At 67.4% G+C, this 57,671-nt stretch carries 45 protein-coding genes and 1 tRNA gene (2 of these 46 running past the window's edge); 33 read left to right on the top strand and 13 right to left on the bottom strand.

Going from position 1 to position 57,671, the window contains the following annotated elements; genetic code table 11:
* On the bottom strand, positions 1-2,172 hold the 5' portion of the coding sequence (locus tag OY559_RS15690) for a TonB-dependent receptor plug domain-containing protein (protein ID WP_277727152.1). Its footprint begins 249 nt before the window's first position; only the first 2,172 of its 2,421 coding nucleotides appear in the window; the start codon lies at positions 2,170-2,172; its stop codon lies off the left edge, out of view.
* A gap of 183 nt (positions 2,173-2,355) precedes the next feature.
* Here OY559_RS15690 and OY559_RS15685 point away from each other — a divergent pair, with 183 nt between their 5' ends.
* The 4 genes from OY559_RS15685 to OY559_RS15670 all read left to right on the top strand — a co-directional run bounded on the left by OY559_RS15685 (position 2,356) and on the right by OY559_RS15670 (position 9,860).
* Positions 2,356-2,829, top strand: coding sequence for a DUF3574 domain-containing protein (locus OY559_RS15685; RefSeq protein ID WP_277727150.1), 474 nt, complete (start codon positions 2,356-2,358; stop codon positions 2,827-2,829).
* A gap of 238 nt (positions 2,830-3,067) precedes the next feature.
* Positions 3,068-4,651: a SulP family inorganic anion transporter gene (locus tag OY559_RS15680; protein ID WP_277727148.1), complete on the top strand. Its 1,584-nt coding sequence runs from the start codon at positions 3,068-3,070 to the stop codon at positions 4,649-4,651.
* 163 nt (positions 4,652-4,814) lie between these two features.
* Positions 4,815-7,418, top strand: coding sequence for an ATP-dependent chaperone ClpB (gene clpB / locus OY559_RS15675; RefSeq protein WP_277727146.1), 2,604 nt, complete (start codon positions 4,815-4,817; stop codon positions 7,416-7,418).
* A gap of 177 nt (positions 7,419-7,595) precedes the next feature.
* A complete protein-coding gene (locus tag OY559_RS15670) occupies positions 7,596-9,860 on the top strand; it encodes an EAL domain-containing protein (protein WP_277727145.1) in 2,265 nt (754 codons plus the stop codon).
* A gap of 9 nt (positions 9,861-9,869) precedes the next feature.
* Here OY559_RS15670 and ybaL read toward each other — a convergent pair whose 3' ends face one another.
* Together ybaL and OY559_RS15660 are read right to left on the bottom strand one after the other, a co-directional pair.
* The gene (gene ybaL / locus OY559_RS15665) at positions 9,870-11,558 is read right to left on the bottom strand and encodes a YbaL family putative K(+) efflux transporter (RefSeq protein WP_277727143.1); all 1,689 of its coding nucleotides are present in this window, start codon (positions 11,556-11,558) and stop codon (positions 9,870-9,872) included.
* Between the two features lie 171 nt (positions 11,559-11,729).
* Entirely contained in the window at positions 11,730-14,129 is a 2,400-nt protein-coding gene (locus OY559_RS15660; RefSeq protein ID WP_277727142.1) for a TonB-dependent receptor plug domain-containing protein, read from the bottom strand.
* Between the two features lie 205 nt (positions 14,130-14,334).
* Here OY559_RS15660 and OY559_RS15655 point away from each other — a divergent pair, with 205 nt between their 5' ends.
* From OY559_RS15655 to OY559_RS15645, 3 genes are read left to right on the top strand one after another with little or no spacing between them, the layout of a single operon-like run.
* A complete protein-coding gene (locus tag OY559_RS15655) occupies positions 14,335-16,185 on the top strand; it encodes an ABC-F family ATP-binding cassette domain-containing protein (RefSeq protein ID WP_277727141.1) in 1,851 nt (616 codons plus the stop codon).
* A gap of 54 nt (positions 16,186-16,239) precedes the next feature.
* Positions 16,240-16,575: an FmdB family zinc ribbon protein gene (locus OY559_RS15650; RefSeq protein WP_277727140.1), complete on the top strand. Its 336-nt coding sequence runs from the start codon at positions 16,240-16,242 to the stop codon at positions 16,573-16,575.
* A 45-nt stretch (positions 16,576-16,620) separates the two neighbouring features.
* A complete protein-coding gene (locus OY559_RS15645) occupies positions 16,621-17,238 on the top strand; it encodes a hypothetical protein (RefSeq protein WP_277727139.1) in 618 nt (205 codons plus the stop codon).
* A 169-nt stretch (positions 17,239-17,407) separates the two neighbouring features.
* On the opposite strand, the gene OY559_RS15640 is transcribed toward OY559_RS15645, so the two are convergent.
* Positions 17,408-18,319, bottom strand: coding sequence for a DUF3011 domain-containing protein (locus tag OY559_RS15640; protein WP_277727138.1), 912 nt, complete (start codon positions 18,317-18,319; stop codon positions 17,408-17,410).
* A 151-nt stretch (positions 18,320-18,470) separates the two neighbouring features.
* Between OY559_RS15640 and aspS the strand changes: the two genes are divergently transcribed.
* The 3 genes from aspS to OY559_RS15625 all read left to right on the top strand — a co-directional run bounded on the left by aspS (position 18,471) and on the right by OY559_RS15625 (position 21,134).
* On the top strand, positions 18,471-20,222 hold the full coding sequence (gene aspS, locus OY559_RS15635; protein WP_277727136.1) for an aspartate--tRNA ligase: 1,752 nt from the start codon (positions 18,471-18,473) through the stop codon (positions 20,220-20,222).
* A gap of 15 nt (positions 20,223-20,237) precedes the next feature.
* Complete coding sequence (locus OY559_RS15630) at positions 20,238-20,510, top strand: DNA primase (RefSeq protein WP_277727135.1); 273 nt, start codon at positions 20,238-20,240, stop codon at positions 20,508-20,510.
* Between the two features lie 93 nt (positions 20,511-20,603).
* Positions 20,604-21,134, top strand: a complete 531-nt coding sequence (locus OY559_RS15625; protein WP_277730028.1) for a GNAT family N-acetyltransferase — start codon at positions 20,604-20,606, stop codon at positions 21,132-21,134.
* A gap of 268 nt (positions 21,135-21,402) precedes the next feature.
* Here OY559_RS15625 and OY559_RS15620 read toward each other — a convergent pair whose 3' ends face one another.
* Both OY559_RS15620 and OY559_RS15615 read right to left on the bottom strand, forming a co-directional pair.
* Positions 21,403-22,344 carry an alpha/beta fold hydrolase gene (locus tag OY559_RS15620; RefSeq protein WP_277727134.1) on the bottom strand — a complete coding sequence of 314 codons (942 nt, stop codon included), beginning with the start codon at positions 22,342-22,344 and terminating at the stop codon, positions 21,403-21,405.
* 41 nt (positions 22,345-22,385) lie between these two features.
* A complete protein-coding gene (locus tag OY559_RS15615; protein WP_277727132.1) occupies positions 22,386-22,814 on the bottom strand; it encodes an organic hydroperoxide resistance protein in 429 nt (142 codons plus the stop codon).
* Between the two features lie 123 nt (positions 22,815-22,937).
* Between OY559_RS15615 and OY559_RS15610 the strand changes: the two genes are divergently transcribed.
* From OY559_RS15610 to OY559_RS15515, 20 genes are all read left to right on the top strand, one after another.
* Positions 22,938-23,765, top strand: coding sequence for an AraC family transcriptional regulator (locus OY559_RS15610; protein WP_277727130.1), 828 nt, complete (start codon positions 22,938-22,940; stop codon positions 23,763-23,765).
* A gap of 43 nt (positions 23,766-23,808) precedes the next feature.
* Complete coding sequence (locus OY559_RS15605) at positions 23,809-24,447, top strand: esterase/lipase family protein (protein WP_277727129.1); 639 nt, start codon at positions 23,809-23,811, stop codon at positions 24,445-24,447.
* 57 nt (positions 24,448-24,504) lie between these two features.
* Positions 24,505-25,236 carry a YebC/PmpR family DNA-binding transcriptional regulator gene (locus OY559_RS15600; RefSeq protein WP_277727127.1) on the top strand — a complete coding sequence of 244 codons (732 nt, stop codon included), beginning with the start codon at positions 24,505-24,507 and terminating at the stop codon, positions 25,234-25,236.
* Positions 25,237-25,278: 42 nt separating this feature from the next.
* Positions 25,279-25,800 carry a crossover junction endodeoxyribonuclease RuvC gene (gene ruvC, locus OY559_RS15595; RefSeq protein ID WP_277727126.1) on the top strand — a complete coding sequence of 174 codons (522 nt, stop codon included), beginning with the start codon at positions 25,279-25,281 and terminating at the stop codon, positions 25,798-25,800.
* Between the two features lie 196 nt (positions 25,801-25,996).
* The gene (ruvA, locus tag OY559_RS15590; protein ID WP_277727125.1) at positions 25,997-26,584 is read left to right on the top strand and encodes a Holliday junction branch migration protein RuvA; all 588 of its coding nucleotides are present in this window, start codon (positions 25,997-25,999) and stop codon (positions 26,582-26,584) included.
* 121 nt (positions 26,585-26,705) lie between these two features.
* Positions 26,706-28,565: a potassium transporter Kup gene (locus OY559_RS15585; protein WP_277730027.1), complete on the top strand. Its 1,860-nt coding sequence runs from the start codon at positions 26,706-26,708 to the stop codon at positions 28,563-28,565.
* A 56-nt stretch (positions 28,566-28,621) separates the two neighbouring features.
* Positions 28,622-29,662 carry a Holliday junction branch migration DNA helicase RuvB gene (ruvB, locus tag OY559_RS15580; RefSeq protein ID WP_277727124.1) on the top strand — a complete coding sequence of 347 codons (1,041 nt, stop codon included), beginning with the start codon at positions 28,622-28,624 and terminating at the stop codon, positions 29,660-29,662.
* A 51-nt stretch (positions 29,663-29,713) separates the two neighbouring features.
* Positions 29,714-30,169 carry a tol-pal system-associated acyl-CoA thioesterase gene (gene ybgC / locus OY559_RS15575; protein ID WP_277727123.1) on the top strand — a complete coding sequence of 152 codons (456 nt, stop codon included), beginning with the start codon at positions 29,714-29,716 and terminating at the stop codon, positions 30,167-30,169.
* 39 nt (positions 30,170-30,208) lie between these two features.
* Positions 30,209-30,982 carry a protein TolQ gene (tolQ, locus tag OY559_RS15570; RefSeq protein ID WP_277727122.1) on the top strand — a complete coding sequence of 258 codons (774 nt, stop codon included), beginning with the start codon at positions 30,209-30,211 and terminating at the stop codon, positions 30,980-30,982.
* 12 nt (positions 30,983-30,994) lie between these two features.
* Positions 30,995-31,438 (top strand): ExbD/TolR family protein, encoded by a 444-nt coding sequence (locus OY559_RS15565; protein WP_277727121.1) that lies wholly within the window; start codon positions 30,995-30,997, stop codon positions 31,436-31,438.
* Positions 31,428-32,462, top strand: coding sequence for a cell envelope integrity protein TolA (tolA, locus tag OY559_RS15560; protein WP_277727119.1), 1,035 nt, complete (start codon positions 31,428-31,430; stop codon positions 32,460-32,462). Before OY559_RS15565 ends, tolA begins: the two co-directional genes overlap by 11 nt.
* Before the next feature lie 86 nt (positions 32,463-32,548).
* A complete protein-coding gene (gene tolB / locus OY559_RS15555; RefSeq protein ID WP_277727117.1) occupies positions 32,549-33,856 on the top strand; it encodes a Tol-Pal system beta propeller repeat protein TolB in 1,308 nt (435 codons plus the stop codon).
* Positions 33,857-33,914: 58 nt separating this feature from the next.
* Positions 33,915-34,430 carry a peptidoglycan-associated lipoprotein Pal gene (gene pal, locus OY559_RS15550; RefSeq protein WP_277727115.1) on the top strand — a complete coding sequence of 172 codons (516 nt, stop codon included), beginning with the start codon at positions 33,915-33,917 and terminating at the stop codon, positions 34,428-34,430.
* Between the two features lie 15 nt (positions 34,431-34,445).
* The gene (ybgF, locus tag OY559_RS15545) at positions 34,446-35,279 is read left to right on the top strand and encodes a tol-pal system protein YbgF (RefSeq protein ID WP_277727113.1); all 834 of its coding nucleotides are present in this window, start codon (positions 34,446-34,448) and stop codon (positions 35,277-35,279) included.
* 60 nt (positions 35,280-35,339) lie between these two features.
* Entirely contained in the window at positions 35,340-36,023 is a 684-nt protein-coding gene (gene queE / locus OY559_RS15540; protein ID WP_277727112.1) for a 7-carboxy-7-deazaguanine synthase QueE, read from the top strand.
* A gap of 153 nt (positions 36,024-36,176) precedes the next feature.
* On the top strand, positions 36,177-36,842 hold the full coding sequence (queC, locus tag OY559_RS15535) for a 7-cyano-7-deazaguanine synthase QueC (protein ID WP_277727111.1): 666 nt from the start codon (positions 36,177-36,179) through the stop codon (positions 36,840-36,842).
* A gap of 74 nt (positions 36,843-36,916) precedes the next feature.
* Positions 36,917-36,992: transfer RNA gene (locus tag OY559_RS15530), tRNA-Lys, on the top strand.
* 61 nt (positions 36,993-37,053) lie between these two features.
* Positions 37,054-38,166, top strand: a complete 1,113-nt coding sequence (locus OY559_RS15525; RefSeq protein WP_277727110.1) for a PLP-dependent cysteine synthase family protein — start codon at positions 37,054-37,056, stop codon at positions 38,164-38,166.
* A gap of 24 nt (positions 38,167-38,190) precedes the next feature.
* Positions 38,191-40,218, top strand: coding sequence for a M3 family metallopeptidase (locus OY559_RS15520; protein WP_277727109.1), 2,028 nt, complete (start codon positions 38,191-38,193; stop codon positions 40,216-40,218).
* A gap of 133 nt (positions 40,219-40,351) precedes the next feature.
* Positions 40,352-42,532, top strand: coding sequence for a glycoside hydrolase family 3 N-terminal domain-containing protein (locus OY559_RS15515; RefSeq protein ID WP_277727108.1), 2,181 nt, complete (start codon positions 40,352-40,354; stop codon positions 42,530-42,532).
* Here OY559_RS15515 and OY559_RS15510 read toward each other — a convergent pair.
* From OY559_RS15510 to OY559_RS15495, 4 genes are all read right to left on the bottom strand, one after another.
* Positions 42,529-42,981, bottom strand: coding sequence for a hypothetical protein (locus OY559_RS15510; RefSeq protein WP_277727107.1), 453 nt, complete (start codon positions 42,979-42,981; stop codon positions 42,529-42,531). The two genes, OY559_RS15515 and OY559_RS15510, sit on opposite strands and share 4 nt — an antisense overlap.
* Positions 42,982-43,083: 102 nt before the next feature.
* A complete protein-coding gene (gene recQ, locus OY559_RS15505) occupies positions 43,084-44,877 on the bottom strand; it encodes a DNA helicase RecQ (RefSeq protein ID WP_277727106.1) in 1,794 nt (597 codons plus the stop codon).
* Positions 44,878-45,227: 350 nt separating this feature from the next.
* Positions 45,228-45,512 (bottom strand): hypothetical protein, encoded by a 285-nt coding sequence (locus OY559_RS15500; protein WP_277727104.1) that lies wholly within the window; start codon positions 45,510-45,512, stop codon positions 45,228-45,230.
* Between the two features lie 542 nt (positions 45,513-46,054).
* Positions 46,055-46,609: a Dps family protein gene (locus OY559_RS15495; RefSeq protein ID WP_277727102.1), complete on the bottom strand. Its 555-nt coding sequence runs from the start codon at positions 46,607-46,609 to the stop codon at positions 46,055-46,057.
* Positions 46,610-46,699: 90 nt separating this feature from the next.
* On the opposite strand from OY559_RS15495, the gene hrpA reads away from it, so the two are divergent.
* On the top strand, positions 46,700-50,824 hold the full coding sequence (gene hrpA / locus OY559_RS15490; RefSeq protein WP_277727100.1) for an ATP-dependent RNA helicase HrpA: 4,125 nt from the start codon (positions 46,700-46,702) through the stop codon (positions 50,822-50,824).
* A 15-nt stretch (positions 50,825-50,839) separates the two neighbouring features.
* Here hrpA and OY559_RS15485 read toward each other — a convergent pair whose 3' ends face one another.
* Both OY559_RS15485 and OY559_RS15480 read right to left on the bottom strand, forming a co-directional pair.
* Positions 50,840-51,316, bottom strand: coding sequence for a hypothetical protein (locus tag OY559_RS15485; RefSeq protein WP_277727098.1), 477 nt, complete (start codon positions 51,314-51,316; stop codon positions 50,840-50,842).
* Positions 51,317-51,336: 20 nt separating this feature from the next.
* A complete protein-coding gene (locus OY559_RS15480; protein WP_343228726.1) occupies positions 51,337-51,855 on the bottom strand; it encodes a hypothetical protein in 519 nt (172 codons plus the stop codon).
* A 71-nt stretch (positions 51,856-51,926) separates the two neighbouring features.
* Here OY559_RS15480 and OY559_RS15475 point away from each other — a divergent pair, with 71 nt between their 5' ends.
* Complete coding sequence (locus OY559_RS15475) at positions 51,927-54,071, top strand: RelA/SpoT family protein (RefSeq protein WP_277730026.1); 2,145 nt, start codon at positions 51,927-51,929, stop codon at positions 54,069-54,071.
* Between the two features lie 17 nt (positions 54,072-54,088).
* Entirely contained in the window at positions 54,089-55,681 is a 1,593-nt protein-coding gene (locus OY559_RS15470) for a hypothetical protein (protein ID WP_277727096.1), read from the top strand.
* Here the strand turns inward: OY559_RS15470 and OY559_RS15465 are convergent.
* Positions 55,678-57,671, bottom strand: the 3' portion of a protein-coding gene (locus OY559_RS15465) for a glycosyltransferase (RefSeq protein WP_277727095.1). It continues 103 nt past the right edge of the window; 1,994 of the gene's 2,097 nt are visible here — the last part of the coding sequence; the start codon falls outside the window, past its right edge — the gene reads right to left on this strand; its stop codon occupies positions 55,678-55,680. The genes OY559_RS15470 and OY559_RS15465 overlap by 4 nt on opposite strands.

Raw genomic sequence — 57,671 nt, 5'->3', positions numbered from 1 at the left:
GCGCTTGGCGCTGCCATGGCGGGTGACGCGTCCCAGCAGCGACCAGGCCGTGCTGTCCCAGCTGGCGGTGAAGATGCCGCGCGTGCGCGGTGCGGCATCGGTCAGCGTGTTGCTCTCCTCCACGCCGAACAGCACGTAGCTGGGGTCGATGGCGAGCAGTTCGGCCGGCGTGGCGGCGATGTTCTTCAGCTCGGTCTTGGCGTAGCTGTACGCACCGGTCAGCAGCAGGGTGCCGTCGCCCAGCGCCTGCCGCCAGTTGGCCACCAGTTCCGCGCCTTCGGTGCGGGTGTCGGCGGCGTTGATGAAGAAGTTGGCGCTCTGCACGCCGGGCACGCCGAAGTTGTCCAGCACGAAATCCGTCAGCGCGTCGCCGCTGATGCGTTCGGTGATCGCCACGCGATCGTCGATGTCGATGCGGAACACGTCCAGCGACAGGTCGAAGTGCTCGCCGATGCGGCTGGTGAAGCCCACGCTGAGGTTCAGCGCCTTCTCCGGATCCAGATCCTGCGCGCCGAGCGCGCGGGCGATCGGATTGTTGACCGACAGCAGGCGGCCCTGGGTGAGCTGGCCGGAGGCGTCGTAACCGGTGGAGGTGGACTCGAAACCGATCTGGCTCAGCGACGGGGCGCGGAAGTTGTTCGACACCGAGCCGCGCAGGGCGAACGCGGCCGCGAACTCGTAGCGGGCGGCCAGCTTGCCGGTCAGCTCGCCACCGAAGTCGTCGTAGTGCTCGTAGCGCGCGGCGATGTCGGTGGTGAACTTCTCGCCCCACTGGCTGCTGAGGCTGGCGTAGACGCTGGACACGTCGCGGTCGAGGTCGGCGGTGTCCTGCGGCGTCAGTCCGCCGCCGGCCTGCGAGCCGGTCGGGCGGTCGGTGAACGGACCGGCCGCGTACGAGGCAGGATCGCCGGCGCCGGTCTCGAAGGTCTCGTGGCGGAGTTCCACACCGGTGGCGAAGGTATGCGCGCCGAACACGCGGCTCAGGTCGAAGTTCGCCAGTGTCTGCGCCGACTCGTAATCGCCGGTCTTGAAGCGCGTCGGGCTGGTAGGACCGAGCGAGGCGTTGAGCGAGTTGCGCAGGCGGTAGGTGAACGCGTTGCGGCCGTGGTTGAGGCTGGCGTCGTAGTCCCAGTCGCCCCATTGCCCGCGCACGCCGGCCACACCGGCCACATCGAGGTTCTCGCCTTCCGAGATCGGGCGGTAGCCGTTCGGATACACCTCCTTCCAGTTCGCCACACCATCGGGGTAGCGGAAGTAGTTCGCGCCTTCGGTATCGCTCTGGTGCCAGGTGCCGAAGGCATACAGCTCGGCCGATTCGCCCAGCGGCACGGCCGCGTTGAGCCACGCGTTGATGTCCTTCGAACTGCCGTCGCCCAGCACGTAATTGCGCTGGCCGGCCAGGGCCAGGTTGTCGGGCGTCTGCTCTTCGAAGAACGGGATCTGGTCGAAGCCGGCGCGGTTGGTGCCTTCGCGCTGCTTGTACTCCAGGCCGACCCGGAAGAAGCCGCCATCGCCGATGCGGTCGCCGACCTGTGCGCTGAAGAAGCCGGTCTGGCCATCGGTGACGGTCTGGTCGATCGGCTCGACTTTTGTGTGGTGCGCGCCGTAGCTCGCTTCGATGGCGCCGCCTTCCGGTGCGTCGTTGAGGATCACGTTGATGACACCGGCCACGGCATCGGAGCCGTACTGGGCGCCGGCGCCGTCGCGCAGCACTTCGATGCGCTTGATCGCGTTGACCGGGATGGCGTTGAAGTCCACCGGCGTGTTGCCCTTGCCGATCTTGCTGTCGGTGTTGACCAGCGCGCTGGTGTGGCGGCGCTTGCCGTTGACCAGCACCAGCACCTGATTGGGGCTCAGGCCGCGCAGCTGCGCGGCGCGGATGTGGTCGGCGCCACCGGAGTTGGACTGGCGCGGGAAGTTCAGCGACGGCAGCAGTGCCTGCAGCGCGCTGCCGAGTTCGCCGTTGAGCACGCCGGCCCTGCGGATGTCCTCTGCGGTCAGCACGTCGATGGGCGAGGTGGATTCCAGTGCGGTGCGGTCGGTGGCGCGTGTGCCGGTGACGATGACGGCATCGAGGTCGGTGGCGCCGGCGGGCGCGGTCTGGGCAGTGGCGGGGAGGGCGAGCGCCAGCGCGATGGCGGCGCCGAGCGGCGCAAGGAGAAGGCGGGACATGAAAAATCTCGTGGGGCGAGGGGAGGGAGCGAGTAAAGTCTATCGCTTGATTGCGATGAAGCGATATATTATCCACCCCGGCGGACCAAGCGTCATCGCTGCTGCCCATCTCCTTATGCGCTCGCGTCATAAGGCCGCGGCGGTGCCGTGCCTCATCCTGCCCACCCCCCATGAGGTTCTCCCATGTCGCATCGTGCCGTCTGGTTGCTGGTCCTTCTTGCACTCGCCGGGTGCGCGTCCGCGCCGCCCGCCGTGTCGCCCACGACCGCGAGCGCCGCACTGGAAGGCGACGCCCTGCGTCCCGCCAATGCGAGTGGCTGGGTGCGCAGCGAGTTGTACTTCGGCGTTGGCGAAGAGACGGGACCGGCGGACCGCCCGCAGGCCGAGCCGATCACCGAGGCAGACTGGCGTGCCTTCCTCGACAAGGAAGTGACCGCACGCTTTCCGGACGGCCTGACCGTGTTCGACGCCTACGGCCAGTGGCTGTTCCGCGGCGCGAAGGAACCCAATCGCCTGAAGACCAAGGTGCTGGTGGTGCTGCACGAGGACACCCCGCAGCGCCGCGCCGACATCGAGGCGATCCGCCTGGCGTGGAAGCAGGCCACCGGCCACCAGTCGGTGCTGTGGTCGCGGCACGCGGTGGACGTATCGTTCTGAGGCGACCCGCTCCTTCCCCCGCATGCGGGGGAAGGCTGGGATGGGGGCAGGCGCGCGCGCAGACGATGATGCGCGCGCGAAATACGGACGGGCGCGGGAAGCGCAGCGCGACGCTTCGCGCGAGGCCGAAACCGGTCGGCGCCGTCGCCCCCACCCCCACCCTCCCCCGTGGACGGGGGAGGGGGCTTATCCTGTGGCGCGCCATTCCCTCCTGTCCCTTCTCCTTCTTCGGCCTCCCATGACCGCATCGGCTTCTCCCGTGCGCCGCTGGTTCGTCCCCGGCGACCTCAACGGTTTCTTCGGCCTGGTGGTGGACAACCTGTCCATCCTCGGCTTCATCGCCGCCGCGCTGATCGGCATCTTCCAGTTCCCGGCGGAGGTGGTGTTCACCCGCATGTTCCCCGGCACCGCGCTGGGCGTGCTGGTCGGTAATCTGATCTACACGTGGATGGCGCACCGGCTGTCGGAGAAGACCGGCCGCGACGACGTCACCGCGATGCCGCTGGGCCTGGACGCGCCCACCAGCATCGGCATGGCGTTGCTGGTGCTGGGCCCGGCCTTCGTCGGCTTCAAGCAGGCGGGCATGGACGAACAGGCCGCCGCCACCGCCACCTGGCAGCTCGGCATGGCCTCGCTGGTGGTGATGGGCGTGCTGAAGCTGGTGCTGTCGTTCTTCGGCGATGCGGTCACGCGTGCGGTGCCGCGTGCCGGCCTGCTGGGCTCCATCGGCGGCGCGGCGCTGACGCTGCTCGGCTTCCTGCCGCTGATCGAAACGCTGCGCCAGCCCATCGTCGGCTTCGTGACCTTCGGCCTGCTGCTGTACGTGCTGGTGGCGAAAGGGAAGCTGCCGGTGAAGATTCCCGGCGTGCTGCTGGCCTTCATCGTCGGCACCACGCTGTACTACGCGCTCGGCTTGTCTGGCTTCGGCGCACCCGGCTTCAAGGTGCCCGATGCCGTGCCGCTGGCGGTGACGCTGCCGTTGCCCACGCTGGGCTGGCTGGAGGGCCTGGCCTACACCGTGCCCTACCTGCCGCTGCTGCTGCCGTTCGGCCTGCTGATGGTGGTGGGCGGCATCAACGTCAGCGAGAGTGCGCGCGCTGCCGGCGACGACTACCGTACGCGCGACGTGCTGCTGGCCGAAGCGGTGTCCACGCTGGTCGCGGGTTTCTGCGGTGGCGTGGCGCAGACCACGCCGTACATCGGCCAACCCGCGTACAAGCACATGGGCGCGCGCAAGGGCTACACGTTGCTGACCGGCCTCTTCATCGGCCTGGGCGGCGTGCTGGGCTACGTGTCGGGGCTGGTGCAGTGGCTGCCGGTGGCGGTGCTGGCGCCGATCATCGTGTACGTGGGCCTGGACATCACCGTGCAGGCGTTCACCGAAACGCCGCGCAAGCACGCCATCGCGGTGGCGCTGGGCTTCCTGCCGTCGGTGGCCTATCTGCTGACGATCAAGTTCGGCAATCCGGCGTGGATCGCGCCCGACCGTTTCGTCGCCCTGTACGAAGGCGTGGACGGCCACGGCCTGCCGGACCTGGCCACCATCGTCACCCTGGGCAACGGCTTCATCATCACCGCGATGATCTGGACCACCGCGCTGGTGGCGATGATCGACGGGCGCAACGGCCGTGCCGTCGTCGCGCTGCTGGTGGGTGCGGTACTGACGCTGTTCGGCATCATCCACTCGGTGGATCCGCGCGGCGGCATCTACCTGCCGTGGGACGTGGAAGGCCTGCGCGCGACCATCCTGTGGCAGTTCGCCGGGGCGTATGCTGCACTGGCCCTGCTGCTGGGCGCATTGTCCCTTCAGAAGAAGGCGTAGGGCGGGCCCTGGCCCGCCGTTCCGGGAGTCGTGAAGGCGGTGGGCGAGCGCCCACCCTACCGCGTCTCCCGGTCTCAAATGGTCTTGAAACACCAGCATTTAACCTCATCTGAGTAGCATCGGCTGGCATTCGCCGGCCCCTACTTTTCCTGAGGTTCTCCCGATGCGGATGGACAAACTGACCTCGCGTTTCCAGCAGGCGCTGGCCGACGCGCAGTCGCTGGCCGTGGGCCGCGACCACACCATGATCGAGCCGGTCCACGTGCTGACCGCGCTGCTCGAGCAGCAGGGCGGCAGCACGCGTCCGCTGCTGTCGCAGGCCGGCGTCAACGTGCCCGTGCTGCGCGAACGGCTGGGCGAAGCGCTCGACAGGCTGCCGAAGGTCACCGGCCAGGCCGGCAACCTGTCCATCGGCAACGATCTCTCGCGCCTGCTCAATGTCACCGACAAGCTGGCGCAGGACAGTGGCGATACCTACATCGCCAGCGAGTGGTTCCTGCTGGCCGCATTGGACGACAGCGGCGCCGCCGGCCAGGAGCTGAAGGCCAGTGGCGCCGACAAGCAGAAGCTGCGTGCCGCCATCGACCGTCTGCGCGGGGGTGAGAAAGTGCAATCCGAGAATGCCGAAGACCAGCGCCAGGCGCTGGAGAAGTACACCATCGACCTCACCGAGCGCGCGGAGATCGGCAAGCTGGACCCGGTGATCGGCCGTGACGAGGAAATCCGCCGCACCATCCAGGTCCTGCAGCGCCGCACCAAGAACAACCCCGTGCTGATCGGCGAGCCGGGCGTGGGCAAGACCGCCATCGTCGAAGGCCTGGCGCAGCGTATCGTCAACGGCGAGGTGCCTGAAGGTTTGAAGGGCAAGCGCGTGCTGAGCCTGGACATGGGCGCGCTGATCGCTGGCGCGAAGTTCCGCGGCGAATTCGAGGAGCGCCTGAAGGCCGTGCTGAACGACCTGGCCAAGAACGAAGGCCAGATCATCCTCTTCATCGATGAGCTGCACACCATGGTCGGTGCCGGCAAGGCCGAAGGTTCGATGGACGCCGGCAACATGCTCAAGCCCGCGCTGGCGCGCGGCGAACTGCACTGCATCGGCGCGACCACGCTGGACGAGTACCGCAAGTACGTGGAGAAGGACGCCGCGCTGGAGCGCCGCTTCCAGAAGGTCTTCGTAGGCGAACCCAGCGTCGAGGACACCATCGCCATCCTGCGCGGGCTGAAGGAGAAATACGCCGTGCACCATGGCGTGGAGATCACCGACCCCGCCATCGTCGCCGCGGCCACGCTGTCGCACCGTTACATCGCCGACCGCCAGCTGCCGGACAAGGCCATCGACCTGATGGACGAAGCGGCATCGCGCATCCGCATGGAAATCGACTCCAAGCCGGAGGAGATGGACCGCATGGAGCGCCGGCTGATCCAGCTCAAGATCCAGCGCGAGGCGCTGAAGAAGGAAAAGGACGCGCAGTCGAAACAGCGCCTGGCCGATCTGGAGACCGAGATCGAATCGCTGCAGCGCGAGTTCAACGACCTGGAAGAAATCTGGAAGGCCGAGAAGGCCACGCTGACCGGCGCCACGAAGATCAAGGAACAGATCGAGCGCGTGAAGCTGGAGCTGGAAGCCGCGCAGCGCAAGCAGGACTACGCGCGCATGAGCGAGCTGCAGTACGGCCAGCTGCCGGAACTGGAGAAGCAGCTGTCCGCCGCGCAGGAAGCCGAGCAGAAAGGCTTCCGCCTGCTGCAGGACAAGGTCACCGACGAGGAGATCGCCGAAGTCGTCAGTCGCTGGACCGGCATCCCGGTCAGCAAGATGCTGGAAGGGGAGCGCGAGAAGCTGCTGCAGATGGAGCAGTCGCTGCGTGGCCGCGTGATCGGCCAGGAAGAGGCGATCAAGGTCGTCTCCGACGCCGTGCGTCGCTCGCGCGCCGGTATTTCCGATCCCGACCGTCCGAGTGGTTCGTTCCTGTTCCTCGGCCCGACCGGCGTGGGTAAGACCGAGTTGTGCAAGGCGCTGGCCGAATTCCTGTTCGACAGCAGCGACGCGATGGTCCGCATCGACATGAGCGAGTTCATGGAGAAGCACGCGGTCAGCCGCCTGGTCGGCGCGCCCCCGGGCTACGTGGGCTACGAGGAAGGCGGCTACCTGACCGAGGCGGTGCGTCGCCGTCCCTACAGCGTGATCCTGCTGGACGAGGTGGAGAAGGCGCATCCGGACGTGTTCAACATCCTGCTGCAGGTGCTGGACGACGGGCGCCTGACCGACGGCCAGGGCCGCACGGTGGATTTCCGCAACACGGTCATCGTGATGACGTCCAACCTGGGCTCCAGCCTGATCCAGGACATGAGCGATGGCGGCGGCGCAGGCGACACGCCGGAAAGCTACACGCAGATGAAGGCGGCGGTGATGGGCGTGGTGCAGGCGCACTTCCGGCCCGAGTTCATCAACCGGCTGGACGACATCGTCGTGTTCCATCCGCTGGACAAGGCGCAGATCCGCGAGATCGCCCGCATCCAGACGCGCTACTTGGCCAAGCGGCTGGCCGAGCGGCAGATCACGCTGGACATCGACGATTCCGCGTTGGCCCTGTTGGGCAACGTCGGCTTCGACCCGGTGTACGGCGCGCGTCCGCTGAAACGTGCGATCCAGGCGCAACTGGAGAATCCGCTGGCGCACAAGATCCTGTCGGGCGACTTTGGTGCGGGGGATACCGTGCGTGTGCACGCCGATGGCGGGCACCTGGAGTTCACCCGCATGACGTCGTGATGGCCTGAACGGCGGCGGGAGAAGCGAGCTCTTCCTCCTGCCGCCGCGCGACGCCGCGGCTGAAGTGCGCGAAGCCGCCAGGGACGGGCGAAAGCGCGGTGTGTCCGCAGCACTCCCTGTACATGCGTTTACATGTCAGGATGCTGGGCGCCGGGGGCATATGGGATTTCGGTGAGCATGGTCGACCACGCTGACATACAGGCGCGCGGCCTGCACGGAAGCACGAAAGTGCTCCTGCTGGGCGGGCTGTGCCTGCTGTTGCAGCAGGTCCCCATCAGCTACCGCATCGACTTCTTCGGCGAACAGGCCGACGCCTCCCTGATCCACCTGCATGCGGGCCTGCTGCTGGCCATCGCCATGCTCGAACGCGATCGCCGCGTGGTGGCCGGCTGTTTCCTGCTGACATTCGCGGGCTGGACCGGGCGCCAGCTTTATTTCGACCAGTGGCAACCGGGTCCGGTGCTGGCGTGGGGTGCGGCCAGCTATCTGTTCACGCTGGGCTGGAGCCTGGTGTGCGCGCAATGGATGCGATGGCCGCGTGCGCCCGGGCAGCGCGTGCAACGACGCGACCTGATCCGCTTCGCCGCGATCGGCCTGTTGCTCTATCCACTGGCGCTCTCCCTCGCCGGCTTCAGCATCGCGGCGATTTCCACCTCCGCGTTGGCCATCAGTTCGGCGTTCCAGATGTTCTTCGCCAAGCAGTTCGGCGTGGCGGTGGTGACGTTGCCGCTGGTGGTGGCGTGGCGGGAGCGTGGATATCCCACGCCCCGTCTCGATGTCGGTTCGCACTGGATGTGGCCGGTCATGCTGGGGACCGGTCTGGTGCTCAGCCTGTGGATGGCCGTGCTGGTGCGGCAGGCCTACATGGCCGATGGCGCCGCGCCACGGCTGGTACTCATGGACTATCGCTTCGCGCTGCTGCTGGTGCTGGGCTGGGGCATGCTGCGCTTGTCGTCGCGCTGGGCCATGGCAGCGCTCTCGCTCACCTTGCTGCTGTTGGTGGGCATGGTGGCGGGTACGGCCGAATACGCGAACAGCCCGGTGGGTTTCTTCAACCTGCTGCACATCACGCTGGAGTTGAACATCCTGCTCCTGGCGATGATGTACCTGTGGCTGACCAACCGCGACCGCTTCGAACTGGCGGAGCGGCTTTCCAGCGAGACGCTGCGCGACCAGATCACGGGTCTGCCCAACCTCAAGGCCTTGCGCGAACGCGTGGCGCGGCCGCTGGCGCGCACCGAGTTGGGCTACCTGCTGCTGGACCAGACCGACACGCTGGTCGCGGGCTTCGGACTGGATACCCAGGCGCAGGCGATGAACGCGACGGCGCGTCGCCTGGAAGACATCGTGGAGACGTATTACGTCGGCACCGGCCAGTTCGCACTGCTGCCGAAATTCTCGCGCGACGCCGATCTCTGGGAGCGGGTGATGGCGCGGGTGGAGCACGCGGAGATCGATGCGGGCGGACAGCCGATGCGGCTGCTGCCTTACCTGGGGGTGGCCGCGTTCAACGGCACCCAGGCGAGCGTGATCGATGCGGCGGTGGTCGCGGCTTCGCACCTGGCCTTCGAGGCGCGCCATCACGGCGAACTGAGGCCCCGCTACAGCGACATCGGCGATACCCAGTTGCGGCGCACGCATCGACGCCAACTGCACGACGCCACCGAAGCCCTGGCGAGCCTGCGCAATGAGCGTGTCGTGCTGTACTTCCAGCCGATCCGCGAGCTTGCCGATGTCGAAGGCGAGCCGCGCGGGCTGATGGGGGAGGTGCTGTGCCGCCTGCTGGACGAGCGGGGCGAGATCATGTCGCCAGCCCGCTTCATGGCGCCCCTCGAAGCCGCGGGCCGGGGCGCCGAACTGGACCTGGCGGTCGTGCGCGCGTTGTTCCGTCTGCTGCGGAAGTCGCCCGCCGCATTGCCGCACTGCCGTGAGATCGCCATCAACCTGACCGGCCAGAGCCTGGCCTCGATGAGTTTCCAGGTGGAACTGCGAACCCTGCTGGCCGGCTCGCCGCTGCCGATGAGTGCGTTGTGCTTCGAAGTCACCGAAACCGCCGCCATCTCCAACACGGCCGCCGCCAGCCACCTCCTGGCCGACCTGCGCGCGCTGGGCTGCCACATCGCCATCGATGACTTCGGCACCGGCATGCAGAGCTTCGCGCGCCTGCGCGAGCTCCCCGTCGATATCATCAAGATCGATGGCTCGTTCGTGCGCAACGTGGCCCAGTTGGGCAAGGACCATGCGGTCGTGCAGGCATCCGTCGCCGTGGCCACGGCCTTCGGGGCGATCACGGTGGCCGAGTTCGTCGAGGACGAAGCCACGGAGCACTGCCTGCGGCAACTGGGCGTGCAGCGCGTGCAGGGCTATCTGTACGGTGCCCCGCGTCCGCTGGTCGACGTGCTGGCGGAGACCGCCGCGGAGGCCGCTGTTTTCCGCAGCTGACCTGCAGGATCAGCTGATGGTGCGCTGCGGACGATACGGTGGCGTGGACATCACCATTTCCGCAAGCGAGAACGCCAGTTCGCGTTCGGCCAGCACGGCGCCGTCTGCGCCGTGTTCCAGCAGATGCTTCACTTCCCCCTCGCTGTGCGCGCGGGCGAGCAGGGTCAGTGAAGGATTGAGTGCGCGCAGCTTGGCCAGGGTCTCGCCTGCTTCGAGCGGTTGCGGGATGGCCAGTACGGCGATCTTCGCGCGTTCGGGATGCGCCTCTGCCAGCACCCTGTCGGCCGCCGCGCTGCCGCGGATCGCGGGGATGCCGGCATCATGCGCGCGTGCCACGTGCTCGCCGTTGTCGTCGATGACGATCAGGGGCACGCCGCGGTCGCGCAGTACGCGCGCCAGTTCGCTGCCCACGCGGCCATAGCCGATGATAATGGCGTGGCCGGTGACATCGAGCGAAGGGCCCGGCGGTATCTCGGGCTCGGCCGGCACCGGTGCCAGCGCTTCCTGCTTCATCTGCCAGCGGTCCAGCCACGAGAACAGGAACGGGTTGGCGATGATCGACAGCAACGAGCCGGCCAGGATCAGGTCGCGTCCCTCCGGCGGCAGGATCTTCAGCGACACGCCCAGTGCGGCCAGGATGAAGGAGAACTCGCCGATCTGCGCCAGGCTGACCGAGATCGTCAGTGCGGTGCCGGTGGGGTGCTTGAACGCTTTGACGATGTAGTACGCCGCCACCGACTTGCCGATCACGATGATCCCGAAGGTGGCCAGCACTTGCCAAGGATGCGCCACCAGGATCGCTGGGTTGAACAGCATGCCCACCGACACGAAGAACAGTACCGCGAACGCATCCCGCAGCGGCAGCGAGTCGTTGGCCGCCTTGTGGCTCAGCTCGGATTCGTTGAGCAGCATGCCGGCGAAGAACGCGCCCAGGGCAAACGACACGCCGAACAGCGTGGCCGAGCCGAACGCCACGCCCAGCGCGATCGCCAGTACCGACAGCGTGAACAGTTCGCGCGAACCGGTCGCGGCGATCTTCTCCAGCGTCCATGGAATGACGCGGCGACCCACTACCAGCATGAAGGCGACGAACGCGCCCAGCTTGATCAGCGTCCATGCGATGGCGACCATGAAGGCCCCGAAACTCGCCGGCGTGTCGCCGGTGCGCTCGCCGAAGGTCTCCGCCAGTACCGGCAGCATCACCAGCGCCAGCACCATGGCGATGTCTTCCACGATCAGCCAGCCCACCGCGATGCGGCCGCGCTTCGTATCCAGCAGGCGCCGGTCCTCCATCGCGCGCAGCAGCACCACGGTGCTCGCCACCGACAGCGCCAACCCGAACACGAAGCCGTTCAACGGCGTCCAGCCCATGCCCCATGCCAGCGCCCAGCCCAGCGCCGTGGCCACCACGATCTGCGCGATGGCGCCGGGAATGGCGATCGCCTTGACTTCCAGCAGGTCCTCCAGCGAGAAGTGCAAGCCCACGCCGAACATCAGCAGCATCACGCCCAGTTCCGACAACTGGTTGGCCAGTGCCTGGTCGGCCACGAAGCCGGGGGTGAAAGGGCCGACGAAGATGCCGGCGAGCAGGTAACCGACCAGCGGTGACAGGCGCAGCTTGTGCGCGAGCGCGCCCAGCACGAAGGCCAGGGCGAGGCCTACCGCGATGATGTTGATCAGGTCGGCGTCATGGTGCATCTAATCGCGCGTTTCCTCTGCATGTCCGTCGAGTGTCGCCGATGCGGGCGCCATGCCGCAAACGTATACAGGCCGCAGCGCGCGTTGTTCTCCAGTTTCCGCCGTCATCGCCGCAACGGAAACGCCCCGCTCGGGGCGGGGCGTTCCGAAGAAGCCAGGCGATGCGCCGCCTCACCACTTGTAGGCGACGCGCCCATACACATAGGCGCCGTTGAAACCGCCTGGCGACTGGCTGCTGTAGGGGAACTGGCCGCTGTTCGAGTTCGGGAAGATGGTGCGGTCCGGGTATTCGTCCAGCAGGTTGTCCGCACCGAGCGTCAGCGTCCAGTTCTCGCTCGGGCGATAGCTGGTGGAGGCGTCCAGGATCCACTTCGCGCCGTAGGTCTGGTCGTTGACCGGATTACCGGTCTCGCTGACGCGCGTGGTGAACTCGCCGTAGCGGGTGGCGCCGAAGGTGAAGTCCCAGCGCGCCAGGTTCCACGCCGCCGTCAGCGTGGTCTTGTCGCGTGGATAGCCTTCCTCGATACGGCCCTGCTCGTCACGGCCCACGCGAAAGAGATTGGCGCCCAGCGAGGTCAGCTCCGGCGGATTCGGCGCGATGCGCTGGATCTCGGTCTTGTTGTAGTTGTAGCCGGCGGTCAGGGCGAGGCTGCTGTTGGCCAGCGGCACGGTGTACTGAGCGATGACGTCGACGCCACGCGTGCGGGTGTCGGCCGCGTTGGTGAAGTAGCGCGCGCTGGTGACGCCGTTGACGCCCAGGCTCGACAGCAACGCCTGCGCCGCCGCATTGCCGCCCAGCAGCAGGTTGGAGGAGAGCACGATGCGGTCGTCGATGTCGATCTGGTATGCATCGATGGTGACGTACAGGCGGTCCACCGGCTGCAGCACCAGGCCCAGTCCGTAGGACAGCGAGGTTTCGGCGGTCAGTGCATCGGCCCCCAGCGCCTGCGCCACCGGGCCAGTAGCGGGGAACGTGCCCGATTCGAAGAAGCGGTCGAGTGTGGCGTTGTACTGCGAGGTCACCACCTGGTAGTACTGCTGCGCCAGCGCTGGTGCGCGGAAACCGCTTGCCACCGTCGCACGCAGCGCCACGGCATCGGTGAAGGCGTAGCGCGCGGACAGCTTGCCGGATACCTCGCTGCCGAAGTCGGAGTAGTCCTCGTAACGACCAGCGATGCCGGCCGAGAACTTCTCGGTCATGTCAGCTTCCAGCCCCACATACGCCGCGTAACTGTCGCGGTCCGAATGCACGGCGTTGGCGGGGGTGAAACCGGCGAAGCCCTGCGCGCCGCTGCCCGTGTAGGAGTTCAGCTCGCCCGGCGACTGGTTCCACTTCTCCTGGCGGTACTCGGCGCCGAACGAAAGCGTGGCCGGATACGCCAGCCCGATTTCGAGTGGCTTGCTGATATCGGCGTTCAGCACGTTCTGGGTGTACTCCAGCGCGCCGTCGTAGAAGCGGCGCGGACTGGTCGCGCCCAGGCTGTAGTTGATGCTGTTCTGGGTGTAGAACTTCAGGTGGTTGTAGCCGTAGTTGTAGCTGACGTCCCACTTCCAGCCATTTTCCGTATCGCCCTTGATGCCGGCGACCAGCGAGCGGTCCTGTGACAGCTGGTTGATCTCCGGCACGTAGCCGTCCGGGTAAACCTGGGCCAGGAGCGCGCCCTGGCTGCTGTGGTTGGGCGAGCGGTAGAAGGCGAACGACACGATGTCGCGGTTGCTGGCGATGGCAGTGGCGTAGGCGTCCACCGTGTCGCTGATCGCGAAGCCGGCATTGGCCGACACGGCGCCCGCATCCACCTGGGGATCGCCGTAGACGAACGCCACCTCGCCAATGGCGGGATTGTTGCCGGTGTTCGGCGCGGTGCCTTGGTAGGGGCCGGCGCGATCGGTCTCGTCCTGCTGGGTCAGCTGCCCGGCGACATGGACGAAACCGCGCCCGTCGCCGAACGAAATGCCGGTGTCGCCCGACAGCTGCGTGCTGCGGCCGTCGCCGGCGGAGTAACCGCCCACGTCCGCGACCAGGCTGCCGCCCTTGCCGGATCCCTTCAGCACGATGTTGACCACGCCGGCGATGGCGTCAGAGCCGTACTGCGCGGAGGCGCCGTCGCGCAGCACTTCGACGCGTTCGATCGCCGACACCGGGATCGCGTTGAGGTCCACCGCGGACGAGCCGCGGCCGATGCTGCCGTTGACGTTGACCAGCGCCGAGATGTGGCGGCGCTTGCCGTTGACCAGGATCAGTACCTGGTCCGGCGACAGGCCGCGCAGCTGCGCCGGACGGACGCCGCTGGTGCCGTCGGTGACCGCCGGGCGCGGGAAGTTCAGCGAGGGCAGGGCGCGTGCCAGTGCTGTCGCGAGTTCGGTGGTGCCGGTGGCCTGCAGAGCCTCCGGCGTGATGATGTCGATCGGTGACTGCGATTCGGCAACGGTGCGGTCTGAGACGCGCGTGCCGGTGACGATCAGGGTGTCCAGCGTACGCGCCTCGGCAGGGGCGGATTCCTGGGCGGATACGGCGGGGGCGACCAGCGCCAGGCTGATGGCGAAGGTCAGGGGCGACAGCTTGCGGGTCATGGGGGGAGCTCCGGGAAGGACTGCGAAGTGATGCTTGAAGTGGATCAGGGCTTGCAAAGTTTCCTTTGAAACCATGGACTTAGGCGCTACAGACTCTGGTTACAGGGCCATGACATGGATGTCAATGGTTTCTTAACAACTGTGGACAGAGGCGCTATCGATAAACTACGCGGCCGCTTCCCCCCAAATCCCCTTAGGTTGTTTCTTGATCTCCCTTCGTAATTTCGCGCTGCGCCGCGGTGAGCGCCTGTTGCTGTCCAACGTCGACCTGACCCTGCATGCGGGCTACCGCGTGGGCGTGGTCGGTCGCAATGGCGCGGGCAAGTCCAGCCTGTTCGCCGCCGTGCAGGGCGAACTGGAAGCCGACAAGGGCGACCTCGACCTGCCCGGCAAGGTGCGCATCGCCAGCGTGGCGCAGGAAACCCCGTCGCTGCCCGACCCGGCGCTGTCGTTCGTGCTCGGTGGCGACACCGAGGTGGCCGCCGTGCTGCAGGCCGAAGCCGACGCCACCGCGCGCGAGGACTGGGAGGCGGTGGCCAACGCGCACACCCGCATGGCGGAGATCGGCGCCTACGACGCGGAGGCGCGCGCCGGCAAGCTGCTGCACGGGCTGGGCTTCCCGGCCGATACGCACCACCGGCCGGTGTCGTCGTTCTCCGGCGGCTGGCGCGTACGCCTGAACCTGGCGCGCGCACTGATGATGCCCAGCGACCTGCTGCTGCTCGACGAACCCACCAACCACCTCGACATGGACGCGGTGCTGTGGCTTGAGCAGTGGCTGCTGAAATATCCCGGCACGCTGCTGCTGATCTCGCACGACCGCGAGTTCCTCGATAACGTCGCCACCCACACACTGCACCTGCACGGTGGCGGCGCGAAGCTTTACACGGGCGGCTACACCGATTTCGAACGCCAGCGCGCCGAACAGCTGCGCCAGCAGCAGATCGCGCACGAGAAGGAACAGGCCGAGCGGGCGCACCTGCAGAGCTTCATCGACCGCTTCAAGGCCAAGGCGTCGAAGGCGGCGCAGGCGCAGAGCCGCATGAAGCGCCTGGCCAAGCTGGCTGGCACGGAGGCGGTGCGCGCCGAGCGCGAGTTCCGCATCGAGTTCGCCGAACCGGCCAAGCTGCCGTTCTCCCTGATCCGTCTGAATCATGTCGAAGCCGGCTATGGGCCGGATGCGGTGATCCTGCACAATGTCGGCTTCGGCCTGGAAGCAGGGCAGCGCATCGGGCTGCTCGGCCCCAACGGCGCCGGCAAGACCACGCTGGTGAAGACGCTGGTGGGCGAGTTGCCCGCGCTGGCCGGCGACCGCATGGCGCATCCGGACCTGCGGATTGGCTACTTCGCGCAGCACACGGTGGAATCGCTGCACGAAGGCCAGTCGCCGATGGACCACTTCCGCGATCTGTCGCCGGACGCCAGCAACCAGTCGTTCCGCGACTTCCTCGGCAAATGGAATTTCCCCGGCGACCGCGCGTTCGAACCGGTGGACGGATTCTCCGGCGGCGAGCGTGCACGCCTGGCGCTGGCGCTGATCGCGTGGCAGCAGCCCAACGTGCTGCTGCTCGACGAACCGACCAACCACCTCGATCTCGAGATGCGCGAAGCACTGGCCGAAGCCCTCAGCGACTTCGATGGCGCCATCGTCATGGTCTCGCACGACCGCCACCTGATCGGCCTGGTCTGCGACACGTTCTGGCGCGTGGCGGACGGCGTGGTCGAACCGTTCGACGGCGACCTGGACGAATACGCCGCCTGGCTGCGCACCCGCGCCTCCGCGCAGGGCAGCAAGCCGCTGCGCAGCGAGCCTGCGCCGCCGCCGAAACCTGCGCCGGCCCCCGCGCGCAAGGTCAACCCCGTCAAGCTGGCCGAGGCGGAAGCGAAGGTCGCCGCACTGGAAGGCAAGCTGGCGGACGTGGACGCGCAGCTCGCCGATCCCGCCAGCTACGCCGATACCGATCTCGCCGCGCGGCTGGGGCGTGATCGCGAAGCCCTGCAGCAGCAACTCGCCAGGGCGGAGCAGGCCTGGTCGGCGTTGTACGACGACGCTTGATTCGCGCACCTCGCATCCCCACACCACCCCCGTCCGTTTGATCCATCATTACCCATGCCCATCTACGCCTTCGAATGCACCCAGTGCGGCCACAGTTTCGACCGCCTGCAGAAGCTGTCCGATCCGGATCCCGACACCTGCCCGGCGTGCAGTGCGCACGCGGTAAAGCGGCAGCTGACCGCGCCGTCGTTCCGGCTGGCCGGCAGTGGCTGGTACGAGACCGATTTCAAGAAGGACGGCGACAAGAAGCGCAACCTTGCCGACGGTGGAGAAGGCGCCAAGCCGTCCAGCGAGTCCAAGCCTGCTGAGTCGGCGCCGGCCAAGACCGAAAGCGCGCCTGCGAAGACGGACGCCAAGCCTGCGACACCACCGTCGACGTCCTCGACCTGAGGCCGGCGGTGTAAGGTGCATCCCTTCCTGCAAAGAAGGGATGCCATGAAGAAGACCCTGCTCGCGTTCGCTGTGTTGTCCGTTGCAGGCTGCGCCACGTCGTCCACGGGCGCGTCGTCCTCGACGCCCGCCGACACCTTCCTTGCTGCGCTGGCGGCCCAGTGCGGCAAGGCCTATGCAGGCCGTATCACCGCCAACCAGCCCGCGCCGACCACGCCGGATGCATTCGAGGGCAAGGCGCTGGTGATGCATGTACGTGGCTGCGATGACCCTGCCCGCGAGATCCGTGTCCCGTTCCACGTGGGCGACGACCACTCGCGCACCTGGGTGGTCACGCGGACGGCGGCCGGCCTGCGTTTGAAGCATGACCATCGCCACGAAGACGGCAGTCCGGACGCGGTGACGATGTACGGCGGCGACACGGTGGATGCCGGCACGGCGCAGCGGCAGGCGTTTCCCGTGGATGCCGAATCGGTGGCGATGTTCAAGCGCGAAGGCCTCAATGCGTCGCTCAACAACACCTGGGCCATGGAACTGGTGCCCGGGAAGACCTTCGTCTACGAACTGAGTCGGCCGAATGGCCGGCTGCTCCGGGTGGAGTTCGACCTCACCACGCCGGTGGCCCTGCCGCCGGCACCCTGGGGCAGTGGCGAGGGCGGGTGAGGCACCGCCTCATCGCCAGTCGGGGGAGACGGGAGCGGAAATGGGTCCCAGCTTTCGCTGGGACGACGGAGTTGAGTGACTGCAGACTTTCGTCGTCCCAGCGAAAGCTGGGACCCAAGTGGACGTTGCTGTCTGGTCCGTTGACGGGAACGCAACCAGCGGCGGCGGCTCAGCGCGGCCCGAAACGGCCGCGGCAACCACGATCCACCCACACCTGTGTGCCGGTGTAGCCCCAGGAGTAGCCTTCGCGGCAACTGGTGTTGGAGAGCTGCTGCTGCAGGACCGGCCGGCCCTGGCGCGGGTCGTAGGCGCAGGTCTTGCGGCGGTTGTCGTCGCTGCTGCACGTGATGGTGTACCCGCTGTTGCCCCCACCGCCCCACCCGTTGCCCGAATCGCGGAACTCGGCGCGGCAGCCGCTCCGCACCCAGATCATGCCCCGGCGCTGGCCCCAGTTCTGGTTCTCGTTGCAGCGGGTCGAAGACAGGTTCCGCTGGACCACCGCGCGTCCGCGGAAGTTGGTACGGCATTCGCGGTAGGCATTGTTGGCGCTTTCGCAGACCACGGTGGAGCCGCCCGAGCCTCCGCCCGACCCCTCGGTGAAACGGCCGCGGCAGCCGCGATCCACCCAGACCACGCCATTGCCGCTGCCCCAGTTCTGGCCCTCCACGCAGCGGGTGCTCGAGAGGTTCTGCGCGAGCACGGCGTTGCGCCGGAAGCCGGTCCGGCATTCCCGGCGACGGTTGTCCTTGCTTTCGCAGGTGACCTGGCCGTTGGCGGGTGGATTCGGATTCCAGCCGCCACTGTTGCCGCCGAGCGACTGGGCGATGTCCTGCTTGATCCGGCTGAAGGTCCAGCTGGAGCGGTTGACCTGGTCGAGGTAGAAGCGGAGCTGGTCGTCCGGGATGCGGCGACCGCGGGACTGTTCCGAGTACTCCAGGCTGATCACGCGCGTCTGGTCCTGGACGGACAACTGGCGGAGGTTCTCCGGCGCGTAGGCCCGCGTACCGACCTGGGCGACGGCGCTGCCGGCCACCAAGGCCAGCAACAGTACGAGGACGGACTGCAACAACGGCTTCTTCATGGTGGCACCCTCCTGGGGAGCCGTCAGCATACGCCGGGATTGTTAATACGGGGCAGAGGGCGGCGGGGGACCGGTTAAACTAGCGGGCTACGACGGCCCATGGCTGTTGCAACCCCTTCCGGACCCGTCCGGACGACCCCCTGGAGTCTCCATGCGTACCCATTTCTGCGGCCTCGTCGACGAGGCCTTGATCGGCCAGACCGTGACCCTGTGCGGCTGGACCGATGTCGCCCGCAACCTCGGCGGCGTGTGCTTCATCGACCTGCGCGACCACGAGGGCATCGTGCAGGTGACGGTGGATCCGTCCAATGCCGAGGTGTTCAAGGTCGCCGCGTCGCTGGGCTACGAGGACGTGCTGCAGGTCGAGGGCGTCGTGCGTGCGCGTGAAGCCGTCAACACCAAGATCCGCACCGGCCAGGTGGAAGTCATCGCGACGAAGATCACCGTGCTCAACAAGGCCGAGCCGCTGCCGTTCCACGCGCATGAGAACCCGGGCGAGGACATCCGCCTGAAGTACCGCTATCTGGACCTGCGCACCCCCGAGATGCAGCGCAAGCAGCGCACCCGCATCAAGCTGGTGCAGGCCCTGCGCCGCTGGCTGGACGCGCGCGGCTTCCAGGACATCGAGACGCCCATCCTGACCAAGGCCACGCCGGAAGGTGCGCGCGACTTCCTGGTGCCGGCGCGCATGCACCCGGGCGAATTCTACGCGCTGCCGCAGTCGCCGCAGCTGTTCAAGCAGATCCTGATGGTGGCGGGCTTCGACCGCTACTACCAGATCGCGCGCTGCTTCCGCGACGAAGCGCTGCGCGCCGACCGTCAGCTGGAATTCACCCAGCTCGACATGGAGTTCGCCTTCGTGCGCGAGCGCGACGTACAGGACGCCGTGGAGGGCATGATCCGCGACATCTTCGCCGAGGTGATGGACGTGCAGCTGGACGCGCAGTTTCCGCGCATGACCTGGGCTGAGGCGATGCGTCGCTACGGTTCGGACAAGCCGGACCTGCGCATCGCGCTGGAGCTGGTGGACGTGGCCGAACTGGTGAAGTCCAGTGAGTTCGCCGTGTTCACCGCCGCCGCCAACGACGCGGACGGCCGCGTCGCCGCACTGCGCATTCCCGGCGGCGCGTCGCTGAGCCGCAAGCAGATCGACGAATACGCCGCGCATGCCGCCAAGTACGGTGCGAAGGGCCTGGCCTACATCAAGATCGACGAAGCGGGCGCCATCAGCTCGCCGATCCAGAAGTTCTTCGCCGAAGACGCCTTCGCGGCACTGGTGAAACACGTCGGTGCCGGCAACGGTGACATCGTGTTCTTCGGTGCGGGCGGCTACAACAAGGTCAGCGACTTCATGGGCGCACTGCGCCTGAAGGCCGGCAAGGACTTCGGCCTGATCCAGGACGCCTGGAAGCCGCTGTGGGTCACCGATTTCCCGATGTTCGAGTGGGACGAAGACGCGCAGCGCTACGTCGCGCTCCACCATCCCTTCACCGCACCGGCGGTGGATGACATCGCCGACCTGCGTGCGAACGCGAAGACGGCGGTGTCGCGCGGCTACGACATGGTGCTGAACGGCAACGAGATCGGCGGCGGTTCGATCCGCATCCACCGCCCGGAGATGCAGAGCACGGTGTTCGAACTGCTCGGCATAGGTGCGGAAGAGGCGGAAGCCAAGTTCGGTTTCCTGCTGGACGCGCTGCGCTTCGGCGCGCCGCCGCACGGCGGCATCGCGTTCGGCATCGACCGCATCGCGGCGCTGATGGCCGGCACGGAGTCGATCCGCGACGTCATCCCCTTCCCGAAGACCACCACCGCGCAGTGCCTGATGACCGGCGCGCCGTCGCCCATTCCGGATGAGCAGCTGGCGGAAGTGCATATCCAGGTTCGACCGAAGAAAGACTGAGAGAGAAAACACGCAATGACGGAATACGCTTTTTCGCTGGAATGGGAACGCTTGGGCAATGAAGGCGCCGATGCGGCGTTGGTGACGGAACGCGCGCGCGTGTTCGGTGGCTGGCTGGTGCGGGTCGGCACGTCGCCGGCAGCAATGGCGGTTACCTTCGTGCCGGACGGCCAGGGCCGCTGGGACGGTGAGGACTTCGGCGAAGACGATTACGAAGAAGAAGACGAAGAAGAGTACGAAGAGGACGAGGACGCCGACGAGGAAGACGAGGCGGACGAAGAGGAATAAGGTCTTCTGTAGGAGGGGCTTCAGCCCCGACCGCAGTAAACACGGGCGCTGGGTTCTCGCCGGGGCTCAGGTCCTTCCCACATGATCATGTCGATGCCGTCCATCCGCCGCGCCACCCTCGAAGACGCCGTCCTGCTGTCGGATCTGGCGTCGCGCACCTTCACCGAGACCTTCGGTCATCTGTATCCGGCCGAGGATCTGGCGGCGTTCCTTGCCGATGCCTACGAGGTCGGCAAGCAGCGGACGATCCTCTCGCATCCGGACTATGCGGTATGGCTGCTGGAAGACGACGGCGTGGCCGTGGGTCATGCGGCGGCGGGGCCGTGCGGGTTGCCGCATCCGGACGTGAGGCCGGGAGATGGCGAGCTGAAGCGGTTGTACGTGCTGGCGTCGCACCAGAATGGCGGGTGGGGCGGGAAGCTGTTCGCCGAGGTGGAGCGGTGGTTGTTGAGGGACGGGCCGCGGACGCTGTGGATCGGGGTGTGGTCGGAGAATGCCGGCGCGCAGCGGTTCTATGCCCGGAAGGGGTTTGTGCGGGTCGGGGAATACAAGTTTCCGGTGGGCAAGACGCTGGATGATGAGTTCATCCTGAGGCGCTTCGCTTCGACGGATGATTGTCCCTGAAAGCGTTCCGCCGGCCCTGCGGGCCAGCGGGTAACTTTTCTTTGTAAGCGCAAAGAAAAGTCACCAAAAGAAAGCGCTTTCCCCGACGAAGCAATCCCATAACTCGGGCGCTATGTGAATTTTCCGGTTCGCCCTCCTGGCGAATCGGAAAACGGCGGGCGTCCTGCCCGCCGCCCTTCGGGTCTGGTGGGCTCGCTGGCGCATCGATGCAGGAAAGATCAAAAGCAGACGGCCGCGTTGGCGGCCGTTGCTGTTTGTGGCGTTGTGCTTACTTCTGGAGGAAGGTCAGCAGGTCCTGATTGACGCGGTCCTTGTGGGTGTCCGTCAGACCGTGCGGGGCGCCGGGGTAGACGATCAGCTTCGCGCCCTTGATCAGCGCGGCCGAGGCCTTGCCGGAAGCGTCGATGGGGACGATCTGGTCGTCGTCGCCGTGGATCACCAAGGTGGGGATGTCGAACTTCTTCAGGTCGCCGCGGAAGTCGGTGGCCGAGAACGCGGCGATGGAGTCGTAGGTGTTCTTGTGGCCACCCTGCATGCCCTGCGCCCACCAGCTGTCGATCAGGCCCTGCGAGACCTTCGCGCCGGGGCGGTTGAAGCCGTAGAACGGGCCCGAGGCGATGTCCAGGTAGAGCTGCGAACGGTTGTCCAGCGAGCCTTTGCGGATGCCGTCGAAGACTTCGATGGGCAGGCCACCCGGGTTGTCGGCGGTCTTCAGCATCAGCGGCGGCACGGCGCTGATCAGCACGGCCTTCTTGACCCGGCCGGTGCCGTGGCGGCCGATGTAGCGCGCCACTTCGCCGCCGCCGGTGGAGAAGCCCACCAGGGTGACGTTCTTCAGGTCCAGCGTGTTGATCACGGTGGCCAGGTCGTCGGCGTAGTGGTCCATGTCGTTGCCGTCCCAGGGCTGGCTGGAGCGACCGTGGCCGCGACGGTCATGCGCGACCACACGGTAGCCCTTGGAGGCCAGGAAGATCATCTGCGATTCCCAGCTGTCCGAGTTCAGCGGCCAGCCATGGCTGAAGGTCACGACCGGGCCGTTCTTCGGGCCCCAGTCCTTGTAGTACAGCTGCACGCCGTCGACGGTGGTGATGTAGGTGCTGGTGCGCTCGGTGGCGACCGGTGCGGTGACCGGCGCGGCGTGGGCGGCGAAGCTGGCCTGGGTGGCGACGGCCAGCAGCGTGGCGGTGAGGGTGCGGGTGAAGACGTTCATGGTGTCGGTTCCTGTGGGAAGGGGTGGGTCAGGAAGGAAGGTCAGTCGGCGATCACCAGCGTCACGTCGATGTTGCCGCGCGTGGCGTTGGAGTACGGGCAGACGATGTGGGCAGCGTCGACCAGGGCCTGCAGCTGCTCGCGGGCGACGCCCGGGGCGGCGATGGTCAGTTCGGCCTGGATGCCGAAACCGGTGGGGATCTGGCCGATGCCGACCTTGCCGGTGACGGTGGAGGACGGGGGCAGGGCGACCTTCTGCTTGCCGGCGACGAACTTCAGCGCGCCCAGGAAGCAGGCCGACCAGCCGGCCGCGAACAGCTGTTCCGGATTGGTGCCGTCGCCACCGGCGCCGCCCAGCTCGCGCGGGGTCGACAGCTTGACGGCCAGCACGCCGTCGGACGAGGTGGCCTGGCCTTCGCGGCCGCCCGAGACGGTGGCGGTGGCGGTGTAGAGGATCTTTTCGATGGACATGGCGGTGTTCCTTCTGGTGAGTGGGTGGTCCAGACGGGGTGTCGTCCGGTGAGGCGTACTTTGCGCTGCTCATCGGGACTGATGGTGATATATAATCCTGAAAACTTGATCAGGAGTTTCGACATGGCCGACCGGCTCGCTGTCCTGCTGGAGCGCTTCTCGGTGACCGCGCAGGTGTTCCACGCCGGCGCGCTGTGCGGCATCAACACGCTGGAAGGCGAGCCGGGCGTGGGTCAGCTGCACCTGATCCGGCGCGGACCGCTGGAGGTGTTCCACGGCAACACGTCGCTGCGCATCGACCAGCCCAGCCTGCTGCTCTACCCGCGCGCGATGTCGCACCGGTTTGTCAGCGATGCGGAAGAAGGTGCGGACATGGCCTGCGCCAACCTGCGGTTCGAAGGCGGCGCTCAGAATCCGATCTGCGCCGCACTGCCCGATGTGGTGTGCCTGCCGCTGGACGGCGTCTTCGGTGCATCGGACGTGTTGGCGCTGCTGTTCGAGGAAGCCTTCAACCAGCGCTGTGGGCGCACCGCACTGGTCAACCGGCTGTTCGAAGTGGTGATGATCCAGATCCTGCGCCAGCTGATGGAAACCGGCGACGTGAAAGGCGGCATGCTGGCCGGGCTTTCCCATCCCCGCCTGCGCAACGCCATCGTCGCCATGCACGAAGCGCCCTCGAAGGACTGGACGCTGGACGAACTGGCGCGCGTGGCCGGCATGTCGCGCAGCGTGTTCGCCACGCATTTCCGTGAGGCGCTGGGCATCACGCCGGGCCACTATCTGCAGGGCTGGCGTGTGGGCCTCGCCCAGCAGGCCTTGCGCCAGGGACGTCCGCTGAAGGTCGTGGCGTCCGACGTGGGCTACGGCAGCGAGGCCGCGCTGTCGCGTGCGTTCAAGGCGCACAGCGGTGTATCGCCGCGCGAATGGAAGCGCCTGCATGCCACGCATTGAGCGGCGCTGGCATGGCGCAGCGACTTCGCCCACACTGCCTCGCATGACGGAACAGCAGGACCCCGTGACGCGCGTGCTCCTCGTGCACGGCATCTGGAACGCGAAATCGTGGCTGACGCCGCTCGCACGCCGGCTGCGCCGTGAAGGCTTTGAGGTGGACGTGTTCGGTTACCCCAGCATCCTGGGCGGACCGGAGCCGGCCATCGCGGCCCTGATCGAGCGATTGCGGGGTTCGCCGCCGTTGCATCTCGTGGGACACAGCCTGGGCGGACTGATCGGGTTGGAAGCGCTGCGCCGCGCGCCTGGCCTGCCCGTGCAGCGCATGGTCTGCCTGGGATCGCCGCTGTGTGGCAGTGGCGCCGCGCGCAGCCTGGGCCGTCGGGCATGGACGGCAGCCGTGCTCGGCCGCAGTGGTGCGCTGCTGCAGGCAGGTTGCGTGCCCTGGCAGGGAACGGTGCCCGTGGGGATGGTGGCCGGGAACGTGGCACGCGGCATCGGCCGACTGATCACCCGCTTCGACGGCGAATCCGATGGCACGGTCGGGCTGGATGAAACCCGCCTGCCGGGGCTGGCGGCGCACTGCGTGGTGCCGGCCAGCCATACGGGGCTGGTGTTCTCGGCCGATGCCGCGCGCCAGGCGGCCTGCTTCCTGCGTGATGGCCGCTTCGAGGGGCAGGACTGACCTGCGCATGGGGGCGCGTATAATCCGCGCCCTTGTCAGTGCACTCCGGAAGTCACCATGGGCAGAGGCCCGTCGATCGAAGCCCGCAAGAACGCCACCGACGCCAAGCGCGGCAAGATCTTCACCAAGATCATCCGCGAGATCGGCGTGGCGGCCCGCGCCGGCGGCGGCGAGCCGGCCAACAATCCGCGCCTGCGCGCCGCAGTGGACAAGGGCCTGTCGGCCAACATGTCGAAGGACGTCATCGAGCGCGCCATCAAGAAGGCCACCGGTGAGCTGGAAGGCGTGGTCTTCGAGGAGATCCGCTACGAAGGCTACGCGCCGGGCGGCGTCGCGGTGATCGTCGATTGCCTGACCGACAACCGCGTGCGCACCGTGGCCGAAGTCCGCCACGCGTTCGGCAAGTGCGGCGGCAACATGGGCACCGAAGGCTCGGTGGCCTTCATGTTCAAGCGACTGGGCGTGCTCAGCTACGCGCCGGGTGCGGACGAAGAGAAAATCACCGAGGCCGCGATCGAGGCCGGCGCCGACGACATCGTGGTGTATCCGGATGACGGGTCCATCGATGTGGTCACCACGCCCGAAGCCTTCTCGTCGGTGAAGGACGCCATGGCAGCCGCGGGACTGGAGCCCGGCCACGCCGAGATCACCTTCCGTGCCGACAACGACATCGCCGTGCAGGGCGACACCGCCGTGCAGGTGAAGAAGCTGCTGGACATGCTGGAAGACCTGGATGATGTGCAGGACGTCTACTCCAACGCCGAGCTGGGCGCGGATGCGTATGCGTAGTCACCGTGTGTGGGGACGGGTGATGGCGGGCCATCACGTCCCGTGACCCGCATCCTCGGCATCGACCCGGGTTCGCAGCGTACCGGCGTGGGCATCATCGACGTGGATGCGGCGGGCAAGACCACGCACGTCTATCATGCGCCGCTGGTGCTGCTGGGGGCCGACGACTTCCCGCAGCGGCTGCGCCGCCTGCTGGATGGCCTGGCCGACATCATCACCACCTGGCAGCCGGACGAAGTGGCGATCGAGAAGGTGTTCATGGCACGCAACCCCGATTCGGCATTGAAGCTGGGGCAGGCGCGCGGCGCCGCCATCAGCGCGGTCGTACTGCGCGACCTGCCAGTGCACGAGTACGCGGCCAAGGAAGTGAAGCTGGCCGTGGTCGGCCGCGGCAGTGCCGAGAAGGGCCAGATCCAGCACATGGTCGGGATCATGCTGAACCTGCATGGCAGGTTGCAGGCCGACGCCGCCGATGCGCTGGCGGTCGCCATCACCCACGCGCACGTGCGCGCCACGGCCAAACGGCTGGGCGTGAGTTCGCAATTGGCCTGGAGCAGGAAATGATCGGTCGGCGTTCGCTGAGCGAGCCTCTCTCCCGGCGGGAGAGGGGTTGGGGTGAAGGCAGCCGAGGTCCGGATGATCGAGGACTCATGCGGCAGGCCGCGCTCCGCTGTTCGCCGCGATGGACCCGGTTCGGCCCTCATCCGGCGCGTCGCGCCACCTTCTCCCGGTGGGAGAAGGGCAACGCAGGAGTTTCTCCATGATCGGACGTCTTCGCGGCATCCTGGCGTACAAGTCGCCGCCGTGGCTGGTGATCGACGTGGGCGGCGTGGGCTATGAGCTCGAAGCCCCGATGAGCACGCACTACGACCTTCCCGACGTGGGTCGCGAGGTACTGCTGTTCACCCACTACGCACAGAAGGAAGACAGCGTGTCGCTGTACGGCTTCCTGCGCGAAGGCGAGCGCAGGTTGTTCCGCGACGTGCAGAAGGTCAGTGGCGTGGGCGCGAAGATCGCGCTGGCGGTGTTGTCCGGCGCCAGCGTGGACGAATTCGCGCGCATGGTGCAGGCCGGCGACATCACCGCGCTCACGCGCATCCCCGGCATCGGCAAGAAGACCGCCGAGCGCATGGTGGTGGAACTGCGCGACCGCGCGGCCGACCTGATGGGCACCGGCGTAGGCGGCATCAGTGCGCTGCCGGCCGATCCGCAGTCCGAAGCCACCATCGCGCTGCAGCAGCTGGGGTACAAGCCAGCGGAAGCGACCCGCATGGCGCGCGACGCGACGGCCGCGGGCGACGATGCCGCCACGATCATCCGCAAGGCCCTGCAGTCCGCATTGCGCTGATCGCGGCTTTAGAGCACCCCTTCACTCACCGAGCGCTACCCTCCCGGCCGCCATGTCCAGCCCTTCCTCTTCCCATACCGACGCCGGCAACACCGGGCAGCACGGTCATTCGCAAGCGGGCATGGCTGCCCTGGTGGCCGGTGCCGTCGGCGTGGTGTTCGGCGACATCGGCACCAGCCCGCTGTACACGATCAAGGAGATGTTCCATCCGCACTTCGGCCTGACGCCGGACGCGGACACCGTGCGCGGGCTGCTGTCGCTCGGCTTCTGGTCGCTGCTGCTGGTGGTCACGCTGAAGTACGTCATCGTCATCATGCGCGCCGACAACGACGGCGAGGGCGGCATCATGGCGCTGACGGCGCTGGCGCAGCGCAGCCTGACCAAGGGCTCGCGGCTGAGCTACACGGTGGGCATCCTCGGCATCTTCGGCGCGGCGCTGTTCTTCGGCGACGGCATGATCACCCCGCCCATCACGGTGCTGGGTGCGGTGGAAGGCCTGGAAGTGGTCTCACCCGTGTTCAAGCAGTGGGTCGTGCCGATCAGCCTGGTGATCCTGACCGGCCTGTTCGCGTTCCAGCGCTTCGGTACGGCGAAAGTGGGCAAGGCGTTCGGTCCGGTGATGATCACCTGGTTCATCGTGCTGGCCGGCTTCGGCATCTACAACATCGCGCAAAACCCCTCGGTACTGGCCGCGCTCAACCCTTACTGGGCCTGGCATTTCTTCGTCACCCACGACTGGCACGCGGTGCTGATCCTCGGTGCGGTGGTGCTGACCGTGACCGGTGGCGAGGCGCTGTATGCCGATATGGGCCACTTCGGCAAACGCCCCATCCGCTGGGGCTGGTTCGCTTTCGTGCTGCCTGCGCTGGTGCTGAACTATTACGGCCAGGGCGCGGTGCTGCTGAAGCATCCGGAAGCCGTGGCCAATCCGTTCTACATGTCGATCCCGGAGTGGGCGCAGATTCCCATGCTGGTGCTGGCGACCACGGCGGCGGCGGTGGCGTCGCAGGCGGTGATCACGGGCGCGTTCTCGGTGACGCGCCAGGCCATCCAGTTGGGTTACCTGCCGCGCCTGCACATCAAGTACACCTCGAAGGACACGATCGGCCAGATCTATGTGCCGTCGATCAACCTGATGCTCTACCTGGCGGTGATCGTGCTGGTGCTGAGCTTCCAGAGTTCCGGTGCGTTGGCCACGGCCTACGGTCTGTCGGTCACGGGCACCATGCTCATCGACACGTTGTTGCTGGCGATCGTGGCCTATACGCGCTGGCCGGATTCCCGCAAATGGGTGCTGCCGCTGTGTGGCGTGTTCCTGGTGATCGACCTGGCCTTCCTGTTCGCCAACGGCGCCAAGCTGGTCACCGGCATCGGCGCATGGGTGCCGCTGTTCATCGGCATCACCGCCTTCACCATGATGCGTACCTGGCGCCGCGGCCGCGAACTGCTGCATGGCGAAGTGCAGAAGGAAGGCATCCGCCTGGACACCTTCCTGCCTGGCCTGATGCTGGCGCCGCCCGTGCGCGTGCCCGGCACGGCGATCTTCCTGACGGCGGACAAGGGCGTGGTGCCGCACGCGTTGCTGCACAACCTGAAGCACAACAAGGTGCTGCACGAGCGCAACGTGTTCCTCACGGTCGAGACGCTGACGGTGCCTTATGCGCCGAAGAAGAAACGGCTGAAGATCGAGCCGATCGGCGATGATTTCTATCGCGTGGTGATCAGCTACGGTTTCGCCGAGACGCCCGACGTGCCGCAGGCGCTGATGGGTTCCTGCGACCAGGGGGGCGTGTACTTCGACCCGATGGAGACCACGTATTTCGCCAGCCGCGAAACCATCGTGGCCGCGCGCCACGGCGGCATGCCGGTGTGGCGCGACAAGCTGTTCGCCGTCATGCACCGCAATGCCGCGCCCGCGACCGGCTTCTTCCGCATTCCCGGCAACCGGCTGGTGGAACTGGGCGCACAGGTCGAAATCTGACCGGTGCGGCGCGGGAAAGATGAAGCATGGCGGGCGGTTTCACGCATAATCCCCGCATGACCGCAGACCGCATCATCACCTCGTCCGCCACGCGCGAAGACGAGGCCATCGAGGCCAGCATCCGCCCCAAGCGGCTGGACGAGTACCTGGGCCAGAAGCCGGTCCGGGAGCAGTTGGACATCTACATCCAGGCGGCGAAGGGTCGTGGTGAGGCGCTCGACCATGTGCTGATCTTCGGGCCGCCGGGGCTGGGCAAGACCACCTTGAGCCATGTCATCGCCAACGAACTGGGCGTGAACCTGCGCTCCACGTCCGGCCCGGTGATCGAGAAGGCGGGCGACCTCGCCGCGCTGCTGACCAACCTGCAGCCGCATGACGTGCTGTTCGTCGACGAGATCCATCGCCTGTCGCCTGTGGTCGAGGAAGTGCTGTATCCGGCGATGGAGGATTTCCAGATCGACATCATGATCGGCGAGGGACCTGCCGCGCGGTCGATCAAGCTGGACCTGCCGCCCTTCACCCTGATCGGCGCCACCACGCGCGCCGGCCTGCTGACCGCGCCGCTACGCGACCGCTTCGGGATCGTGCAGCGCCTGGAGTTCTACACGCCGGACGAACTCACCCGCATCGTGCAGCGCTCGGCCCGCATCCTGGGCATGGATTGCGTGCCGGAAGGGGCAGGGGAAATCGCCCGTCGCGCACGTGGCACCCCGCGCATCGCCAACCGGCTGCTTCGTCGCGTGCGCGACTACGCGCAGGTCAAGGCCAACGGCCACATCGACGTCGACGTGGCGCGCGCCGCGATGCAGATGCTGAAGGTGGACCCGGAGGGCTTCGACGAACTCGACCGCCGCATGCTGCGCACCATCGTGGACAACTTCGATGGCGGCCCGGTGGGCGTGGAGTCGCTGGCGGCCGCACTGAGCGAGGAGCGCGGCACGCTGGAGGACGTCATCGAACCCTATCTGATCCAGCAGGGCTTCCTGGTGCGCACCGCGCGCGGCCGCATGGCCACCCGCAAGGCCTACCTGCACCTCGGGCTGACGCCGAAAGGCCGCGTGCCCGAAGCGAGCGATGTTCCCGACGAGCTCTTCTGACGGCAACTGGTTTCAGGATGGTATGCACGACAACGTGCGGGAGCGCATGCTTTGACGACTGATTCGACGACGATCGCCGGGGATTCGGCTCCGTTCATCTTTCCGACACGCGTCTATTGGGAAGATACCGATGCCGGTGGCGTGGTGTACCACGCGCAGTACGTCGCTTTCCTGGAGCGGACCCGAACCGAATGGTTGCGGGCCCGTGGATACGCCCAGGAACAACTGCGCCAGACCCACGACCTGGTGTTCGCCGTCCGAGCGATGCGCCTGGATTTCCTGCGCCCCGCCCGGTTGGACGATCTGCTGCAGGTGAGCGCGCGCATCCACCAATGCAAGCGGGCCAGCGTGGTCTTCGCCCAGTCCATCGAGCGGAGTGGCGAAGTGCTGCTGACCGCCGAGGTGAAAGTCGCCGCGCTCAGCGCCTCGGGTTTCAGACCCGTTGCGCTGCCCGAGGCGTTGTATGAGGAATTCCGCCGGCTCGAGACACCGGGCCGATCGCTCTAACCCGATACGCAACACGAACCGAGACTCGAGGAACAACGGATGATCGCAACGCTGCTGGCCTTCCAGGACACCGTGGTGGAGGCGTTGCCGCCGGAGACCGCTGCCGCTGCCGCCGAGGCTTCCGCCGCCACGGTGCACAGCGGGATCAACTACATCAATCTGATGCTCAAGGCGAGCCTGCCGGTCCAGTTGATCGTGCTGCTGCTGTTGGCCGGGTCGTTGATCAGCTGGGTGATCATTTTCCGCAAGGCACGCGTGTTCAAGACCGCCAACCGCGACGCCGACGAGTTCGAGGGCCGGTTCTGGTCCGGCGCTGAACTGCACAAGCTGTATGCCGGCGCCGCGGACCGCAACCGCGTGGTGACCGGTCTTGAAGCAATCTTCGAAGCGGGTTTCCGCGAATTCACCCGCCTGCGCGACAAGCGCGGCCTCGACGGGCGCGCGCAACTGGAAGGCGCGCAGCGCGCCATGCGCGTGACCTACACGCGCGAAGTCGACCAGCTCGAACGCAACCTCGAACTGCTGGCGAACATCGGCTCCACTGCGCCTTACGTGGGCCTGGTCGGCACCGTGTTCGGCATCATGGTGACCATGCACGACATGCTCAACAGCGGTGAGCAGGCGGGCATCGCGGCCGTCGCCCCGGGCATCTCGGAAGCGCTGTTCGCGACTGCCATCGGCCTGTTCGTGGCGATTCCCGCCGTGTGGGCCTACAACCGCTTCACCACCCGCGTCGAGCGGCTGTCGGTGCGTTACGAGAGCTTCGCCGAGGAGTTCAGCTCCATCCTGCAGCGCCAGAATTCGGCCGAGTAAGCGGAGCCCACCATGGCCGGAAGCATCTTCCATCGCAAGCGGCGCAAGCTGAAATCCGAGATCAACGTCGTGCCCTACATCGACGTGATGCTGGTGCTGCTGATCATCTTCATGGTGACTGCGCCACTGCTGACGTTGAGCGTGGACGTGAAGCTGCCGTCGTCCAACGCGAAGGCGGTGGAAACGCGCAACGAGCCGGTAATCGTCATTGCCTACCCCGACGGCCGCTATGGCCTGAAGTTGCCCGAAGCCAAGCAGCCGGAAGTGCTGGACGCGGCGGCGCTCGAAGCCAAGGTCGCGGCGATCCGCGCGCAGCAGGGCGATGAGCTCCGCATCATGGTCGCGGCGGAAGGCGCAGCGCCGTACCAGAAGGTGCTCGACGCGATGGATGTGCTGCGGCGCGCGAAGGTCGGCAATGTCAGCCTGATGACCAACGCGGGTGGCAATGCACGCTGAAGTCCTCCAGCGCCAGCGGCCCGTGCAGGACGAGGGGCTGGGCAGGGCGGTGGCGTGGGCCATCGGCCTGCACGTGCTGTTGCTCGTGCTGCTGCTGGTGTCGCCGTTCCTGACCTGGGACCGCGATCGTCTCAATGCCGCAGGTTCCGAGGCGATGGAGGCAACGCTGGATGTGTCCGCCGCTGACCAGCGCGCAGTCGAGCGTGCACTCGACTTCCAGCCAGAGCCGATGCCCGAGCCCGTGCAGGAACCCGCACCGGAAGACACCGTTCCGCCGCCGCAACCGATCCCCGAGCCCGCGCCGCAGGATGCGCCGGTCGAACGGCAGGTGCAGGCGCAGGAGCGCGTGGTGGTCCCGGACGATGTGGACCAGGACGAAGCCCGCCGCGACGCCATCTCCCAGGAGACGGCGCGACAGGAACAGGAAGCCAAGCGGCGCCAGGAGCAGATCGACCTGACCGAGCGCAAGCGCCAGGAGCAGGCCGAGCAGCAGCGCCGCCTGGCCGCGCAGCAGGAAGAGGAGCGCCAGAAGCGCGTGGCGACCGAAGCCCAGCAGAAGGCCGCGGCAGACCAGAAGCGATTGGAGGAAATCCGGCGCCAGCGCGCGCAAGCCGCACGCGAAGCACAGCTGGCCGAGCAGAAGCTGCGCCAGCTCGCGGATGCGCGGGCCCGCCAGGCAGCGGCGTCGGCCACGCCTGCCGCAAGCAGTGGTCAGGCAGCGGGCGTGGCGGGTGCCGCATCTGGCCCCTCGCAGGGCGAGTGGGTGGGGGCGATGGTCGCCGCCATCGAGCGCCAGTGGGTGCGCCCGCCCAACGTGAGCTCAGGCCAGATCTGTCCGATCCGCATCAAGATGCTGCCCGGCGGCGAGGTGATGTCGGCGGAAGTGCAGCCCAGCTGTCCCTATGACCAGGCGGCGCGCGACAGTGTGGAACGCGCCGTCCTGAAGGCCAGCCCGCTGCCATATGCGGGTTTCGAGAAAGTGGCGGCCCGCGATTTCGTGGTGCGCTTCCAGCCGTCGAGATGACCCTGTTCAGCCGACGGACGGCAATCTGCCCCTGCTGCTTCCCGAATTCACCTAGATGAAACAAGCCACTGAGTGAGAATCGAGCCATGACGCGACGACTGCTACTCCTGCTGATGTTCCTGGGCTTCTGTGGCCCTGCCATGGCCCAGCAACTCGAGGTCGACCTGATCGGCGGCCGCGAATCCGCCCTGCCCATCACCGTGGTGCCGATGCCCTACCAGGGCAGCGCGGGCATGCCGCCGACGGATGTCTCGGCCGTGGTGCGCGCCGATCTGGAGCGTTCCGGCGCATTCCGCACGCTGCCCGAAGCCAGCATCACCGAGCGCCCGACGCGCGGCGGGGAAATCCAGTACCCGACATGGCGCGCGCTGCGCCAGGACTACATCGTCGTCGGCCGGGTCGTGGACGCGGGCGATGGCGGGTATCGCGTGGAGTACGAACTGTTCGATGTCGCCAAGCAGGAGCGCATGCTCGGTCTGGCGATGACCGCCCGCTCGAATGCCTTGCGTGATGTCGCCCATCAGATGGCCGATGCCATCTACGAGAAGATCCTCGGTGTGCGCGGTGCGTTCTGGACCCGCATCGCCTACGTCACCGCCGCCGGCACCGGCAAGGCCACGCGTTACGCGCTGATGGTGGCGGATTCGGACGGCTTCAATCCGCAGACCGTCGTGCGCTCGGCCGAGCCCCTGCTGTCGCCGTCATGGAGTCCGGACGGCCGGAAGCTGGCCTATGTCAGCTTCGAGAGCGGCAACTCGGCCATCTACATCCAGGACATTTCGACGGGCGCACGCGAGAAGGTCTCCAGCTTCCGCGGCATCAATGGTGCGCCCTCGTTCTCGCCGGATGGGCGCCAGCTGGCACTGACCCTGTCGCGCAGCGGCAATCCCGAGATCTACGTGATGGACCTGGGCAGTCGTTCGCTGCGCCAGCTGACCAACACCTCGGCCATCGATACCGAGCCGGTGTGGAGCCCGGATGGCAGCAGCATCTATTTCACCTCCGACCGCGGTGGCCGCCCGCAGATCTACCGGGTGCCCGCCAGTGGCGGCAGCGCGAGCCGGGTGAGCTTCGATGGCAACTACAACGCCACCGCCAGCGTGTCCTACGACGGCAAGAAGATCGCGGTGGTGCAGGGTGCGGGCAACAACTACCGCATCTCGCTGATGGACAGCAGTCTGGGCGGTGCACGCTGGTCGTCGCTGTCGCCGGGTTCGCTGGACGAATCGCCCAGCTTCGCCCCCAACGCCAGCATGGTGCTGTACGCCGCGCGCGAAGGCGGGCGGGGCGTGCTGTACGCGGTCTCGGCCGATGCGCGCGTACGCCAGCGTCTTGTCGTGGCCAATGCGGATGTGCGCGAGCCGGCGTGGTCGCCGTATCGCACCGCGCGTTAAGTTTCTGTCTACAATGTTTGTCCCCTGACCCCCCCGCTTCACCGACGAAGGAATCACCATGAACAACACCGCCCGTGTTCTGATGCTGTCCCTGATGTCCGTCGCCGTGCTCGCAGGCTGCAAGAAGGCCGTCAAGCCGGAACAGCCGACCGACACCACGACGACGACACCCACCACGCCAACCACGCCGACCACCTCCGGTGTGTATGGACCGAACGACCTGGACACCGACGCCTGCCTGCGCCAGCGCGTGGTGTACTTCGACCTCGACCAGGATGCCCTGAAGCCGGAATTCCAGGCCATCATGGGTTGCCATGCCAAGTACCTGCGTGACCGTCCGTCCTCGCGCATCTCGCTGGAAGGCCATGCCGACGAGCGCGGCAGCCGCGAGTACAACCTGGGCCTGGGCGAGCGTCGCGGCAACGCGGTGAACTCGGCCCTGCAGGCCAGCGGTGGCTCGGCTGCCCAGCTGACCGTGGTCAGCTACGGCGAAGAGCGTCCGGTCTGCACCGACTCCAGCGAATCCTGCTGGTCGCAGAACCGTCGCGTCGAGATCGTGTACACGGCGAAGTAAGCCGTCATCGCCACGATGAGCGTGAAGACGTACATGCTGGTACTGGCGGCGGCCCTCGTGGCCGCCGCTCCCGCCCAGGCGCAGCGCGTCAGCCTGGCCGACCGTGTGGCCGCGCTGGAAGCAAAGGCCAACAACCCACAGCAGAACCTCGATCTGCTCAATCGCATCACCCAGCAGGAATCCGAGTTGCGGACCCTGAGGGCGCAGTTGGAGCAGCTCCAGCACGAGAACGAGCAGCTCAAGCAACGGACCCGCGACCAGTACCTCGACCTGGACGGTCGCCTCAATCGCCTGGAGGGCGGTGCGGCGCCGACGCCGGAGGGCACGACGCCGGTCAGCCCACCCTTGGGCAGCCAGACTCCCGTATCTCCGCCGACCACCGCGTCGGCATCCGCTACGGTAGCGACCACCGAGCAGCCCCCCAGCGTTCATGGCGACATGGGCGCGATGTCCGCTGCCGGCGATGAGCGCACCGCGTACAACGTCGCGTTCGACCGCCTGAAGGCTGGCGAGTACGCCGACGCGGCCCAGCTGTTCACCAGTTTCCTCCAGCTCTATCCCGGCGGCGTGTATGCGCCCAACGCGTTGTACTGGCTGGGCGAGAGCTATTACGTCACCCAGAACTACGCGCTGGCCGCCGACCAGTTCCGTGCCTTGCTGGCGCAGTACCCCACCCACGACAAGGCACCCGGGGCATTGCTGAAGATGGGCCTGTGCGATTACGGCCTGGGCAAATTGCCCGAAGCCGAACGCACCCTCGGTGAGGTCGTCACCAGGTATCCGGGCACCGATGTCGCCCGCACTGCCGACGACCGCCTGCGCGCCATCCAGCTCGGCCGCCTGCGCTGAGGGCACCCCGTCCGGCCCCCCTGGGGGCGCCGGGCCGGCAAGGCGTATCATGCGCACCCCATGAATGACGCCGCCCGCCCCAGCGAGATCGTCCAGTCCCCGCTGGAACGCCTCAAGATCACCGAGATTTTCCTGTCCCTGCAGGGAGAGGCGAATGCGGTCGGCTGGCCCACGGTCTTCGTGCGCCTGACCGGGTGCCCGCTGCGATGCCAGTACTGCGACACGGCCTACGCCTTCCATGGCGGCGAGTGGCGCGAGATCGACGACATCGTGGCCGAGGTTGCCCGCCATGGCGTCCGCCACGTCTGCGTCACCGGTGGTGAACCGCTCTCGCAGAAGCGCTGCCTGCTGTTGCTGCGAAAACTGTGCGACGCCGGCCATGACGTCTCGCTGGAGACCTCCGGCGCCATCGACATCGCCGACGTGGATCCGCGCGTGTCGCGCGTGGTGGACCTGAAGACGCCCGGCTCGAACGAAATGGCGCGCAACCGCTTGGAGAACCTGCCGCTGCTCACCGCGCGCGACCAGGTGAAGTTCGTGCTCTGCGGCCGCGCCGACTACGAGTGGGCGCGCGGCATGCTGGCCGAGCACCGCCTGGCCGAGCGCTGCGATGTGCTGTTCTCGCCCAGCAAGTCCGAACTGGAGCCGCGCGAACTCGCGGACTGGATCATCGCCGATCGCTTGCCGGTGCGCTTCCAGATGCAGTTGCACAAGCTGCTGTGGAACGACGAGCCGGGGCGTTGATCGTTTTCTCCTTCTCCCGGCGGGAGAAGGTGGCGCGGACCGACGGATGAGGGGCGAGCGAAGACGCGGCGCATCACTCTCCGTGGCTTGCGTCACCCCTCACCCCAACCCCTCTCCCGATGGGAGAGGGGCTCATCGCGATACACTTCCCCCATGAAAAACGCCGTCGTCCTTCTCTCCGGTGGCATGGACTCCGCCGTCGTTGTCGCCATCGCCCGTGAGCAGGGTTTCGCCGTGCACGCGCTGAGCGTGCGCTACGGCCAGCGGCACACGTCCGAACTGGATGCCGCCACGCGCGTCGCCCGGTCACTCGGCGCCGTCGCCCACAAGACCGTGCATGTAGACCTGCGCAGTATCGGCGGCTCCGCGCTGACCGACGACATCGACGTGCCCGAAGCCGGCGGCGCGGGCATCCCGGTCACCTACGTGCCCGCCCGCAACACCATCATGCTGTCGGTCGCGCTGGGCTGGGCCGAGGTGCTGGGCGCCAGCGACATTTTCTGCGGCGTCAACGCGGTGGACTACTCCGGCTATCCGGACTGCCGCCCCGAGTTCATCGAAGCCTTCGAGAAGCTCGCCAACCTGGCCACCAAGGCGGGTGTCGAGGGGGCGGGCCTGCGCATCCAGGCGCCGCTGCTGCACATGAGCAAGGCCGATATCGTGCGCGAGGGTGTGCGGCTGGGCGTCGACTTCGCGCAGACCGTGTCCTGCTACCAGGCCGACGGGCAGGGCCGCGCCTGTGGCCACTGCGATGCGTGCCGCCTGCGCGCCGCGGGTTTCGCCGATGCCGGCGTGCCGGACCCCACGCACTACGCGTGAACCGGGCGGGTTTCGCCCCATCGCGGACGATGCGTTAGAATGCGCATCCCGGTGCAAGGCCGGGATGCGTTCCCGGGCCGTTAGCTCAGTCGGTAGAGCAGAAGACTTTTAATCTTTTGGTCGAAGGTTCGAATCCTTCACGGCCCACCACGCACATCCCGCCGCGTCATCATCGCGCCGTATTCGCGTCGGCGCCCGCGAGGAAATCGGCGTGACCACGGCAGCGCGTGACTGGACGGCGCAGGCGATCCAGCGCATCGAAGCGGACTTCAACCGGTCCGCCGATACCCACCTTATCCCGCTGCCGTTGCCTGGTTTTCCCGGCATCGACGTCTACCTGAAGGACGAATCCAGCCATCCGACAGGCAGTCTGAAGCACCGGCTGGCGCGCTCGCTGTTCCTGTACTCGCTGGCGAACGGCTGGCTGCGCGAAGGCGCGCCGGTGATCGAGGCGTCCAGCGGGTCGACGGCCGTGTCCGAAGCCTATTTCGCGCGACTGCTGGGGCTGCCGTTCATCGCGGTCATGCCGTCGTCCACGTCGCCGGACAAGATCGCCGCGATCCAGTTCCAGGGCGGTCGCTGCCATCTGGTCGAGGAGGCGGGCGCGATCAACGCCGTGTCGCGGCAACTCGCGCGCGAGACCGGTGGCCATTTCATGGACCAGTTCACCTATGCCGAACGCGCCACCGACTGGCGTGCGAACAACAACATCGCCGAATCGATCTTCAAGCAGATGGAGGCCGAGCCGCACCCGGTCCCGGCATGGATCGTCTGCAGCCCGGGCACCGGCGGCACCAGTGCCACGCTGGGGCGTTACGTGCGCTACCGCCGGCATCCGACGCGCGTGCTGTGCGCGGACCCTGAGCATTCGGTGTTCTTCGACCAGTACCGGGGCGCGTGCGGGGGCTGCGATGACACCACGCTGACCTGCGGGCGCGGCTCCGGCATCGAAGGCATCGGTCGCCCTCACTGCGAACCGAGCTTCATCCCGGCCTGCATCGACGCCATGCTCAAGGTGCCGGATGCGCTGAGCCTGGGCGCCATGCGCCATGTCAGCGCCGTGCTGGGGCGGCGCGTGGGCGGATCGACCGGCACCAATTTCGTCGGCATCCTCGCGGCCGCCGCGCGCATGCGCGATGAAGGCCTGGCCGGTTCCATCGTCAGCATCCTGTGCGACAGCGGTGAACGCTACGCGCACAGCTACTACAACCGGGACTGGTATCTGGAGCGCGGCATCCCCATCGTGGAGAGCGACGATGCCATCGCCGCCGCCGTTGCCGGACGCGGGCTGCCCCCGCTGGCACAGGCCGACTGGCCGAACTGATCTCCCATTACAGAAGGTATTCCCATGACCAATCCGTTGCTCGACTTCTCAGGCCTGCCGCGTTTCGACGCGATCCGGCCGGAGCACATCGCGCCTGCCATCGACCAGTTGCTGGCCGAGGCCGATGCGGCCGTGAAAGGGGCGGAAGCCGTTGCCCCCGTGACGTGGGATGCGTTCGTCGTGCCGCTGGATGACGCCACCGAGCGCCTGGCCCGCGCCTGGAACCAGGTGACGCACCTGGAAGCGGTGGCGAATACCCCCGCGCTTCGCAGCGCCTACAACACCCAGTTGCCCAAGGTGACGCGCTTCTGGAGTGCACTAGGGCAGAACCTGGCGCTGTTCCGCCAGTACCGCGCTTTGGCGGACGCGCCCGAGGCGGCGCAGTACGACGAGGCGCGCCGCAAGGTGCTGGACAACGCGCTGCGTGACTTCCGTCTGGGCGGCGCGGAGTTGCCGGACGCGCAGAAGAAACGCTTTGCCGAAGTGAAGGAGGAGCTCGCAGGCCTGTCGGCGACGTTCTCGCAGAACGTGCTCGATGCCACCGACGAGTACGAATTCTGGATCAAGGACAAGCAGCACCTCGGAGGCCTGCCGGCAGACGTGGTGGCCGCTGCGCGCGCCGCAGCCAAGGCCGACGACGAGCCGGGCTGGAAGTTCACCCTGCAGATGCCGTGCTACCTGCCGGTTCAGGCCTATGCGGATGACCGCGCGCTGCGCGAGACGCTGTACCACGCCAACGCCGTGCGCGCATCGGAGCTGGCCGACAATGCGGCGCTGGACAATTCCACGCTGATCGATCGCATCCTCGCGTTGCGCGCGGAACTGGCCACGCTGCTCGGCTTCGGCAGTTATGCCGAATACTCGCTCGCGACCAAGATGGCCGATACGCCCGACGAGGTGCTGCAGTTCCTGCGCGACCTCGCCGCACGCGCCAAGCCGCATGCGCAGCGCGACCGCGAGGAGCTGGAGGTCTTCGCACGCGGGCAGCTCGGCCTGGAAGCCGTCGAAGCCTGGGACCTGGCCTACGCCAGCGAGAAACTGAAGCAGGCGCGTTACAGCTTCTCCGCGCAGGAGGTGAAGCAGTACTTCACCGAGCCGGCGGTGCTGGCGGGCCTGTTCGGCGTGATCGGCGACCTGTATGGCCTGCGCGTCGAACAGGACCAGGCGCCGACCTGGCATCCCGACGTTCGCTTCTACCGCCTGATCGATGGCGACGGCACGCTGGTGGGCCAGTTCTATCTCGATCTTTACGCCCGCGAGGGCAAGCGGGGTGGCGCATGGATGGACGACTGCCGCAACCGTCGCGATACCGCCCGTGGCGCACAGACGCCGATCGTCTATCTGGTCTGCAATTTCGGCAAGGGCATGGACGGCAAGCCGGCCACGTTCAGCCACAACGACGTGACCACGCTGTTCCACGAGATGGGCCACGGCCTGCACCAGCTGCTCACGCAGGTGGGCGAACTGGGCGTCGCCGGCATCAATGGCGTGGAATGGGATGCGGTGGAACTGCCCAGCCAGTTCATGGAGAACTTCTGCTGGGAGTGGGAGCGCGTGCAGGCGATGACCGCGCACGTGGATACCGGTGAGCCCCTGCCGCGCGCGCTGTTCGACAGGATGGTCGAAGCCAAGAACTACCAGAGCGGCATGGCCACCGTGCGCCAACTGGAGTTCGGTCTGTTCGACATGCAGCTGCACAGCGGCTTCGATGCTGCCTCCGACAGCGTGCTGGCACTGCTGGATCGCGTGCGCGGAGAAGTGGCGGTGAACCACCCGCCGGCGTGGAATCGCTTCCCCCACCAGTTCAGCCACATCTTCGCCGGCGGCTACGGGGCGGGCTACTACAGCTATAAATGGGCCGAGGTGCTCAGTGCCGATGCCTACGCGGCCTTCGAGGAGGCGCCGGCCCAGGTTGCCGACACCGGGGCGCGGTTCCGCCATGAAGTCCTGGCGCGCGGCGGCAGCCGCAGTGCGGCCGAGAATTTCCGTGCCTTCCGCGGCCGCGCGCCGCGCATCGACGCCTTGTTGCGGCACTCCGGCATGGCGGGCTGAGCCGGTGGAATGCGGCCCGGGACGCCTTGGCGAAGGTGGCCAGGGCAGGGGTGGGTGGCGGGTTTGACCATGACTGTAAACGTTTTCATAATGGCTCCCCCGTAACACCCGCGCTCCCGGGAGGATCGCTTACATGCCGCATCAGCGAAGGATCGAGGGCCTGATCGCCGACATGACGCTGGAGGAGAAGGTCGGCCAACTTGGCGCGTTCGCCGACGCACTGCGGCCGTTCGCCTTCGAGGTCAATCCGGAAACCTTCGCGCGCGATGCCGAGCAGGTGCGCGAGCAGATCCGCAGCGGTCGCGTGGGCGCGCTGTTCAACGGAGTGGGTGTGGCGGAAGGACGCGAAGCACAACGCATCGCGGTGGAGGAGAGCCGGCTCGGTATTCCACTGCTGCTCGGCGCCGACGTGATCCATGGCATGCGCACTGTCTTCCCGATTCCGCTGGGCGAAGCCGCCAGCTTCGAACCGGACCTGGCCGAACGCACCGCGCGCGCGACCGCCAGGGAAGCCACCGCCGCCGGCATCCACTGGACGTTCGCACCGATGGTCGACATCGCACGTGACCAGCGCTGGGGCCGCGTCGCGGAAACCTCCGGCGAAGACGTCCATCTGTCGTGCGAACTCGCGGCAGCGCGGGTGCGCGGCTTCCAGGGCACCGACCTGACCGCCCCCGATTCGCTGCTGACCACGCCCAAGCACTTCGCCGCCTATGGCGCCATCTCCGCGGGCCTGGACTACAACTTCGTCGACATGGCGCCGCAGACCCTGCGCGACGTGCACCTGCCGCCGTTCAAGGCCGCCATCGACGCGGGCGCGCTGACGCTGATGAGTTCGTTCAACGACATCAACGGCGTGCCGGCCTCGGCCAACCGCGAATTGCTGACCGACATCCTGCGCGGCGAATGGAAGTTCGAGGGCTTCGTGGTCTCCGACTACACCTCGGACCTGGAATTGATCGCGCATGGTTACGCCAGCGACGAAGCCGATGCCGCGCAGAAGGCGCTGTCGGCCGGCCTGGACATGAGCCTGCAGAGCGGCATCTACGCTGGCCATGTCGCCGCGCTGGTCGAGCAGGGCCAGCTGACGATGGCCGAAGTGGACGAGGCCGTGCGGCGCGTATTGCACGTGAAGGCCGCCGTCGGCCTGTTCGACGATCCCTATCGTTGCCTGGACGCGGAACGCGAAGCCGACCAGTCGCACATCCCCGTGCACGATGCGCTGGCACGCGACTGCGCACGGCGCTCCATCGTGTTGCTCAAGAACGATGACGATCTCTTGCCGCTGAAGAAGTCCGGCCAGCGCATCGCGCTGATCGGTCCGTTCGCGCAGGACACCGCCAACCTCGGTGGCTGCTGGAACATCTTCGGCGACGCCTCGCGCATGGTGGACCTGGAGACCGGCCTGCGCGCTGCTCTGGACGAGCCGTCATCGCTGGTGGTCGCGACGGGCAGTGGCATCGAGGAAGTGATCGACGGTGGCATCGATGCCGCGGTCGCCGCCGCGCGCCAGGCCGACGTCGTGCTGCTGGCCGTGGGCGAGCCGCACGAGTTTTCCGGCGAAGCGCAGTCGCGCACGCAGATCGTGCTGCCCGCCCCGCAGCAGGCGCTGGCGGAAGCGGTGGCCGCCACCGGCACGCCGGTCGTTGTGCTGCTTCGCAATGGCCGTGCGCTGGCACTGGAGGGCGCGGTGCGCGATGCGCAGGCGATCCTGGTGACCTGGTTCCTCGGCACGCAGACCGGGCCGGCGGTGGCCGATGTGGTGTTCGGCGACTACGGCCCGTCCGCGCGTTTGCCGGTGAGCTTCCCGCAGGATGCAGGCCAGCAGCCGTATTTCTACAACCATCCCGCCAGCGGACGTCCCAACGTGCCCGGCACGCCCCGCGCCTTCCAGACGCGCTGGCGCGAGGTGACGCATGCCGCGCTGTATCCGTTCGGTCACGGCTTGTCGTACACGCGCTTCGACTACGGCGTGCCGCAGCTCAGCACCGGGGCGCTCGGCTGGGACGACACGCTGACCATCCGCACCCGCATCACCAATGCAGGCACGCGCGAGGGGGAAGAAGTGGTGCAGCTCTACCTGCGCGACCGTACCGCCAGTCGCGTGCGGCCAGTGCGCGAATTGAAGCGCTTCCGCAAGATCACGCTGGCAGCGGGCGAATCGCAGGACGTGGAGTTCACTCTGGCCCGTGCCGACGTGGAATTCCACGGGGTAGACAACCGTCCGGTGGCCGAGCCCGGCCTGTTCGACCTGTGGGTGGCGCCCTCGAGCGCCGTTGGCGAGGCGGTAAATTTCGAACTGCTGCCGCGTTAGCGGCGCGGCGTGCCGCGCATCATCGGCCCGCCGGGATAGGCATCGTAGGGCCCGTAGTAGCCGCCGGGACCGTCATAGCGGTCGACGTTGATGTTGAAATTGAACGTGCGCGGCTCGCCTTCGTCGTTGTACGTGGTCTTGCACAGGTTGAGGTTGACCGCGTTGTAGGTGCTGCGGCCGTGCCCTTTGCTGTAGCCGATGCCGGTGGTCACGCTGCCCGAGACGCCGTCACCGTCGTCATCGCCGTACCAGACGCAGGGATCGACGGGCGCGTCGGGTGCCGTCGATTTCGGTCGCGTCGGCCGGGTGTCGCCGTACCAGGTGCCGGGTGGGTCCTTGGCATAGGCCGCTGCCTGCGGCAGGCTGAGGTCCAGCGCCTCCGCGTTCGACTGCGCCCAGGCGGGCACGGTGGTCAGCAGGGCCAGCAGCGCGAGGGGCAGGGTCTTCATGGGGAATCCCGGAGCGGTGGTGCGCCGGATGGCGCACCTGCATGGAACCTAACAGCCGTGGATTGAATGCCGGCTGATGGCGGCGGCCGGCGGTCGGGAACTTCAGCCGGCCGTCGCCAGCGCCTCCAGCACGCGCTGCCCATAACGCTCCAGCTTGGCGCCGCCGATGCCGCCCACCCGGCCCAGTTCGTCCAGGGTGGCGGGCTGCAGTTCGGCGATGTTGCGCAGGGTGCTGTCGTGGAAGATCACGTAGGCCGGCACATTCTGCTCGCGCGCCAGCTGCGCGCGCAGGTCGCGCAACAGCTGGAAGCGCGGCAGGTCGGCGGCCTCGACCGCCAGCCCGCTGCGGGGGCCTCGATCCCGCTCGCGGCGCTCGCGCTGTTCCTTGCGAAGCTGCAGGCGCCGCTCACCCCGCAGCACGGCGCGGCTGCCCTCGGTCAGGCGCAGGCTGCCGAACTCTGCCTCCACTTCCAGCAGGCCGCAGGCCACCAGTTGGCGGAACACGCTGCGCCAGGTGGTCGCGTCCAGGTCCTTGCCGATGCCGTAGGTGGTCAGGTGTTCGTGGCCGCACTGCTGGATGCGCTCGCTCTGGCTGCCGCGCAGCACGTCGATCACGTGGTTCACGCCGAAGCGCTGGCCGCTGCGGTACACGCAGCTCAGCGCCTTCTGGGCCGCCTCGGTGGCATCCCAGGTCTCGGCCGGGCTGAGGCAGTTGTCGCAGTTGCCGCACTCGTGCGGATAGGTTTCGCCGAAGCCGGCCAGCAGCACCTGGCGCCGGCACTGGGTGGATTCGCAGTAACCCAGCAACTGGTCCAGCTTGCGCCGCTCCAGCCGCTTGCGCTCCTCGCCAGCCTCGGACTGCTCGATCATCTGTTTCAGCAGCACCACGTCGCCAAGCCCGTAGCAGAGCCACGCTTCGGCGGCCTCGCCATCGCGGCCGGCGCGGCCGGTTTCCTGGTAGTAGCCCTCCATCGATTTGGGCAGGTCCATGTGCGCGACGAAGCGCACGTCCGGCTTGTCGATGCCCATGCCGAAAGCGATCGTCGCCACCATGACGATGCCGTCCTCGCGCAGGAAGCGGCGTTGGTTGTGCGCGCGCACGCCGGCATCCAGCCCGGCGTGGTAGGGCAGCGCATTGAAGCCTTGTTCGGCCAGGTAGTCGGCGAACTGCTCGACCCGCTTGCGCGACAGGCAGTAGACGATGCCGGCCTCGCCCTTGTGCTTGCGCAGCATGTCGCGCAGCTGGTGCCGGGCGTTGTCCTTCTGCACCACGGTGTAGCGGATGTTGGGGCGGTCGAACGAGCTGACGAACTTCTCGGCGTCCACCAGGTTCAGCCGCTCGGCGATCTCGCGCTGGGTGGGCGGGTCGGCGGTGGCGGTCAATGCGATGCGTGGCACGTCCGGCCAGCGTTCGTGCAGCAGGGCCAGTTCCAGGTATTCGCGGCGGAAGTCGTGACCCCAGGCGGAGACGCAGTGCGCCTCGTCGATGGCGAACAGGGCGATCCGGCTGCGGTCCAGCAGTGACAGGAAGCGGCCGGTCAGCAGGCGTTCCGGCGCCACGTACAGCAGGTCCAGTTCGCCATTGAGCAGCGCCTGTTCGACCTGCACGGCTTCGGCGGCCTCCAGCGAGGAGTTCAGGAATGCGGCGCGCACACCCAGTTGGCGCAGCGCGTCCACCTGGTCCTGCATCAGCGCGATCAGCGGCGAGACGACGATGCCGGTGCCTTCGCGCAGCAGCGCGGGCACCTGGTAGCACAACGACTTGCCGGCGCCCGTGGGCATGAGCACCAGGGCGTCGTGGCCGGCGGCGAGGTGTTCGACGATGGCCTGCTGGTGACCGCGGAAGGCGCTGTAACCGAAGACGCGCTGCAGTGTTTCGAGGGCGGGGGACGACATGGGCACAGGATACCGCGACCGGGTGCGGCGGCCGGGGTATCTGGTGTCGGGAGCGGTCGGAAACGGGCGTGCCGTAGGGTAGGAATTCATCCGGGTTTGAGCGGGACAAGATCAAGCCCCATCTCCCTGCGGCGACAGAAGGAAGTCCCTGTGGGAGAGAAGGGTTGGGGTGAGGGGCAAAGGAGTCAGCCAGCCCCGATAAACCGGCGGCCTGACAACATCCGCGATTCATTGAAAGCGCTAATTCGCGATGAACCTGTTGCGTGCATCTTTGGAGCGGGTCTGCTTGAGGCCGGGCATGGTGCCGCTCGCCGCGGGGGCATTCTTTCTTTGCTTGTGCAAAGAAAGAATCAAAGAAACACACCCCAGGCGGCACGCCCTCCGCGCTGCGCGCTCCGGGTCCGCGAATGGTCCGGGAATTTTCGCAAGGCACATCCCTGTGCCATACGAAAACGCCGCCGTCCATGGCGGCGCCCTTCGGGTTTTACCCGGCCCACTCGCCGTGCCTCATGGGGACCCAAAAGCAACTGCGACAGCAACAGCAACAGCAACAGCAACAGCAACAGCAACAGCAACAGCAACAGCAACAGCAACAGCAACAGCAACAGCAACAGCAACAGCAACAGCAACAGCAACAGCAAAGCACTGCGTACGGATGAGTCCGACGCAGCATCGGGGCCCCTGAGGTCCGGCAGTCACGGTGGGTAAAACCCCAACGGGGCGGCGCACAGGACGTGCGCCGTTTTCGTATGGGCCAGGATGGCCCTTACGAAAATTCCCGCCGGGACTGCGCACCCGCCGCTTGCGGCGGGCGGACCGCCGGGGTGTGCTTTCTTTGCCTACTTTCTTTGCACAAGCAAAGAAGCGCTCTTCAACAGCCGAATGGCTGGTCAAGTAGGGCCCCCGCGGCGAGCGGCACCATGCCCGACCTCAAGCAGACCCGCCCCAAAGATGCACGCAACAGGTTCATCGCGAATTAGCGCTTTCAATGAATCGCGGATGTTGCCAGGCCGCCGGTTTATCGGGGCTGGCTGACGCCGTTGGCCCTCACCCCAACCCTTCTCTCCCACAGGGACTTCCTTCTGTCGCCGCAGGGAGAGGGGCTTCAAGGGGCCCGGCAGCAAGACGCCCGGACCAGCCGGGCGTCTCGCGCTTCACTTCACTCGGACGCCGCTTATTACTGCAGCAGCGAACGCAGCATCCAGGCGTACTTCTCGTGCGTCTGCAGGCGCTGGGTCAGCAGATCCTCGGTCGGTGCATCGTCGGCGTCGTCGGCGATGTCCAGCACCTTGCGCGCCGTGCGGCACACCGCCTCGTTGCCGATCACCAGCTGGCGGACCATCTCGCGCCAATCGGCGCTGTCGCTCAGGCCCGGCTCCTCGGGGATCGAGGTCAGGCCGACGAACTCGCGGTACGAACCCGGCGCGTTGAACCCCAGCGCGCGGATGCGCTCGGCGATCTCGTCCAGCGCCGTCCACTGCTCGGTGTACTGCGTCTCGAACATCGTATGCAGCGAATTGAACATCGCGCCGGTGATGTTCCAGTGGAAATTGTGGGTCTTCAGATACAGCGTGTAGCTGTCGGCCAGGAACCGCGACAGGCCGTCGGCGATCTTCTTGCGTTCGCCGCCGCTGATCCCGATATCGATGTTCGGCGCCGACGGGGCCGATGCGAGCGGCGCGGTGACGGGCGCGGCCTTGGTTTTGGCGGGCTTGGTCTTCGGCTTGGCCATGCGGATTCTCCTGAGGGTGGGTTGAGACGGCACAATAGACACACTAGAACATGTGGCGTGAGCAAATAGTTTCAAGCGCTTGCTGTAAAGATGACGACTTCCCGCGATCCTTCCCCTGCCAGCCCAGACCGTGCCGCCCTCGAACAGGCGCGGCGGTCGCTCGACCGTGCCCTGAGCCGCGACCGCGGCCGCCTGCATGGCCTGTGGTCGCGCTGGCAGGGCAAGCCGGCCGACGCCGGCGTGCGGCAGGCGTTCGAGCAGGCATTGGCGGCATCTATCGCCATCCGCGAGCGCCGCCTGTCGACGGTACCGACGGTGACGCTGGACGAGTCGCTGCCCATCGCCCGCGAAGGCGAACGCATCGTCGAACTGATCCGCCAGCACCAGGTGGTGGTGATCGCCGGCGAAACCGGGTCCGGCAAGACCACCCAGCTGCCCAAGCTGTGCCTGGCCGCCGGGCGCGGCGTGGCCGGCATGATCGGCTGCACCCAGCCGCGCCGGATCGCCGCGCGCGCGGTGGCACGGCGGGTGGCCGAGGAATTGAAAAGCGAGGTCGGCCGCGCTGTCGGCTTCCAGGTGCGCTTCAACGACCAGGTCGGCGAGGACACCCACATCAAGTTCATGACCGACGGCATCCTGCTGGCGGAAATCGCCAGCGACCGCTGGTTGTCAGCCTACGACACGATCATTGTCGACGAAGCGCACGAGCGCAGCCTCAACATCGACTTCCTGCTCGGCTACCTGAAGCAGCTGCTGCGCAAGCGCCGCGACCTGAAGGTCATCGTCACCTCGGCCACCATCGACACCGGGCGCTTCGCCAGGCACTTTGACGATGCGCCGGTGATCAGCGTGGAAGGCCGCACCTATCCGGTGGAAGTACGTTACCGGCCGCTCGAAGGCGAGGGCGATGGTAGCGAAGAGGACCGTGCCGGCGACCGCACCGTCAACGACGCCATCGTCGGCGCTGTCGACGAGATCACCCGGCTGGATGCGCGCGGTGACGTGCTGGTCTTCCTGCCCGGCGAACGCGAGATCCGCGATGCCCACCAGGCGCTGGAGCGGCGCAAGTACCGGCAGACCGAAGTGCTGCCGCTGTATGCGCGCCTGTCCAACCAGGACCAGGACCGCGTGTTCAGCCCGGGACCCAGCCGTCGGATCGTACTGGCAACCAACGTGGCCGAGACCTCGCTGACCGTGCCGCGCATCCGCTATGTGGTCGATCCAGGCTTCGCCCGCGTCAAGCGCTACAGCCCGCGCAACAAGCTCGACCGCCTGCATATCGAACCTGTCTCGCAGGCCAGCGCCAACCAGCGCAAGGGCCGCTGCGGACGCATCGCCGAAGGCATCTGCTACCGCCTGTATGCCGAAGCCGATTTCCAGGCGCGCGCCGAGTTCACCGATCCTGAAATCCGCCGATCCAGCCTGGGCGGCGTGATCCTGCGCATGTTGCAGCTCGGACTGGGTCGCATCGAGGACTTCCCGTTCCTCGAAGCGCCGGACGAACGCGCAGTGGCCGATGGCTGGCAGCAGCTGACCGAACTGGGTGCGATCGACAGCGAGCGGCGCATGACCTCCATCGGCAGGCAGATGGCGCGGCTGCCGGTGGACGTAAAACTCGCACGTATGCTGGTGGCCGCGCAGGCCGCGGGCTGCCTGCGGCCGATGCTGGTGACCGCGTCGTTCCTGGGCATCCAGGATCCGCGCGAGCGTCCGGCCGACGCGCGCGGCGCGGCGGACACCGCGCACGCCCAGTTCGCCGATGGTCGCTCCGAGTTCGTCGGTGTCCTGCGCCTGTGGGATGCCTATCGGCAGGCGCACGAGGACCTGACCCAGTCGAAGCTGCGCGACTGGTGCGGCCGCCATTTCCTGGGCTTCCTGCGCATGCGCGAATGGCGCGAGCTGCATCGGCAGCTGCGCCTGCTGTGCGAGGAACTGGGCTGGAAGGAAGAAGACGCCAATGTTTCGATGGCGCCCCTTCTCGACGGCAGCCGTGCGCCACCGGTCGTGCGCGATGACACCGCCGCCGCGGTGAAGGCGACGCGCGGTCAACTGCACCGCGCCGCGCGTCTGGCGCGGGAAGGCAAGACCGAGTTGGCGCCTGCACCCGTCGCCGCGCGCGCGCAGATGGACCAGACGCAGACCGGTGGTTACAGCGAGCGCCAGCGCGCCAGCGCGTACCAGACCCTGCACCGCGCGCTGGTCGCCGGTCTGCCCACGCAGATCGGCCATCGCACGGAGAAGGGCGATTTCCAGGCGCCGCGGCAACGCCGCTTCCTGCCATTCCCGGGTTCGACATTGTCCAAGCGACCGCCGCCGTGGCTGCTGGCGGCCAACCTGCTGGACACGCAGAAGGTGTGGGGCATGACCCTGGCCGCGATAGAACCGGACTGGGTGATCGCCGAACTGCCGCACCTGCTGCTGCGCAGGCATTTCGATCCGCACTGGTCGCGCGCGCAGGGGCAGGTGCTGGCCTCCGAGCAGATCAGCCTGTTCGGGCTGGTGCTGGCGCCGAAAAAGCCGGTGCACTACGGCCGCATCGCGCCGGGGGAAGCGCACGACATCTTCGTGCGGCAGGGCCTGGTCACCGGCGAGATCAACACGCGCGCCGCGTTCGTGGCCGACAACCTGAAGACGCTGGAACACGCCCGCGAGGAAGAAGCCAAGCTGCGCCGTGCCGGCCTGGTGGCCGATGAGGACTGGCAGGCGCGCTGGTACCTCGACCGCGTGCCGTCCGACATCCATTCCGCCGCCGGCCTGGATGCGTGGTGGAAGGCGCTGCCGGCGGACAAGCGCCGTGCACTGCACTGGTCACTGGTGGACCTGCTGCCGGGCGAGGGCAGCGAGGAGGACCGGTTCCCGAAATACTTCGCGCTCGGCGATGCGCACTTGCCGCTGCACTACAGGTTCGAACCGGGTGCGGCCGATGACGGCGTGACGCTGGAAGTGCCATTGCATCTGCTCAATGCACTGGACCCGGCGCGGCTGTCGTGGCTGGCACCGGGCTTCGTCGCCGACAAGGCGTCAGGCCTGATCCGCAGCCTGCCCAAGGCGATGCGGCGCAATTACGTGCCGGCGCCGGATTTCGGGCGTGCATTCTTCGAAGCCTTTCCGAAGCCCGTCGCCGACGACATGCGCGGCGAACTCGCGCGCTTCCTGTCGCGTGCCACCGGCGTGGCCGTCACCGCCCTCGATTTCGACGAGGCTGCGTTGGAGCCGCACCTGCGCATGAACCTGCGCCTGCGCGAAGACCCGCGCGGGGGCGGTGAAGGTCGCGTGCTGGCCGAGTCGCGCGATCTTGACGCCTTGCGTGCGCGCTTCGGCGATCGTGCCGGACAAGCGTTCGCCGCGCGTGCCGGCCGTGAGATGGCGGCGACCGGCCTGCATGATTTTCCGGCGCAGCCGATTCCGCTGCAGGTGCCGGGCGAGGCCGGCGTACCTGCTTACCCCGCATTGCGTGATGACGGCGACAGCGTGGCCCTGCACGTCTTCGCCGATCGGGCCCAGGCGCAGGCCGCGCATCCGCTGGGCGTGCGGCGACTGCTGGAGTTCGCCCTGGCCGACAAGGTGAAGCAGGCGCGCAAGCAGTTGCCGGTGTCGCCGAAGACCGGCTTGCTGTATGCCAGCATCGAATCGCAGGAGCGCCTGCGCGGCGACATCGTCGATGCGGCGATCAATGCGGTGCTGGCCGAGGGCCTGGAGGCGATCCGCGACCGCGCGGCCTTCGGGCAACGGCGCGACGAGGCGGGCAGGCGCCTGTTCGGCGAGGCGATGGAACGCCTGAAGCTGGCGGACGCCATTCTTTCCGCGGTGGCGGAGCTGAAGCCGCAACTGGACGCGCCGCTGATGGGGTGGGCGCGCGGCAATCTGGATGACCTGCGCGAGCAACTGGCGGCGCTGGTGCGTCCCGGCTTCCTGCGCGAGACGCCCGCCGATGCACTGGCGCAGCTGCCGCGTTATCTGAAAGCGATGACGCTGCGCGCCGAACGTGCCAAACGCGATCCGGCGCGCGACCAGGCACGGATGCTTGAGCTCAAGCCTTTCGTGGACGCCTTGCAGGGCGCCTATGCGTCCGGTGTGGCGCACGATGCCGGCTGGCAGGCGTTGCGCTGGGAACTGGAGGAACTGCGGGTGTCCGTGTTCGCGCAGGAACTCGGCGCGCGCGCGGGCGTATCGCCGAAGAAGCTCGCGCAGCGCCTGCAGGCGCTGCGCGGTTGACGTACGTCGTGGACGTCAGTCGATGCGGGTGACCTTGGGTCTGGGCACATGGCCCTGGACCTGCAGGTACCAGCCGCCCACGAGTCCCGGCGTGATGGTCACGTTCGCGTTGGAGATGCGCTTCATCGACGTGTAGTCGCCCTCGGTGACGCGCCAACGCTGGCCATTGGCGAGGGTGAATTCCGTGCCGCGGGTCCAGCCACGCAACTCGCCCACCAGGGCGCTGGAAATGGATTTGACGCCTTCGTCCGAGAACGACGCGCCCCGCACCTTCGTCGCGCTGTCTTCGCGCGCGGCCTTCACGACGGCCTGCTGGTCGTCGCTGAGCAAGCGGTTGAGCAGGTCGAGCTGCTGCCCGGTCAACTGGTCCAGGCCGGTGGCTTTCATCTGGTCGGCGGACAGCCGCTTCTCGATGGCGACGTACTCGCGGGCCTGCAGGGGCAGGGTGATGGCGAACAGGGCGGCTAACAGGAAAACACGGGTCGTGCGCATGGGCATCCTCGATGTGGGCATCACTTGATGCGGCGGACGGGGGCGGCGGTGTTGTAGCCGTCGATCTTCAGGAACCATGTGTTGCCGAAGCGGGATGGCGTGATGTTCACGGCGGGGTCCTGGCGACGCACCCCGGCCAGGGAGGCCGCTTCGACCTGTTCCCAGACCTGGCCGTTGGCGAGCGTGTACTGGCGGCCCTGCGCGAAGCCGGTGAAGGCGCCCACGATGGTGCTCTTGATGGGTTCGGTTGTGCCGAAATCGAAAAAGCCGCGAGTTTCCTGTTCAACTTCCTTGCGGCCTTCCTGCTTGGCCTGCTGAACGGCCTGCGCCGTCTGCTGGCCGACACGACGCTGCAACCATCCGTCAAGCGCGGCGAGTTCGGCGGGGCTGAGCTTGTCCAGGCCGGCGGCCTTGAATTCCGTATCGGTCATCGCCTCGCGCAGATTGCCCAGATGCGCGTCCTTCGCGGCGTCCTGTGCGAACACCGGCGACGTTGCCGCCAGCAATGCAATGAACAGAAACAAGCGGGTCATTCTCATGGTTGTTCCCTTGGGCGACTGGCCGGTAGTGTAGTCATTCTGGTGGCGACTGACTGCCAGGCCAAACCATGATGACCCCCCCCGCTCCCGACATCGCCAAACTGCTGCAGCGGCCCGCCCTGGAGGCATTGCCGGTGCCTCTGCGGCATGCGCTCGCTGAGGCCGTGGCTGCGCCGGGAGCGGGTGAGGGCATGCCCGATCCGCTAGCTGTGCTTGCGGATACGCTGGATACGCTGACGACGCTCGGTGCGGATGGCGACGTCATTCTCGCGGCGATCCTGCATGGTCTGCCGGCCGTACAGCCCGCCGTCGCCCGGCTGACGCCCGGACTCGCCGACCTGCTGGAAGGCCAGGTGGCTGCGGCGCAGGTGTGGGCCCTGCACGCGGAACAGGCGCGCGGGGTGAATACCGAGGGCCTGCGACGGCTGTTGCTGGCCATCGTGCGGGACCTGCGCGTGGTGCCGATCCTGCTGGCCCGCCAACTGGCCCGCATGCGCGCCGCCGGTGCCCTGCCGGAGGAGGAGCGCCAGGCGCTGGCCAGGCTCACGCGCGACATCCATGCACCGCTGGCGAACAGGCTGGGCATCTGGCAACTGAAATGGGAGCTGGAAGACCTGGCTTTCCGTTACCTGCAGCCGCAGACCTACAAGCAGATCGCCACGCAGCTGGACGAGAAGCGTCTGGGGCGGGAGCGCTACATCGGCGGGGTCATCGAAGCGCTCCGCGCCGCGCTTGGCGAGAACGGCATCCGTGCCGACGTCAGCGGGCGGCCGAAACATATCTACAGCATCTGGCGGAAGATGCAGCGCAAGCAGGTGGCCTTCGACGAACTGTACGACCTGCGCGCCGTACGTATCGCTGTGGACGACGTGGCGGCCTGCTATGCCGCGCTCGGTATCGTGCATGCGCTGTGGGTGCCGATTCCCAGCGAGTTCGACGACTACATCGCACGCCCCAAGGCCAACGACTACCGTTCGCTGCATACCGCCGTGGTCGGCCCCGAGGGCCGCACCCTGGAAGTGCAGATCCGCACGCACGAGATGCATGCGCAGGCCGAACTGGGCGTGGCGGCGCACTGGAAGTACAAGGAAGGCAAGGGTGGCGGCGATGCGTTCGACCGCAAGATCGCGTGGATGCGCCGGCTGCTGGACGGCGCGGCCGAAGGTGCCGCCGGTGACGGCGCGCTGGCGGGCGACCTGGATGCGGAACTGGTTGAGGACCGCGTCTATGCGTTGACGCCGAAGGGAGAGGTCGTCGACCTGCCACAGGGCGGCACCGTGCTCGACTTCGCATATCACGTGCACACGATGGTCGGGCACCGCACGCGCGGGGCGAAGGTAAATGGCCGCATCGTGTCGCTCAATCATGTGCTGCGCAGCGGCGACCGCGTGGAGATCCTGACCTCGAAGGAGCCGGAGCCGCGTCGAGACTGGTTGCTGCAGGCGAATGGATTCCTGGCCAGCGGACGCTCGCGCGACAAGGTGCGGGCCTGGTTCCACAAGCTGGACCGGGCGCGCAACCTGCAGGCCGGGCGCGAGCTGCTGGAAAAGGAGCTCAAACGGCTCGGGTTGCACCATGCCGACCTGACCGGTGCCGCGAAGAAATTCCATGCCGACAGCGTGGACGAGCTCTACATCCAGGTGGCCCTGGGGGATGTGGGTCCGCACCAGATAGGGCGTGCGCTGCACGAGGAGCAGCGCGCGCCCGTCGAGCCGGATCCAGCGTCGCTGCCTGTGCGCCGGCCTCCGAGGAAAGTCGCTGCGCCAGGCAAATCGAAGTTCACCGTGCAGGGCGTCGGCAACCTGCTCGTGCAATTGGCGCGCTGCTGCCAGCCCGTGCCGGGCGAACCCATCGCGGGCTACCTGACCCGGGTGCGCGGAGTCACCGTGCACCGCACGGATTGCACCGCATTCGCCCGGCTCGCGGCGGCCAGTCCGCAGCGGGTGCTGCCGGTGGAATGGGGGCAGGCGGGCGGCGGTTACGAGGTCGACGTGCAGGTCACCGCGCTCGATCGCAAGTGGCTGCTCAAGGACATCACCACGTTGATCGCGCAGGAAGAAGCCAACGTGCTGGACATCAACAGCCAGGGCAACCGTGCGAGTGGCCGCGTTCATCTGCGCCTGCGGCTGAAGGTGGCCGACTTCGGCCAGCTGTCCACGCTGCTTGGCAAGCTGGACGCGTTGCCGGGCGTGGAAGACGCGCGACGTTCAGGCTGAGCCGTTATGCTGCGGGCGTGACCCGCGAAGACCACCATGACGCCGGACGGGGCCGTCGCATCGAGCCGCGCATCGATTGGACGCGCACGGCGGCGACGGAGGTGCCAACCCGTCGTGCGACGGTCCCCGCATGGCGTGACCGACGGCATTGGCGCTGGGCAGCGGCATTGACCGTTGTCCTGATCGCGCTGGTGGTGATGCTGCGCCGTCCGCTGGCGGACGTGCTGTGGCCTGAGACGCGCGTGCAGGCGCTGCTTGGCCAGGCGGATCATGCATTGCGCGAGGGTCGCCTGGATGCCGCCGATGGCACGGGCGCGCGCCAGCTCTACGAAGCGGCCCAGGCGCTCGATGCGGATCGCAACGAGGCCGCGAAGGGCCTTGGGCGCGTTGCCCAGGCCGCCTTGCGCGCAGCGGATCAGGCGCTGCAACAGAACCGCTTCGACGAGGCCCGCGCGCATCTTCTGCTGGCGCGTGAACTGCAGGTGCCGCGACCGCAGGCCGACGCGCTCGCGGCACGGTTGCGCGCGCGCGAGGCCGAACACGCCGGCATTGACGGCGTGCTCCAGGCGGCCTCGCAGGCGCATGCCGCGCATCGGCTGTGGGGCAGTGACGATGCCGCGCTTCCGCTCTACCAGCGCGTGCTCGCCCTGCAGCCCACACGCATCGAGGCGCTGGAGGGTAGGGAGGATGCGTTGTCCGATCTTCTCCAGGAAGCGAGCGGGCATCTCCAGCGCCATGAACTCGCCGAAGCCGCGGCACGGATCGCGGCAGCGCGCGTATTCGACGCCGGCCATGTCGACCTGCCCCAGGCGGAAGCCGCGTTGACGAATGCGCTGGACGCGCGGCGACGCGCCGGTGCACGGGATCTGGCCCGGGGACGCCTGGAGTCCGCGCGCTCGGCATACGAGACGGTACTGGCCGCAGCGCCGGAAGATGCCGCTGCGCGCCAGGGGCTGGAACAGGTGGGCATCGGATACGCCCGGCAAGCGGAAAGGCAGGCGGCCGATTTCCGCTTCGGGCCGGCAGAGCACTATCTCGGTCTGGCGCGCATGCTGGCGCCGCAGTCCGCGCGCGTGGCACAGGCCGAACAGGCCATGACGCGCGCGCGCGCGTCGCACCAGCGGCAAGGCAGGGAATCCAGGATGCCGGCGGGCGAGCGCGAACAGCGCGTGCGTGCCTTGCTCGCTGCCATGGAACAGGCCGGGACGAAAGGGCAATGGCTGACTCCTCCCGGGGAAAGCGCCTACGACACGCTGCGCGCGGCACAAGCGTTGTCGCCTGACCATCCTGCAGTCAGGCAGGCGGCGGCCCGGCTGCTGCCAGCAGTCCGCGATTGCTACGAAGACGAATTGCGCGCCAACCGCATCCGTCGCGCGCAAGCCTGCCAGCAGGCATGGCAGACCCTGGAGCCCCGCGATCCTGCGTTGGCCGATGTACGCCGACGGCTGGCGGAAAAATGGATCGCGGTGGGCGCGGAACGACTGGGCGCGGGCGACGTTGCGTTCGCGACGCAGGCGCTGGAGGAGGCGCGCAAGCTCGATGGCAGCTCACCAGGGCTTGATGGCTTCGAGGCGCGCGTCAAGGTGGCGCAGGCCGCGCCGGCACGCTAACGGCGGAAAACACGCTGCACGGTGCCGTGTGCCGCTTCCATCGAGAAATACCGCTCGATGTTCGCGCGGCCATGGGCTGCCAGTCGTTCCCACAGCGCTTCGTCGCGATACAGCGTGAGGACGGCGTCGGCGAATCCCACGGCATCGTCAGCGACCAGCACGTCGTGCCCGCCGGTCAGATGCATGCCTTCGACAGCGCAGGTCGTGGCCACCACCGGTTGGCCGTGCGCCATGCTCAGGTTCACCTTGCCCTTGACGCCCGCACCGAAACGCAGGGGTGCCACCGCGATGCGTGCACCGTCCATGTACGGCGCCAGGTCCACCACGTGTCCGTGGATCACGACGCCGGGTTGCGACTGCAATGCCAGCACCTCGGCCGGCGGCGACGCGCCGATGCAGTGGAAGCGGATGTCCGGCTGCCGCGCATGGATAAGGGGGAATATCTCGTGGCCGAACCACAACACGGCATCGACGTTGGGCGGATGGCGGAAGCCACCCACGAAGACCAGATCGCGCCGCTGCTCGAAGGGCAACCCGGTATGCGCCACTTCGTGCAGGTTCGCCAGGACTTCGACGTCGGTACCGGGCAGCGCCGTCGACAGCATGTCGCGTTCGGCCGGGCTTACCACGAGCGTGGTGTCCGCGGCGCGGATCACCGACAGCTCACGTTCGCGCGTCCTTTGTGCAGCGTGACGCAGCGTGGCATCACCGGCGAGTTCCGCGCCACGCATCTCGCGCAGGAAATGCAGATCGACCGTGTCGAATACCACGCGCGCCTGCGGCGCGAATCGTCGGACGAGGGGCAGGAACTCCGCCGCCACGTAATGACGCGACAACATCACCACGTCGAAGCGGTGACCGTGTTCGCGCAGCCAGGCGGACGGGCGTGTCGCGAAGGGAGCATGCCACGCTTCTACACCGTGTTGCCGCAGGCGCGCGGTGTCGCCGTCCACATGGCGCAGATCGGCCGGCAGGAACACGACATGGGCGCCGTCGTCGACCAGCAGCCGCATCAGGTTGACGAGGCGCAGCGAGGCGGAATCGTGCTGCGGGCGCGGCGTTTCCGCATCGATGATCAGCACCTGGCGTCGCGGGCGCACCACCGAGCCGGCCGTCGGGATGCCGCCCGCCGGTGGCTGGTGCGCCAGTGTGTCCTTCCATTTCGCGGCGAACACACCGCGGTTGCGGACCTGATAAGCCTTGGTGCCGCTGCCGGTGTCGGTGCCGGAGGTGACGCCTTCCAGGTGCACCACGCGCGACGCCGGTTGGTACAGCACGCGATGGCCCAGCGCGCGCAAGGCGAAGGCGAGGTCGGTGTCCTCGTAGTACGCCGGCGCGTAACGTGTGTCGAATCCGCCCGCTTCCGCGAACAATCTGGAGGGCACCGCGATCGCTGCGCCGGAGCAATAGTCCACGTCGCGCACGCTGGCATAGCGGGGGTCGTCGGGCGAGTCGAAGCGACCGTAGTTCCACGCGGATCCGTCGTCGAACACCACGCCGCCTGCTTCCTGCAGGCGGCCATCCGGGTATACCAATTGCGCTCCGGCCAGGCCCGCATCCGGGTCGGCATCGAACGTCGCGAGCAACGCATCGAGCCAGCCGGGTTGCGGCACGGTGTCGTTGTTGAGGAATACCAGATAGTCGCCGCTGGCCAGCGATGCGCCGTCGTTGCAGGCTGCGATGAAGCCGCCGTTGGTCGCGCGGCGGTGGTAACGCAGTCCGCGGATACGCGGCATCCAGTCGACGGTTTCGTCGGTCGACCCATCATCGACCACGATGACCTCGCATGCGGCGGTCGGCGGATGCTCGGCCAGGGCACGCAGGCAAGTGAGCGTGTAGGCCGCCTGGTTGTAGACCGGGATCACGATGCTGGCGCGCGGCGCATCGCTCGCGGGCACGGTGAACGGGGAGAATGGCGCCGTGGAGGGGAAATAGAGAGGCGCGGACGGGGGCGGTGCGCGGCGCGCGAACTGTCGCCGCACGCGTGCCC

Source organism: Pseudoxanthomonas sp. SE1, assembly GCF_029542205.1.
GTDB lineage: Bacteria > Pseudomonadota > Gammaproteobacteria > Xanthomonadales > Xanthomonadaceae > Pseudoxanthomonas_A.
The sequence above is the reverse complement of the archived record's forward strand: the minus strand, read 5'-3'. Positions and strand labels throughout refer to the sequence as shown.

Coding starts and splice junctions, on each gene's coding strand:
- ybgF (WP_277727113.1), top strand. CDS start 34,446: ATGAGCGTGAAGACGTACATGCTGGTACTGGCGGCGGCCCTCGTGGCC.
- OY559_RS15645 (WP_277727139.1), top strand. CDS start 16,621: ATGAAGAAGACCCTGCTCGCGTTCGCTGTGTTGTCCGTTGCAGGCTGC.
- OY559_RS15640 (WP_277727138.1), bottom strand. CDS start 18,319: ATGAAGAAGCCGTTGTTGCAGTCCGTCCTCGTACTGTTGCTGGCCTTG.
- recQ (WP_277727106.1), bottom strand. CDS start 44,877: ATGTCGTCCCCCGCCCTCGAAACACTGCAGCGCGTCTTCGGTTACAGC.
- OY559_RS15650 (WP_277727140.1), top strand. CDS start 16,240: ATGCCCATCTACGCCTTCGAATGCACCCAGTGCGGCCACAGTTTCGAC.
- OY559_RS15610 (WP_277727130.1), top strand. CDS start 22,938: ATGGCCGACCGGCTCGCTGTCCTGCTGGAGCGCTTCTCGGTGACCGCG.
- OY559_RS15605 (WP_277727129.1), top strand. CDS start 23,809: ATGACGGAACAGCAGGACCCCGTGACGCGCGTGCTCCTCGTGCACGGC.
- OY559_RS15660 (WP_277727142.1), bottom strand. CDS start 14,129: ATGACCCGCAAGCTGTCGCCCCTGACCTTCGCCATCAGCCTGGCGCTG.
- OY559_RS15615 (WP_277727132.1), bottom strand. CDS start 22,814: ATGTCCATCGAAAAGATCCTCTACACCGCCACCGCCACCGTCTCGGGC.
- OY559_RS15510 (WP_277727107.1), bottom strand. CDS start 42,981: ATGAAGACCCTGCCCCTCGCGCTGCTGGCCCTGCTGACCACCGTGCCC.
- tolA (WP_277727119.1), top strand. CDS start 31,428: ATGCACGCTGAAGTCCTCCAGCGCCAGCGGCCCGTGCAGGACGAGGGG.
- ruvA (WP_277727125.1), top strand. CDS start 25,997: ATGATCGGACGTCTTCGCGGCATCCTGGCGTACAAGTCGCCGCCGTGG.
- OY559_RS15630 (WP_277727135.1), top strand. CDS start 20,238: ATGACGGAATACGCTTTTTCGCTGGAATGGGAACGCTTGGGCAATGAA.
- OY559_RS15670 (WP_277727145.1), top strand. CDS start 7,596: ATGGTCGACCACGCTGACATACAGGCGCGCGGCCTGCACGGAAGCACG.
- clpB (WP_277727146.1), top strand. CDS start 4,815: ATGCGGATGGACAAACTGACCTCGCGTTTCCAGCAGGCGCTGGCCGAC.
- OY559_RS15475 (WP_277730026.1), top strand. CDS start 51,927: ATGACCCCCCCCGCTCCCGACATCGCCAAACTGCTGCAGCGGCCCGCC.
- pal (WP_277727115.1), top strand. CDS start 33,915: ATGAACAACACCGCCCGTGTTCTGATGCTGTCCCTGATGTCCGTCGCC.
- queC (WP_277727111.1), top strand. CDS start 36,177: ATGAAAAACGCCGTCGTCCTTCTCTCCGGTGGCATGGACTCCGCCGTC.
- tolQ (WP_277727122.1), top strand. CDS start 30,209: ATGATCGCAACGCTGCTGGCCTTCCAGGACACCGTGGTGGAGGCGTTG.
- ruvB (WP_277727124.1), top strand. CDS start 28,622: ATGACCGCAGACCGCATCATCACCTCGTCCGCCACGCGCGAAGACGAG.
- OY559_RS15685 (WP_277727150.1), top strand. CDS start 2,356: ATGTCGCATCGTGCCGTCTGGTTGCTGGTCCTTCTTGCACTCGCCGGG.
- OY559_RS15480 (WP_343228726.1), bottom strand. CDS start 51,855: ATGAGAATGACCCGCTTGTTTCTGTTCATTGCATTGCTGGCGGCAACG.
- OY559_RS15565 (WP_277727121.1), top strand. CDS start 30,995: ATGGCCGGAAGCATCTTCCATCGCAAGCGGCGCAAGCTGAAATCCGAG.
- OY559_RS15680 (WP_277727148.1), top strand. CDS start 3,068: ATGACCGCATCGGCTTCTCCCGTGCGCCGCTGGTTCGTCCCCGGCGAC.
- OY559_RS15515 (WP_277727108.1), top strand. CDS start 40,352: ATGCCGCATCAGCGAAGGATCGAGGGCCTGATCGCCGACATGACGCTG.
- OY559_RS15485 (WP_277727098.1), bottom strand. CDS start 51,316: ATGCGCACGACCCGTGTTTTCCTGTTAGCCGCCCTGTTCGCCATCACC.
- OY559_RS15625 (WP_277730028.1), top strand. CDS start 20,604: ATGCCGTCCATCCGCCGCGCCACCCTCGAAGACGCCGTCCTGCTGTCG.
- ybaL (WP_277727143.1), bottom strand. CDS start 11,558: ATGCACCATGACGCCGACCTGATCAACATCATCGCGGTAGGCCTCGCC.
- OY559_RS15520 (WP_277727109.1), top strand. CDS start 38,191: ATGACCAATCCGTTGCTCGACTTCTCAGGCCTGCCGCGTTTCGACGCG.
- queE (WP_277727112.1), top strand. CDS start 35,340: ATGAATGACGCCGCCCGCCCCAGCGAGATCGTCCAGTCCCCGCTGGAA.
- OY559_RS15600 (WP_277727127.1), top strand. CDS start 24,505: ATGGGCAGAGGCCCGTCGATCGAAGCCCGCAAGAACGCCACCGACGCC.
- OY559_RS15495 (WP_277727102.1), bottom strand. CDS start 46,609: ATGGCCAAGCCGAAGACCAAGCCCGCCAAAACCAAGGCCGCGCCCGTC.
- aspS (WP_277727136.1), top strand. CDS start 18,471: ATGCGTACCCATTTCTGCGGCCTCGTCGACGAGGCCTTGATCGGCCAG.
- OY559_RS15585 (WP_277730027.1), top strand. CDS start 26,706: ATGGCTGCCCTGGTGGCCGGTGCCGTCGGCGTGGTGTTCGGCGACATC.
- OY559_RS15620 (WP_277727134.1), bottom strand. CDS start 22,344: ATGAACGTCTTCACCCGCACCCTCACCGCCACGCTGCTGGCCGTCGCC.
- tolB (WP_277727117.1), top strand. CDS start 32,549: ATGACGCGACGACTGCTACTCCTGCTGATGTTCCTGGGCTTCTGTGGC.
- hrpA (WP_277727100.1), top strand. CDS start 46,700: ATGACGACTTCCCGCGATCCTTCCCCTGCCAGCCCAGACCGTGCCGCC.